This window comes from Mammaliicoccus sp. J-M40, from assembly GCF_022386395.1.
Lineage (GTDB): Bacteria > Bacillota > Bacilli > Staphylococcales > Staphylococcaceae > Mammaliicoccus > Mammaliicoccus lentus.
Map to the genome: position 1 here is coordinate 57,672 of NZ_JAJNIQ010000002.1, position 57,671 is coordinate 115,342.

65 protein-coding genes and 1 pseudogene (1 of these 66 only partly in view) are annotated in these 57,671 nt (G+C 31.4%); 47 read left to right on the plus strand and 19 right to left on the minus strand.

The features are described from left to right. Positions 1-234 precede the first annotated feature (234 nt). The 4 genes from LQ688_RS02865 (at position 235) to LQ688_RS02880 (ending at position 3,004) form a co-directional block, all read left to right on the plus strand. Positions 235-453, plus strand: a complete 219-nt coding sequence (locus LQ688_RS02865; protein ID WP_016998426.1) for a hypothetical protein — start codon at positions 235-237, stop codon at positions 451-453. 186 nt (positions 454-639) lie between these two features. Then, positions 640-1,854, plus strand: a complete 1,215-nt coding sequence (locus LQ688_RS02870; protein ID WP_070045517.1) for a NupC/NupG family nucleoside CNT transporter — start codon at positions 640-642, stop codon at positions 1,852-1,854. A 95-nt stretch (positions 1,855-1,949) separates the two neighbouring features. Then, positions 1,950-2,435: a DUF1648 domain-containing protein gene (locus LQ688_RS02875; RefSeq protein ID WP_135032560.1), complete on the plus strand. Its 486-nt coding sequence runs from the start codon at positions 1,950-1,952 to the stop codon at positions 2,433-2,435. An 8-nt stretch (positions 2,436-2,443) separates the two neighbouring features. Then, the gene (locus LQ688_RS02880; protein ID WP_239752610.1) at positions 2,444-3,004 is read left to right on the plus strand and encodes a DNA-3-methyladenine glycosylase I; all 561 of its coding nucleotides are present in this window, start codon (positions 2,444-2,446) and stop codon (positions 3,002-3,004) included. A 133-nt stretch (positions 3,005-3,137) separates the two neighbouring features. On the opposite strand, the gene LQ688_RS02885 is transcribed toward LQ688_RS02880, so the two are convergent. Next, positions 3,138-4,427, minus strand: coding sequence for an oligosaccharide MFS transporter (locus tag LQ688_RS02885; RefSeq protein WP_239752611.1), 1,290 nt, complete (start codon positions 4,425-4,427; stop codon positions 3,138-3,140). A 246-nt stretch (positions 4,428-4,673) separates the two neighbouring features. Between LQ688_RS02885 and LQ688_RS02890 the strand changes: the two genes are divergently transcribed. Both LQ688_RS02890 and LQ688_RS02895 read left to right on the plus strand, forming a co-directional pair. Beyond that, entirely contained in the window at positions 4,674-5,291 is a 618-nt protein-coding gene (locus tag LQ688_RS02890) for a CadD family cadmium resistance transporter (RefSeq protein WP_064205338.1), read from the plus strand. A gap of 18 nt (positions 5,292-5,309) precedes the next feature. After that, positions 5,310-5,660, plus strand: coding sequence for an ArsR/SmtB family transcription factor (locus LQ688_RS02895; RefSeq protein WP_239752612.1), 351 nt, complete (start codon positions 5,310-5,312; stop codon positions 5,658-5,660). Between the two features lie 44 nt (positions 5,661-5,704). On the opposite strand, the gene arsC is transcribed toward LQ688_RS02895, so the two are convergent. Next, complete coding sequence (gene arsC, locus LQ688_RS02900; RefSeq protein ID WP_064210832.1) at positions 5,705-6,106, minus strand: arsenate reductase (thioredoxin); 402 nt, start codon at positions 6,104-6,106, stop codon at positions 5,705-5,707. 203 nt (positions 6,107-6,309) lie between these two features. Here arsC and LQ688_RS02905 point away from each other — a divergent pair, with 203 nt between their 5' ends. The 3 genes from LQ688_RS02905 to LQ688_RS02915 all read left to right on the plus strand — a co-directional run bounded on the left by LQ688_RS02905 (position 6,310) and on the right by LQ688_RS02915 (position 7,740). Beyond that, positions 6,310-6,630, plus strand: coding sequence for an ArsR/SmtB family transcription factor (locus tag LQ688_RS02905; RefSeq protein WP_239752613.1), 321 nt, complete (start codon positions 6,310-6,312; stop codon positions 6,628-6,630). A gap of 82 nt (positions 6,631-6,712) precedes the next feature. Continuing rightward, positions 6,713-7,600, plus strand: coding sequence for a permease (locus tag LQ688_RS02910; RefSeq protein WP_082894565.1), 888 nt, complete (start codon positions 6,713-6,715; stop codon positions 7,598-7,600). Between the two features lie 14 nt (positions 7,601-7,614). Continuing rightward, positions 7,615-7,740, plus strand: coding sequence for a hypothetical protein (locus LQ688_RS02915; RefSeq protein WP_016998418.1), 126 nt, complete (start codon positions 7,615-7,617; stop codon positions 7,738-7,740). A 117-nt stretch (positions 7,741-7,857) separates the two neighbouring features. On the opposite strand, the gene LQ688_RS02920 is transcribed toward LQ688_RS02915, so the two are convergent. After that, the gene (locus tag LQ688_RS02920; RefSeq protein ID WP_016998417.1) at positions 7,858-8,295 is read right to left on the minus strand and encodes a MarR family winged helix-turn-helix transcriptional regulator; all 438 of its coding nucleotides are present in this window, start codon (positions 8,293-8,295) and stop codon (positions 7,858-7,860) included. Between the two features lie 224 nt (positions 8,296-8,519). Between LQ688_RS02920 and LQ688_RS02925 the strand changes: the two genes are divergently transcribed. Continuing rightward, positions 8,520-9,278 carry a threonine/serine exporter family protein gene (locus tag LQ688_RS02925; RefSeq protein WP_016998416.1) on the plus strand — a complete coding sequence of 253 codons (759 nt, stop codon included), beginning with the start codon at positions 8,520-8,522 and terminating at the stop codon, positions 9,276-9,278. Positions 9,279-9,291: 13 nt separating this feature from the next. Beyond that, the gene (locus LQ688_RS02930; protein ID WP_239752615.1) at positions 9,292-9,747 is read left to right on the plus strand and encodes a threonine/serine exporter family protein; all 456 of its coding nucleotides are present in this window, start codon (positions 9,292-9,294) and stop codon (positions 9,745-9,747) included. Positions 9,748-9,805: 58 nt separating this feature from the next. Here LQ688_RS02930 and LQ688_RS02935 read toward each other — a convergent pair whose 3' ends face one another. Continuing rightward, on the minus strand, positions 9,806-10,249 hold the full coding sequence (locus LQ688_RS02935) for a YtoQ family protein (RefSeq protein WP_016998414.1): 444 nt from the start codon (positions 10,247-10,249) through the stop codon (positions 9,806-9,808). Between the two features lie 110 nt (positions 10,250-10,359). Here LQ688_RS02935 and LQ688_RS02940 point away from each other — a divergent pair, with 110 nt between their 5' ends. After that, positions 10,360-10,881: a GNAT family N-acetyltransferase gene (locus tag LQ688_RS02940; protein WP_064205333.1), complete on the plus strand. Its 522-nt coding sequence runs from the start codon at positions 10,360-10,362 to the stop codon at positions 10,879-10,881. 1,027 nt (positions 10,882-11,908) lie between these two features. On the opposite strand, the gene LQ688_RS02945 is transcribed toward LQ688_RS02940, so the two are convergent. Then, positions 11,909-13,081, minus strand: coding sequence for an Nramp family divalent metal transporter (locus LQ688_RS02945; RefSeq protein ID WP_147641287.1), 1,173 nt, complete (start codon positions 13,079-13,081; stop codon positions 11,909-11,911). Between the two features lie 77 nt (positions 13,082-13,158). Next, positions 13,159-14,100 (minus strand): agmatinase family protein, encoded by a 942-nt coding sequence (locus LQ688_RS02950; protein WP_064205356.1) that lies wholly within the window; start codon positions 14,098-14,100, stop codon positions 13,159-13,161. Between the two features lie 136 nt (positions 14,101-14,236). Here LQ688_RS02950 and LQ688_RS02955 point away from each other — a divergent pair, with 136 nt between their 5' ends. The 3 genes from LQ688_RS02955 (at position 14,237) to LQ688_RS02965 (ending at position 17,130) form a co-directional block, all read left to right on the plus strand. Then, the gene (locus tag LQ688_RS02955) at positions 14,237-15,088 is read left to right on the plus strand and encodes a hypothetical protein (protein WP_064210836.1); all 852 of its coding nucleotides are present in this window, start codon (positions 14,237-14,239) and stop codon (positions 15,086-15,088) included. A 203-nt stretch (positions 15,089-15,291) separates the two neighbouring features. Further along, positions 15,292-16,725 (plus strand): sucrose-specific PTS transporter subunit IIBC, encoded by a 1,434-nt coding sequence (locus LQ688_RS02960; protein WP_239752616.1) that lies wholly within the window; start codon positions 15,292-15,294, stop codon positions 16,723-16,725. Positions 16,726-16,803: 78 nt separating this feature from the next. Then, positions 16,804-17,130 (plus strand): hypothetical protein, encoded by a 327-nt coding sequence (locus tag LQ688_RS02965; protein ID WP_016998408.1) that lies wholly within the window; start codon positions 16,804-16,806, stop codon positions 17,128-17,130. 190 nt (positions 17,131-17,320) lie between these two features. On the opposite strand, the gene LQ688_RS02970 is transcribed toward LQ688_RS02965, so the two are convergent. After that, a complete protein-coding gene (locus tag LQ688_RS02970) occupies positions 17,321-18,220 on the minus strand; it encodes an ABC transporter substrate-binding protein (protein ID WP_239752617.1) in 900 nt (299 codons plus the stop codon). A 102-nt stretch (positions 18,221-18,322) separates the two neighbouring features. Here LQ688_RS02970 and LQ688_RS02975 point away from each other — a divergent pair, with 102 nt between their 5' ends. Then, on the plus strand, positions 18,323-19,228 hold the full coding sequence (locus LQ688_RS02975) for a DNA-3-methyladenine glycosylase family protein (RefSeq protein WP_239752618.1): 906 nt from the start codon (positions 18,323-18,325) through the stop codon (positions 19,226-19,228). 151 nt (positions 19,229-19,379) lie between these two features. Here the strand turns inward: LQ688_RS02975 and LQ688_RS02980 are convergent, their stop codons facing one another. Beyond that, a complete protein-coding gene (locus LQ688_RS02980) occupies positions 19,380-19,796 on the minus strand; it encodes an OsmC family protein (RefSeq protein ID WP_016998405.1) in 417 nt (138 codons plus the stop codon). A 200-nt stretch (positions 19,797-19,996) separates the two neighbouring features. Between LQ688_RS02980 and LQ688_RS02985 the strand changes: the two genes are divergently transcribed. Then, the gene (locus tag LQ688_RS02985) at positions 19,997-21,049 is read left to right on the plus strand and encodes an ABC transporter permease (RefSeq protein WP_016998404.1); all 1,053 of its coding nucleotides are present in this window, start codon (positions 19,997-19,999) and stop codon (positions 21,047-21,049) included. Between the two features lie 2 nt (positions 21,050-21,051). Further along, the gene (locus LQ688_RS02990; RefSeq protein WP_218706480.1) at positions 21,052-21,729 is read left to right on the plus strand and encodes an ABC transporter ATP-binding protein; all 678 of its coding nucleotides are present in this window, start codon (positions 21,052-21,054) and stop codon (positions 21,727-21,729) included. Positions 21,730-21,817: 88 nt separating this feature from the next. Here the strand turns inward: LQ688_RS02990 and nfsA are convergent, their stop codons facing one another. Together nfsA and LQ688_RS03000 are read right to left on the minus strand one after the other, a co-directional pair. Beyond that, positions 21,818-22,573: an oxygen-insensitive NADPH nitroreductase gene (gene nfsA / locus LQ688_RS02995; protein ID WP_016998402.1), complete on the minus strand. Its 756-nt coding sequence runs from the start codon at positions 22,571-22,573 to the stop codon at positions 21,818-21,820. Between the two features lie 391 nt (positions 22,574-22,964). Continuing rightward, positions 22,965-24,248 (minus strand): homocysteine synthase, encoded by a 1,284-nt coding sequence (locus LQ688_RS03000; protein WP_135022012.1) that lies wholly within the window; start codon positions 24,246-24,248, stop codon positions 22,965-22,967. 183 nt (positions 24,249-24,431) lie between these two features. Here LQ688_RS03000 and LQ688_RS03005 point away from each other — a divergent pair, with 183 nt between their 5' ends. The 3 genes from LQ688_RS03005 (at position 24,432) to LQ688_RS03015 (ending at position 25,965) form a co-directional block, all read left to right on the plus strand. Next, positions 24,432-24,956, plus strand: coding sequence for a GNAT family N-acetyltransferase (locus LQ688_RS03005; RefSeq protein WP_064205362.1), 525 nt, complete (start codon positions 24,432-24,434; stop codon positions 24,954-24,956). An 18-nt stretch (positions 24,957-24,974) separates the two neighbouring features. Next, complete coding sequence (locus tag LQ688_RS03010; protein ID WP_017000985.1) at positions 24,975-25,538, plus strand: hypothetical protein; 564 nt, start codon at positions 24,975-24,977, stop codon at positions 25,536-25,538. A gap of 208 nt (positions 25,539-25,746) precedes the next feature. Beyond that, positions 25,747-25,965, plus strand: coding sequence for a VraH family peptide resistance protein (locus LQ688_RS03015; protein ID WP_064205364.1), 219 nt, complete (start codon positions 25,747-25,749; stop codon positions 25,963-25,965). A 268-nt stretch (positions 25,966-26,233) separates the two neighbouring features. Here LQ688_RS03015 and LQ688_RS03020 read toward each other — a convergent pair whose 3' ends face one another. Continuing rightward, positions 26,234-26,917: a DUF1129 family protein gene (locus tag LQ688_RS03020; RefSeq protein WP_064204672.1), complete on the minus strand. Its 684-nt coding sequence runs from the start codon at positions 26,915-26,917 to the stop codon at positions 26,234-26,236. A 135-nt stretch (positions 26,918-27,052) separates the two neighbouring features. Between LQ688_RS03020 and LQ688_RS03025 the strand changes: the two genes are divergently transcribed. From LQ688_RS03025 to LQ688_RS03070, 10 genes are all read left to right on the plus strand, one after another. Further along, a complete protein-coding gene (locus tag LQ688_RS03025; RefSeq protein WP_064204671.1) occupies positions 27,053-27,814 on the plus strand; it encodes a sulfite exporter TauE/SafE family protein in 762 nt (253 codons plus the stop codon). A 13-nt stretch (positions 27,815-27,827) separates the two neighbouring features. Further along, on the plus strand, positions 27,828-28,265 hold the full coding sequence (locus LQ688_RS03030) for a GNAT family N-acetyltransferase (RefSeq protein WP_103268651.1): 438 nt from the start codon (positions 27,828-27,830) through the stop codon (positions 28,263-28,265). A gap of 19 nt (positions 28,266-28,284) precedes the next feature. Beyond that, entirely contained in the window at positions 28,285-30,327 is a 2,043-nt protein-coding gene (locus LQ688_RS03035) for a cation:proton antiporter (RefSeq protein WP_017000982.1), read from the plus strand. A gap of 70 nt (positions 30,328-30,397) precedes the next feature. Continuing rightward, on the plus strand, positions 30,398-31,255 hold the full coding sequence (locus LQ688_RS03040) for an SA0632 family lipoprotein (RefSeq protein ID WP_017000981.1): 858 nt from the start codon (positions 30,398-30,400) through the stop codon (positions 31,253-31,255). A 68-nt stretch (positions 31,256-31,323) separates the two neighbouring features. After that, a complete protein-coding gene (locus LQ688_RS03045; protein ID WP_017000980.1) occupies positions 31,324-31,617 on the plus strand; it encodes a hypothetical protein in 294 nt (97 codons plus the stop codon). A 94-nt stretch (positions 31,618-31,711) separates the two neighbouring features. Continuing rightward, the gene (locus LQ688_RS03050) at positions 31,712-33,262 is read left to right on the plus strand and encodes a DNA-binding protein (RefSeq protein ID WP_103268650.1); all 1,551 of its coding nucleotides are present in this window, start codon (positions 31,712-31,714) and stop codon (positions 33,260-33,262) included. A 278-nt stretch (positions 33,263-33,540) separates the two neighbouring features. Next, positions 33,541-35,061, plus strand: a complete 1,521-nt coding sequence (gene exaC / locus LQ688_RS03055; RefSeq protein ID WP_064204673.1) for an acetaldehyde dehydrogenase ExaC — start codon at positions 33,541-33,543, stop codon at positions 35,059-35,061. Further along, positions 35,062-35,394 carry a DUF779 domain-containing protein gene (locus LQ688_RS03060; RefSeq protein WP_017001167.1) on the plus strand — a complete coding sequence of 111 codons (333 nt, stop codon included), beginning with the start codon at positions 35,062-35,064 and terminating at the stop codon, positions 35,392-35,394. 68 nt (positions 35,395-35,462) lie between these two features. Next, positions 35,463-36,002: a GNAT family N-acetyltransferase gene (locus LQ688_RS03065; protein ID WP_017001168.1), complete on the plus strand. Its 540-nt coding sequence runs from the start codon at positions 35,463-35,465 to the stop codon at positions 36,000-36,002. A gap of 12 nt (positions 36,003-36,014) precedes the next feature. Continuing rightward, entirely contained in the window at positions 36,015-36,485 is a 471-nt protein-coding gene (locus tag LQ688_RS03070) for a 2-thiouracil desulfurase family protein (protein ID WP_064204674.1), read from the plus strand. Here LQ688_RS03070 and LQ688_RS03075 read toward each other — a convergent pair. After that, a complete protein-coding gene (locus LQ688_RS03075; RefSeq protein WP_064210846.1) occupies positions 36,460-37,029 on the minus strand; it encodes an LOG family protein in 570 nt (189 codons plus the stop codon). The genes LQ688_RS03070 and LQ688_RS03075 overlap by 26 nt on opposite strands. A gap of 74 nt (positions 37,030-37,103) precedes the next feature. Here LQ688_RS03075 and LQ688_RS03080 point away from each other — a divergent pair, with 74 nt between their 5' ends. Then, a complete protein-coding gene (locus LQ688_RS03080) occupies positions 37,104-37,355 on the plus strand; it encodes a hypothetical protein (RefSeq protein WP_017001171.1) in 252 nt (83 codons plus the stop codon). A gap of 7 nt (positions 37,356-37,362) precedes the next feature. Here LQ688_RS03080 and LQ688_RS03085 read toward each other — a convergent pair whose 3' ends face one another. The 3 genes and pseudogenes from LQ688_RS03085 to LQ688_RS03095 all read right to left on the minus strand — a co-directional run bounded on the left by LQ688_RS03085 (position 37,363) and on the right by LQ688_RS03095 (position 39,703). Further along, entirely contained in the window at positions 37,363-37,821 is a 459-nt protein-coding gene (locus tag LQ688_RS03085) for a YaiI/YqxD family protein (protein WP_239703969.1), read from the minus strand. A gap of 329 nt (positions 37,822-38,150) precedes the next feature. Beyond that, positions 38,151-38,774, minus strand: a pseudogene (locus LQ688_RS03090) (hypothetical protein); the annotation flags it as partial. A gap of 83 nt (positions 38,775-38,857) precedes the next feature. Further along, on the minus strand, positions 38,858-39,703 hold the full coding sequence (locus tag LQ688_RS03095) for an undecaprenyl-diphosphate phosphatase (protein ID WP_070045658.1): 846 nt from the start codon (positions 39,701-39,703) through the stop codon (positions 38,858-38,860). A gap of 153 nt (positions 39,704-39,856) precedes the next feature. Between LQ688_RS03095 and LQ688_RS03100 the strand changes: the two genes are divergently transcribed. The 3 genes from LQ688_RS03100 (at position 39,857) to LQ688_RS03110 (ending at position 43,539) form a co-directional block, all read left to right on the plus strand. Then, the gene (locus LQ688_RS03100) at positions 39,857-41,470 is read left to right on the plus strand and encodes an ABC transporter ATP-binding protein/permease (RefSeq protein ID WP_239752619.1); all 1,614 of its coding nucleotides are present in this window, start codon (positions 39,857-39,859) and stop codon (positions 41,468-41,470) included. Then, positions 41,467-43,131: a thiol reductant ABC exporter subunit CydC gene (gene cydC / locus LQ688_RS03105; protein WP_103268645.1), complete on the plus strand. Its 1,665-nt coding sequence runs from the start codon at positions 41,467-41,469 to the stop codon at positions 43,129-43,131. Before LQ688_RS03100 ends, cydC begins: the two co-directional genes overlap by 4 nt. Before the next feature lie 78 nt (positions 43,132-43,209). Continuing rightward, positions 43,210-43,539, plus strand: coding sequence for an SdpI family protein (locus LQ688_RS03110; RefSeq protein WP_103268644.1), 330 nt, complete (start codon positions 43,210-43,212; stop codon positions 43,537-43,539). A gap of 661 nt (positions 43,540-44,200) precedes the next feature. On the opposite strand, the gene LQ688_RS03115 is transcribed toward LQ688_RS03110, so the two are convergent. Further along, complete coding sequence (locus tag LQ688_RS03115) at positions 44,201-44,647, minus strand: MarR family winged helix-turn-helix transcriptional regulator (RefSeq protein ID WP_017000978.1); 447 nt, start codon at positions 44,645-44,647, stop codon at positions 44,201-44,203. Between the two features lie 202 nt (positions 44,648-44,849). Between LQ688_RS03115 and LQ688_RS03120 the strand changes: the two genes are divergently transcribed. Both LQ688_RS03120 and LQ688_RS03125 read left to right on the plus strand, forming a co-directional pair. Further along, the gene (locus tag LQ688_RS03120) at positions 44,850-45,779 is read left to right on the plus strand and encodes a CobW family GTP-binding protein (RefSeq protein ID WP_103268643.1); all 930 of its coding nucleotides are present in this window, start codon (positions 44,850-44,852) and stop codon (positions 45,777-45,779) included. Positions 45,780-45,790: 11 nt separating this feature from the next. Further along, positions 45,791-46,699: an aldo/keto reductase gene (locus LQ688_RS03125; RefSeq protein ID WP_017000976.1), complete on the plus strand. Its 909-nt coding sequence runs from the start codon at positions 45,791-45,793 to the stop codon at positions 46,697-46,699. Between the two features lie 67 nt (positions 46,700-46,766). Here the strand turns inward: LQ688_RS03125 and LQ688_RS03130 are convergent, their stop codons facing one another. Beyond that, entirely contained in the window at positions 46,767-47,966 is a 1,200-nt protein-coding gene (locus tag LQ688_RS03130; protein ID WP_103268642.1) for a M20 metallopeptidase family protein, read from the minus strand. A 174-nt stretch (positions 47,967-48,140) separates the two neighbouring features. On the opposite strand from LQ688_RS03130, the gene LQ688_RS03135 reads away from it, so the two are divergent. From LQ688_RS03135 to LQ688_RS13995, 10 genes are all read left to right on the plus strand, one after another. Further along, the gene (locus tag LQ688_RS03135) at positions 48,141-48,902 is read left to right on the plus strand and encodes a DeoR/GlpR family DNA-binding transcription regulator (RefSeq protein WP_239752620.1); all 762 of its coding nucleotides are present in this window, start codon (positions 48,141-48,143) and stop codon (positions 48,900-48,902) included. Beyond that, positions 48,899-49,810, plus strand: coding sequence for a 1-phosphofructokinase (pfkB, locus tag LQ688_RS03140; RefSeq protein WP_103268640.1), 912 nt, complete (start codon positions 48,899-48,901; stop codon positions 49,808-49,810). Before LQ688_RS03135 ends, pfkB begins: the two co-directional genes overlap by 4 nt. 18 nt (positions 49,811-49,828) lie before the next feature. After that, the gene (locus LQ688_RS03145) at positions 49,829-51,769 is read left to right on the plus strand and encodes a PTS fructose transporter subunit IIABC (protein WP_017000972.1); all 1,941 of its coding nucleotides are present in this window, start codon (positions 49,829-49,831) and stop codon (positions 51,767-51,769) included. 143 nt (positions 51,770-51,912) lie between these two features. Next, positions 51,913-52,698: an alpha/beta fold hydrolase gene (locus tag LQ688_RS03150; protein WP_017000971.1), complete on the plus strand. Its 786-nt coding sequence runs from the start codon at positions 51,913-51,915 to the stop codon at positions 52,696-52,698. Positions 52,699-52,935: 237 nt separating this feature from the next. Further along, positions 52,936-54,282, plus strand: coding sequence for a hemolysin family protein (locus tag LQ688_RS03155; protein ID WP_017000969.1), 1,347 nt, complete (start codon positions 52,936-52,938; stop codon positions 54,280-54,282). A gap of 3 nt (positions 54,283-54,285) precedes the next feature. After that, positions 54,286-54,600: a DUF3817 domain-containing protein gene (locus LQ688_RS03160; protein WP_017000968.1), complete on the plus strand. Its 315-nt coding sequence runs from the start codon at positions 54,286-54,288 to the stop codon at positions 54,598-54,600. 121 nt (positions 54,601-54,721) lie between these two features. Then, a complete protein-coding gene (locus LQ688_RS03165) occupies positions 54,722-55,444 on the plus strand; it encodes a pseudouridine synthase (protein ID WP_064204683.1) in 723 nt (240 codons plus the stop codon). A 13-nt stretch (positions 55,445-55,457) separates the two neighbouring features. Beyond that, a complete protein-coding gene (locus LQ688_RS03170; protein ID WP_103268639.1) occupies positions 55,458-56,282 on the plus strand; it encodes an aldo/keto reductase in 825 nt (274 codons plus the stop codon). Between the two features lie 83 nt (positions 56,283-56,365). Continuing rightward, positions 56,366-56,671, plus strand: a complete 306-nt coding sequence (locus LQ688_RS13990) for a YwiC-like family protein (RefSeq protein ID WP_275589812.1) — start codon at positions 56,366-56,368, stop codon at positions 56,669-56,671. Continuing rightward, entirely contained in the window at positions 56,649-57,089 is a 441-nt protein-coding gene (locus tag LQ688_RS13995; protein WP_275589813.1) for a YwiC-like family protein, read from the plus strand. The genes LQ688_RS13990 and LQ688_RS13995 overlap by 23 nt, the downstream gene beginning before the upstream one ends. Positions 57,090-57,185: 96 nt before the next feature. On the opposite strand, the gene LQ688_RS03180 is transcribed toward LQ688_RS13995, so the two are convergent. Together LQ688_RS03180 and LQ688_RS03185 are read right to left on the minus strand one after the other, a co-directional pair. Continuing rightward, on the minus strand, positions 57,186-57,434 hold the full coding sequence (locus tag LQ688_RS03180; protein WP_026023751.1) for a GlsB/YeaQ/YmgE family stress response membrane protein: 249 nt from the start codon (positions 57,432-57,434) through the stop codon (positions 57,186-57,188). 51 nt (positions 57,435-57,485) lie between these two features. Further along, positions 57,486-57,671, minus strand: the 3' portion of a protein-coding gene (locus tag LQ688_RS03185; RefSeq protein WP_017001200.1) for a hypothetical protein. The gene runs 456 nt beyond the window's last position; the window shows 186 of its 642 coding nt (coding positions 457-642); the start codon falls outside the window, past its right edge; the stop codon is at positions 57,486-57,488.

A 57,671-nucleotide genomic window follows, 5' to 3' on the forward strand; every position in this document is an offset into this window, starting at 1 on the left:
GAAAAAAACGCCTCCAATATTTTTATGTTTACTATATATCAAACTATATCATATTATAATAAATAGATTGAATTTTTAGATTTCAAAAATAAATAAAAGTCGGTAAAATTCTTTTGAAAAAACTTCTTGAAAACGTATTGAATTCACTATAACTTTGTAGTAACATGTATCTCATTGCGTAAGACAGTATAGCTATGAGCTAGAGGTCATATTATGAAGTAAAGAAGGGTTAGTATGGAACGCGTATGTGTCATTTCATTAAGCATTATAGATGCGATATTGATACTCATGTTGTTGCTGTTTAATACATTTATTATTTCAAATATTTATGTGTTAACAGTTTATACTTTAATCATGGTACTGGTTTCTGGTTATATAGTGTATTTAGCTATAAGTATGAAATGCGATCAATCTATTAATCAATTTGATCAATTTGACCAAACATACAAATAACAAAAAGAATATAAAGCAAATAATGATTAAAAGTTATAGCAATTGAGCCACTGTGCTCAATTGCTTTTTATATGTCATAATTTATTAAAAATTTGTAAAATTCTTTCTTAAATCTAGTAACATACATAGGTTATGCATGGTATAATGATGTTGTTTTTAATTAATCATAAAGGTGGACAAATAACGATGTTTTTAATCATCAATATAATTGGTTTGTTAATATTCATTGGAGTCGCTTTTCTTTTTTCTAGGGATAAGAAGAATATTGATTGGAAATCGGTTCTAATACTTATTGTTATTAACTTAGTATTAGCATGGTTCTTCACTCAATTTTCATTCGGGGCAAAATTTGTTAAAAGTGCGGCAGATGGCGTGTCATGGTTATTAGAGTCTGCATTCTCAGGTATTGGGTTTGCATTCGACAGTTTTGTAGCACCGGGACCAGGAAAAATGGATATGGCAGTTTCTGCTTTATTACCAATTCTACTTGTAGTACCAGTATTTGATATTTTAATGTACTTAGGTATATTACCTAAATTTATCTCATTCTTAGGTTTAGTCATTTCAAAAATAACAAGACAACCTAAATTTGAATCATTCTTCTCAATTGAAATGATGTTTTTAGGAAACACAGAAGCTTTAGCAGTATCATCTAAACAATTAACATCTATGAATAAAGTGAGAGTATTAACAGTTGCAATGATGTCTATGAGTTCCGTTTCAGGTGCGATTGTTGGTTCTTACATACAAATGATTCCGGGAGAATTTGTATTAACAGCGATTCCATTAAACATCATTAATGCAATCATCGTTACAACAATATTAAATCCATTTGATTTAGATCCAGAAGAGGATGTAGTAGCTGAAATAGACGAAGGAGAAAAACAACCATTCTTCTCATTCTTAGGAGATTCAGTTATTAACGCCGGCAAATTGGTATTAATCATTATTGCATTCGTTATTGCATTTGTTGCGATAGCAGACTTGATAAATAAATTATTAGGCATTATGGATCCTATTCCATATTTACCAGAAATAAGATTAGAGTATATACTTGGTATCTTTATGTATCCATTTGCATTGCTATTAGGCTTGCCGTTCGGAGAAGCTTGGGTTGTAGCACAACAAATGGCGCTCAAAATTGTAACGAATGAGTTCGTAGTTATGAGCACTATCAGTAAAGAAATAGGTGAATATTCTACACATAGAGCTGCAGTTATCAGTACATTCTTAGTATCATTTGCTAACTTCTCTACAATTGGAATGATAATTGGTACTTTAAAAGGTATCGTTAAAGATGATGTATCTAACTTTGTTTCTAAATATGTGCCAATGATGTTGTTATCAGGTATATTAGTATCACTATTAACAGCAGCATTCGTCGGATTATTTGCTTGGTAAACTTAAATAAGCGATAATCTATTTAATAAGTTAATTTTAAAAGCAGCAAGCACATATAGTGTACTTGTTGCTTTTTTTAATAAGGAGGACAAACCGTGGTTAAACGTGTTTTAGATATTTCTGGTATATGTTTATGGATTGCTACTCTATTAATTATATTGATTAATTATCCTTCGTTGCCTAGTGAAATTCCAAGTCATTATAATGTCTCAGGCGAAGCGGATGCTTGGGCTACAAAAGCCTTTATTTTCTTTTTACCAACTTTAGGTATAATAATCTGGGGAGTATTACATTTCATAACACGTGGGACTAAATTGGATCGGTATATAAATGTTTCTACATTATATGGTCCACCGAGTAACGAGCAGATTTCAAGTGCTAAGTTTTTAATAGATGTTCTGAAATTTGAAACAGTTGCCTTATTTTCATATCTAGCTATTAAAGATATATATACGGCATACGGTAAGCCATTTAACCTAGGAATGTGGGAAGCAATAATTATATTGGGTATATTTGGTGTAACAATTTTATTATCTATGATACATAATTATGATTTAGATAAGAAGAAAAAAGAAGAATAGGTGATGGAATGATTCAAGAATGCACTTGGCCTAAAAGCGACTTAATGAAAGATTATCACAAAAATGAATGGTGTAGGGTGAGTAAAGATGACCAATATATATTTGAAATGCTATCTCTAGAAGGTGCTCAAGCAGGATTGTCATGGGAAACTGTCATTCAAAAACGAAAAGATTATCAAGAAGCCTTTCATAACTTCGATATAAAAAAATGTTCCGAACTAACTGACAAAGAAATTGAAGACATTAAAGAACAATATAATGTCATAAAACATATGGGAAAGTTAAAGTCCGTTCGAAACAATGCAGTGCAAGTGCTAAAACTTCAAGAAGAGTGGGGCAGTTTATCTAACTTTTTATGGTCTTATGTAAAAAATGAACCTATAATAAACGAATGGAAGGATATTAATGAAGTACCTGCAGAATCAGAACTATCCATTCAACTTAGTAAAGACTTGAAAAAGCGTGGATTTAAGTTTGTCGGCCCAAAAATCGTATATTCTTTTCTACAAAGCATAGGCATAATTGATGATCATATTATAACTTGTCCTTTCCATACTTATAATAGATAAAATTAGGGAGTGGGACAGAAACCTTATTTAAAAAAACAGTTCTTACAATATAACAAACGAGTCTGAAACATTAAAAATGTTCCAGACTCGTTTTATTTATCTTTTTTGTTTCCAAGAGAAAAGAAGAACTATATTAATTCGTTATTTGAGCATTTCTAATAAACGCATCTCCATCGACCATTTCATCATCATTTTTCAGCATAAACAGCCCGAATATACCTGCAACCATTACGATGACAGAAATAATGATAAATGTATAATTGTAACCAACAGCATCTCTTAACATACCTAATGGTGTAGAAAGTATTACTGAACCGATTTGTCCAGATATTTGTAAACCTACTAGATATAGTGTTGCTGATAACTTTGGATCGAAGTGTAATGTGATATATCTAAATGCCGGTAACATGAATAATGGTACTTCTAACGCATGCATCATTTTAATCATAGACATTAAAACAGTACTATCGGTAGCAGCGCTTAAACCTATTCTAAGAAACATGACTGAAACGCCAAGCATCAATGTAGGTTTTACTCCTATTTTCATCATGATAATAGGAACAACCCCCATCATTAAAGCTTCACAGAACACTTGAATAGCATTTAAATTACCATACATAGTTTGCCCAGTTTTTGGATCATCAAATAGTTTTGTATAGAAATCTGGGAACATTTGCCCATCATAAATACCGTAGAAAGTAGCTGTAAACATAATGAACAACATTACAATCCACAGATGTTTCATTTTAAGTGTCCTCATGAAGTCTCGAGCTGATGGTATAGCATCGTCCCCAGGATTATCTCGTAAATTTCTAATTTTAACCTTCTCACTTTTAGATCTCCAAAAAATAAGAATTAATAATAGTACTAAAGCTATTAAAGAACCTAACCAAAAATTAAGCTCAGGATCTATAACAAACAAATGACCTGCAACTAAAGCTGATATCGCATATCCAACAGAACCCCAAGCTCTAGCTTGACCGTATTTAAAATTAAATAAACGGCTTAGTTTCTCTGAAACTGTTTCGTAAACACCAGTTGCAGAGAGGAATCCAGCAGAAAGGAATATAGAACCTACTATTATACCAATAAAGAAATGATTTTGAATCAAACTTTTATATATTAAAGTAAAAAATGGACCAACTAATACAGACATAGAAGCACAGAAAATAATTAATGTTCTTTTAATAACAAGCTTATCTTGTATTATTCCATAACCAAATAAAAATAAAATTGTTACAAATGAGTTTACAGAATATATTGTACCGATTTCTCTACCTGATAATCCTAAACCATTATCTTCTGATGCAAGCCAAATTTGGAATAGAGACCACCAAATAGACCATGATGCAAAATAAAAAAACATTGTCATAGAACTTTGTAAATAAGAAACATTTTGGAAGTTTTGAAAATACTTGTTCATACCAGTTCTCCTCTTTAACTTTATTTGAAAACGTTTTCGTTAAAAGTATTATATATTTACAATAATTGAATATCAACCGGTTGACATAAATATAATATTAGCCTTGATTCCAAATAGTAAAGAGGATGTATGTATAAAAGGAGTGAGTAAGAAGGGGATTAAAGTGGGAATAGAGTATAGCTGTTTATGATTTTACAATGGATAGTGTTATAATACATTCAAATATATATTTGAATGAGGTGTGTTATGTTTCAGACAATAATAACTGCTACAGTGCTTTATGTTGCTACTGCAGTTGATTTATTAGTAATTCTTTTAATTTATTTTGCTAAGGCAAACACTAAAAAAGAATATAAAGATATTTATATTGGACAATATTTAGGTTCTCTCATATTAATAATTGTGAGTTTATTTTTAGCATTTGTATTAAATTATGTTCCAGAAAAATGGATTTTAGGTTTGCTGGGTCTAATTCCTATATATTTAGGTATTAAAGTAGCTATTTATGATGATTGTGAGGGAGAAAAAAGAGCCAAGAAAGAATTAAATAATAAAGGTTTATCAAAATTAGTTGGTACTGTAGTTTTAGTTACGATAGCAAGTTGTGGTGCTGATAATATCGGGCTTTTTGTTCCATATTTTGTAACGTTAAATAGTATTGAATTGTTAACCACTTTGTTAGTATTTGTGACATTAATTTTTATTTTAGTATTCACAGCTCAGAATTTAGCAAATATACCTGGAATTGGTGAAGTTGTAGAGAAATTTAGTCGTTGGATTATGGCTGTTATTTATATAGCCTTGGGAGTATTTATTGTTATTGAAAATAAAACTATTTCAACATTGTTAAGCTTTATATTATGATAAAGGATAGTGATTTAAATGGATAAAACAATTACTTGTGATGTGATTTGTATTCATGAAGAGAAAGTTGAAAATGCTATGAAGTTTATAAATGAAGATAAATCACAAAAATTAATTAATACATTACTAAAGATAAGTGATGAAAACAAATTGAAAATTATATTAGCTTTAATTCAAGAAAAAGAGTTGTGTGTATGCGATTTATCGGTAACATTAAATATGAGTATTGCATCTACCTCTCATCATTTGAGAAATTTATATAAAAATGATGTACTTAATTTTTATAAAAAGGGGAAGGTGGCTTACTATTTTATTAAAGATAACGAAATAAAATCATTGTTATTACAACATTTAATAATTATAAAATAAAAGGCTGAGACATATGTCTCAGCCTTTAGTTACAAACAAGATTATTATTCCGATACTTCTTTAAATTGTTTTATTCTGTCGCCAATTTCATCTCTGACGCGTTGAAATTCTGACCAATCTTTACCTGCTGGATCATCAAATCCCCAATGTTCTTTTTTGACACTGGCTGGTATAGTAGGGCAGTTATTATCTGCATCACTACATAATGTTACTACTAAATCAGATTGTTTCAGGATATTATTATCAATTAAATCAGACGTTTGTTCTGAAATATCAATGTCTACTTCTTTCATAGCTTGAATTGCCTTAGGATTTACACCGTGCGTTTCTATACCAGCAGAATATACATTCCATCCTTCACCTAGTAAAGATTTACCCCAACCTTCAGCCATTTGGCTACGACAAGAGTTACCAGTACATATAAAATAAATTGTTTTGTTAGTCATAATTATTGTCCTCATTTTTAGTATATAGTAAACATTAGGTATAAATATATAACCTAAACTATTAATAGAGTACCATCTATATAGGTATAGGTCTATGTTAATTGTTTGACTTGCAATGTTGGAAAATCTAATTTATAGTTATTATATCAAAAAAAGTTGATGTAATAACTATATTAAATATATATAAGGGAGGAGTGTGTTTTATGGAAATTATTAAAACCAATTCAAATTTAGATGACGAAGAACAATTAGATTTTTATGAAAATTTGTTTAACGCTCTTGCTGACAAGATTAGACTTAAAATATTGAAATCTATAAGTCAAAGTACTTCCAAATCTTTATGTGTTTGTGATTTAGAGGAATTATTGAATTTGAAACAATCTAAACTTTCTTATCATTTAAAGAAATTAGTGAATGCGAATATTCTAATTGCTGAAAAGCATGGTACTTGGAATTATTATAAAATTAATGAAAAACAAATACAGGTAGTATTAAATGAACATACTTGTTGTAAGATACTTTAAGTATCTTCTTTTAAAAACAATTAATCAATTTTTCTTGATTTATATATCAATAAAAATTGATTAATTAAAATGGAGGTTAGATGTGAAAGTGGAGCAAATAATAGAATTTTTGAAAACATTTGTAATGTTATTTTTAGAACTATTGACTTTATTTATAATAGTTAGTTTCATTGTGAGTTTGATTCAACAAATAGTTTCAGAAGAAAAGATTAAAAATTTCTTAAGTAAGCCTAATCAAACCATTAATTACATATATGGGATGATATTTGGTGCTATTACACCTTTTTGTTCTTGTTCTACAATTCCTATACTTGCGGGACTATTGAACTCAAAAGTATCTTTTGGACCAGCGATTAGCTTTTTGATAGCTTCTCCTTTAATGAATCCGCTTATGATATTTATGTTATGGGTGTTATTAGGTTGGCAAGTTGCGATTGTTTATTTAATCGTAATAGCGATTTTGAGTATTTTAACAGGATTTGTATTTTCAAAAATGAAATTAGCGAATAGTTATAAAGGTATAAATGTAAAAGGTGATGGATTTTTTGCTAATAAAACAGGGTCTCGTTTTAAGCAAGCATTGAATGATGCGTGGGCTTTTTTATACCCAATGCTCCCTTATTTATTAATAGGCGTGTTTATAGGATCTTTCATTTATGGTTTTATACCAGCCGCATTCATTACTCAATATGCGAGTGGCGACAGTATTATTTCTGTCATTATTGCTTCTGTGATCGGTATACCGATGTATATAAGACCAGAAACGATGCTCCCTATAGCTGAAGCGTTAGTTTCTAAAGGCATGTCTGTAGGCACAGTAGTAGCTTTAATAATAGGTGGTGCAGGAGCTAGTATTCCGGAAGTCATTTTGCTATCTAAATTATTTCAGAAGAAATTTGTAATTTCTTTTATTATGGCAATCTTAGTAGTAGCTATAGGAACAGGTTTAATCGTTAACCTTATTATTTAAAGGAGGTGAGATAATTGAGTATTAAAGATATGTTTAAAAAGATAAAACCTAAAGAACAAGAGTGTTGTTCTGTAGAATTCGAGGAAAAAAATGATAGTAAAGATAACAAAGAAGATAACAATAATCAATCTAATGAATAAAGGTATAGTAATTTTTACCTAATATGTTTCTCTTTCAACACAAAAACGCCCTCTAAGTTTTCACTTTTTTAGTGTATACTTTGAAGGGCGTTTTAATAATTAGTGGATGTGAATTTTCTATTGAATATCTTTGCTTAAAGTATTATCAATAAAGTACTCTAATGAGTCTCTTAATTCTGTGTATTGTTCATTTTCCATGTCTAATTTTTTAAATGAAGTGACGACTTCGTCTAAAATGGCACTTTGTGTTTCAATGCCTTGTTGAGTTAAAGAAACACGTAAATTTCTTTCATCATTAACCGCTCTTTCTCTGTTAATGAATCCTTTTTCTTCTAATTTTTTTAAAAGTGGTGTTAGAGTACCTGAATCTAGGTATAATCTATCACCTAACGTCTTGATATTGATCACTTCTTTTTCATCTATAGCTACAAGAACGATATATCCAGTATAAGTTAAATTATATTTCTTTAATAACGGTGTATACTTTTTAATTAATTCTTTTGACGCAACATATAATAAGAAACCAATTTGTTTATCAATAGGTGGTAAACCCATTTTATCATCCTCCTTACGTCAAAATTAAGCCTATTATGAAATGGGTTCAAAGTCAAGTTGTAACAAAAATGTTCATAAAATTGCATAAATTATGGTGCTCAATTTACTATTTATATGAATTTTTTGGAAATAAGATAGAAAATAAATAAATATTGAATTTTCAGTTAAATTACAGCTGAATTTTTGATATTCTTATAGGTATAGCAAAGTGAGGTGGTGGGTGGATGGATAAACAGAATGTTCCTGAAGAGTTAGTTCAAGAAATTGTAATGAAAGCTGGGCGTGTCCTTTTGGAAGCTGGAGCAGAAGCGTTCAGAGTAGAAGATACGATGTATAGAATGGCAAAACATCTAGGCTATCCAAATAACCAGTGTTATGTTAGTTCCACATTCATCAACTTTGCTTTAGACGTAAACGATAATATTAGGGTATATCGTGTTAGTAAAAGAGATACAAATTTGGGAGATATTCATCGTGCGAATAATGTATCACGAATGCTCGTGAACGAACAAATTACTGCTATAGATGCATTGGAAAGACTGAATAAAATACATGCTTCACCTTTACCTTACTCACTGAAACTTAAATTTTTTATAGCGGGATTTATATCACTGTTCTTTCTATATTTATATAGTGGGGATATGCAAGATATATTGGCTACCTTTTTAGCAGGTGCTATAGGTTATACTATAGTAGAATTAGTGCACTCTTGGACGAGAGTGAAATTTATTGCAGAGATTATTGCAGCCGCCGCAATTGCCTTAATTGCCATCTATAATCAAATGTGGCTAGGTGGAGATACACTTAATATCGTTATCATATCAGCAGTCATGCCAATTGTACCAGGTGTATTAATAACTTGTGCAATACAAGATTTATTCCTAGGACAACTGTTGGTAGGTATTTCTAAAGGGTTAGAAGCGACCTTTACCTCTATTGCTATCGGAACAGGTGTAGGTATTATATTATTAATTTTCTTTTGAGAGGTGAGGTACGTTGATAACAATAATCTTAAATATAGTATTTAGTTTTGGTGCATCTTGTTTTTTTGGATTATTGTTTAACGCGCCAAAATATTTACTTGTACCAGCTGGTCTAGTTGGAGCTGTTGGCTGGGGAATGTTTCAAATTAGTATATTCTATGATTATTCAGATATTCAGGCATCATTCTTTGGTGGATTTTTTGTTGGTATCATGAGTCATTATATGTCGAAAAAATTTTTCTCTCCTGCCATCCTTTTTATTATCCCAGGGATTATCCCACTTGTTCCCGGTGGTACAGCTTATCAAGCAATTAGAAATTTAGTGCTTAACAATTATCATGAAGCATTAGTCACAATGATACAAGTTGCTTTAATATCTAGCGCTATAGCTCTAGGGTTATTAATATCTGACTTGTTATCTAAATTATATTTTACTTATGGTAAACAAATAAAATTAAAAAGAAACTAAGAAATCAGGAAAGATAGTTAATCATCTCGCCTGATTTTATCATTTCCTAGGAAATATATTATTCATAAATGTACTGTATAACTTCCAATGCTTGCTCAATTGTTTCTACTGTAACATTTGCTTTATTAGATAGTTCTTTAAGTGGATGGATTAAATCTGTAGGTCTCACAATAATTAATGGTTTATTTAGAGTAATCGCAGCAGACGCATCCATTGCTGTATTCCATTGTTTATACTTTTCTCCAAATAAAGCGATAACAATATCTGCTTTATTCATCAATACTTGTGTACGTAAGTTGTTGATATCAGAAGCAGCGTTATCTCTATAATAATTGTTAGGTTGCTCTCCTAAGATATCTTCACCAATGTTATCTGAACGATCATGGTTTGTTTGTGGACCGACAAATGTTAGTGGTAAGTCTTGTTGCTTAGCTTTTTGTGCAAGTTCATCACGCCAATCATCATGAATTTGACCTGCTAAATAAACAGTTAAATTTAACATATAATAAAATCCTCCTTTTAACTAAGTTTAACATATGCAAAAAGGATTACATATTTGATATGATTGTAAAAAATATAATAGTTCAAAAATTATGAAAGTGGGTCCTAAATATGTGTTCAGTAACAATTGATAAAATTAAAAATGAAGAAGTTACGATTTTATCTAAAATTTGTAAACAAACTTTTAGTGATGCTTTTAAACATACAATGTCTGAAGAAGATTTAAAAACATTTTTCAAAGAGGCTTATAGTACAGAGGCATTACTAGATGAAATGAGTAATAAACAATCATGGTACTTTTTTGCCAGATATAATGGAGAAGTAGCAGGTTATATGAAATTAAACATTGGAGACGCTCAAACAGAACCAAAAGGTGAAGACTATTTGGAAGTACAGCGATTGTATATGTATCGCGAATTTCAATCCAAAGGTATAGGTAGCATACTTATGGAAAAAGCATTTGAAATTGCGCGTGACAATGGAAAGAAAAAATTATGGCTAGGCGTGTGGGAAAATAACCACAGAGCTATAGAATTTTATGAAAGACATGGCTATAAAATAACAGGATCACATCAATTTTATGCAGGGAATGACATATCTACAGATTATATAGTAGAAACAAATATAAGTTGATTATAGAAAAACACTTCCGTATAGATTCATGTAGTATGAACCAATACGGAGGTGTTTTTATTATATTTTTATTTATTGTATATTTAAAAACTTATGAACTCTTTATACACAAAAACACAAGTAGCTATGATAAAACTTTGAAGCAGTACTGATTTAAAATTAGATCCTTTTTCTCCTTTACTAAAGGTATTTATTAAACCATTTATGAGTAACATAACTATGGATAATAAAATAAATGTTAATAGATATACTACTAGTGATGAAATCATTGAAATTCCTCCGTTCTTGTAAAGTTACTATGTAAGCGCTTTATAATTATATTAAATCACTTTGATTGGAATAAAACAATCTATTTTTACAATTTCTAGGAGGTTTATTCGTTCAGATTTTCCTGGTGAAAAGGTAGCTATGTTGCAAGAGCAGGTCCACGTGCAACATAATGCCCCCGAAAGTTGCAAGACGAGATCCACGTGCAACATAATGCCCCCGAAAGTTGCAAGACGAGATCCACGTGCAACATAATGCCTCCGAAAGTTGCAAGACGAGATCCACGTGCAACATAATGCCTCCGAAAGTTGCAAGACGAGATCCTCGTGCAACATAATGCCTTCGAAAGTTGCAAGACGGGTTCCACGTGCAACATAGAGCCTTCGAATGTTGCAAGACGAGTTCCACGTGCAACATAATGCCCTCGAAAGTTGCAAGACGAGTTCCACGTGCAACATAATGCCTCTGAAAGTTGCAAGACGAGATCCACGTGCAACATAATGCCTTCGAATGTTGCAAGACGAGATTCACGTGCAACATAATGTCCTCCTTATTGACAAGACTACTGAGAAAAGGCAATAAGGCTATCGTTATTGACACGTTTTACGAGAAATGACAACAAGACTACCGTTATTGACACGTTTGGTGAGAAAAGACAATAAGGCCACCATTATTGACACGTTTGGTGAGAAAAGACAATAAAAAATAGAGGTTGAGACATAAATACATGTCTCAACCTCTAAAAATTCAATAAGCCATATTATAATAAACTTTGAATAGCATCGACTAGACTGTAAATACCTAAGAATGATACTACAAGTACTACAAACAGCCCGATAATATTCAACACGATACCATTTGCGAATTTTCCCATCATATTTTTCTTGTTTAAAATGATAAATATTAAAATCGCAATGATTGGTAAAATAACGCCATTTAAAGCTTGTGCGAGTAACAGTACTTCAAGTGGTTCAAATCCTAGTGCTGAAGTTATAATACCGATAAATATAACAACAGCGAATACGAAGCGGTATTTTTTGCTTTTAACGCCACCTTTCCAACGTAAGCAACTGCTTATTGTTGCTGCTGCGCCCATTGGAGAGGCTATTGCTGAGGATAATCCGGCTGAAAATAGTCCGATACTCATAAATAATGGTGCAAAATCTCCGAGAATTGGCTTAAGAGGCTCAGATAGTTGAACAAGACTTGATACTTCATCTCCTTCAATTAATGTACCAGCTGTGATCAATATTGCAGCGGATATGATACCACCTAAACCTATCGCAACGATTGTATCTATACGTACTGCCTTTAAATCTTTAATACCGTTAAATCGTTCGTGAATAGAACTCGCGTGTATAAAGAAGTTATAAGGTACGACAGTTGTACCTATTAACGCGATAACTGTTAATAAAGAGCCATTAGGTATACTTGGTACAAATGCTCCTTTGAGTACTGCACCGAAGTCTGGCTGTATAACAATAACTGTCGTTATAAAAATAACGCCCATTACTAATACAAGAACAGTCATGACTTTTTCGATTAAATCGTAACTACCAATTAAACCTATGCATAAAATGATAACGCCAATAATAGGTGCGATAACATTTTCAGGCACACCTATTAAATAGGCGGCACCTAAAGAAGTTCCTAGCAAATCTCCGGATATGTATGCAGCACAACCAACAGCAACAGCTATCATACTAAACCATACTGTGATGAGTTTTAGTAAATGATGATTGAATATATCCCGGATTGCTTCACCTAAGCCCTCATTGGTAACGAGTGCTAAACGTGCAACCATTTCTTGAAGCGCAATGGTCGCGATAATAGAGAATAAGACTGCCCAAAGCAGACTATATCCAAAGCCTGCTCCCCCTTGAGTCATCGTTGTAACAGTTCCAGGACCTATGAAAGAAGCGGTTATAATCATACCTGGTCCGAATATACCAAAGTTACTTTTCCTTTTCTTTTCTACGATTTAAACCATTCCCTTCGTTTGCAAAAACATTAAGCTTTATTTAAATGTTTTATATGTCCTGCTAATACGTAAAGCACAGCTGTAGATACAAAGTGAGATGAATTTTGATTAGCGTCTTGCATTGGATAGACTTCTACAAAATCCATACCAACTAAACCTAATTTTCCAAATTCATAAATCATTGTTAATAATTCATAACTTGTTAAACCATTGCCATCTACAGGGCCTCCTGGATTAAAAGCAAAGTCCAACACATCACTACAAATCGTTAAATATACAACATCTACATCATTACTTGCTTGCAAATATATATCTTTAGCGAATTTGCGTAAATCGTCAGTTTCACGTATATCATTGATTGTAATCGTAACTGCGCCATTTTCTTTAGCAAACTTTCCTGTTTCAGGCTGGTTTCTTGGACCGTGTATTCCTGTATGAATAAGGCTTTCATTACGAATACCTTCAGTTTCATAAAGTCTCATGAAAGGTGTATTACGAGCGAATTGCTCATTTTCATAATTCGGCATATTATCATAATGTGCGTCTAAATGGATGATACCTACACGTTTTCCAGTGTTAGTTAAGGCTTTTAAAATTGGATAAGTTATACCATGATCGCCGCCTAAACCTACTAGAAACTTTTCAGAACGCCATAAATTTTCGGCAAATTTCTCTATGTTTTGCACAGTTTCATCAACGTCATGAGGTACTGTTGAAACATCGCCTACATCACCGATTGTTAAATGTTCGTGTACATCAATATGATCCAATTCAGGAAGATAACCACTGTATCTTGCTGAAGACAGCCTAATTTGCTTAGGACCTAATTCACAACCTGTGTAGTCTCCCCAAGTACACGGGCCTTCAAATGGAACACCATAAACTAATACATCAGTTGAATAATCTTTACTCTTTGATAAATTTTGTGATCCTAAAAAACAAGGTGTATTGCCATAAATTCGTTCGCTCATTGTAATAATACTCCTTTCTCTTAATAATGGTAATTATATAAAAGTATTCACTAGTTATCAAATTTTTCTGAATATTATTTGGTATAATGGGAATAATAAATTAAATATTAATAAAGATTCGGAGGTATTTAACGAGATGAAAAATAAAGTGTCATTTTTATTTGCATCAATAATAATTTTATCTGGTTGTAGTATTACGATAGGCGAACCAGCCAAAGATAATAATGCTAAACAGGAGGATAAATCGGAGAATAATGACACAAATAATGAAAACAACAAACAATCTACTCCTAATATTGATATATTGTCACAAGATTTTTCCGATAATTATATGAATGCTAATCATGTTACAGGCTACAAAGGTCTAATAAAAAATATGAATAAAAAAGAAGTTCAACAAAAATATGGTGAAGAAGATGATATAAGAAACTTTTTAGGAAGAGAAGGCTACGTTTATGGAAACTTTATGGTTATGTATTACTTAGGAGCAGGGAATCCAATTGAACAATATAGTATTATACCGAATCAGAATGTGTCTTATAAAGAGTTTGTTGATTTTCATGGCGAACCTACACAAGACTTAAGAAGAGGGCAAGGACACTCATTCGTTATTTACAATAAAACGCCGAATAACGGTTATCAAATAGCAGTTTATACAGAAGGCAGTAATGAAGATGATGAAATAAGATATATTATGCAATATCCTGATGACTTTGAATTCTCAAATTCAAGCAATGATGAAAATACAGTCATCACCCGAGATAATGTCTTTGATGCAGTAGAAGCATTTGAAGGTATTGATAAAGTAGATACTGACAAAACAATTTGGAAAGAACCTGAGAAAAAAGATGATACTTTTGGATTCTCATATACTGATAAGAACGGGAAATTATTAGGTTCTTACAACGTTAGAGAAGATGGATATGTGGAATCTTTTGATGAAAAAGGTAATAAAATAAGAGCCGGCTATATAAATCTTAACGACTAAAATAATAATTTATTAAAGGCACTGCAAGGTTGAAAAAAATCAACTAAAGAAGAAGTGCCTTTTTTATCTTGTAGTTATTGGAGATGCCAAATAATGCATTATTTGAATATTGACAAAGTGAATGGAACCGGTTACAATCAAAAGTGAATATTTTATTTTTTATAAGCTTTGGGAACCGGTACCATTATAGAGGAGTGAATTAAATGAATTATAAAAAGGAAGCTGAAAGCATAATTGATGCGATAGGTGGTAAAGAGAACATAGATGCTATTGCACATTGTGCGACTAGGTTAAGATTAGTATTAAAAGATGAAAGTAAAGTAGATGAAGATAAGTTAAGTAATCTGGAAGTTGTAAAAGGGACTTTTTCAACGGGTGGACAATATCAAATCATTATTGGTTCAGGAACAGTTAATAAAGTATTTAATGAAATGGAAAAATTAACAGGACTTGAAGCTTCAACATCTTCAGAAGTGAAAGACCAGTCTTCTAAAAAGTTAAATCCAATACAGAAATTCGTGAAAATGTTATCAGATATATTTGTTCCAATTATTCCAGCAATAGTTGCTGGTGGTTTATTGATGGGACTCAACAATATCTTAACAGCAAAAGATTTATTTTATGATAATCAGTCTTTTATAGAAGTACATAATCAATTTTCAGGTTTAGCAAGTATGATTAACGTGTTTGCTAATGCGCCATTTGTATTCTTACCAGTACTTATCGGGTTTAGTGCTGCAAAACGGTTTGGAGGTAATGCCTTCTTAGGTGCTGCTTTAGGTATGATATTGGTACATCCTAGTTTAATGGACGGTTATGAGTACCCAGAAGCTTTAGCGAAAGGCGAAAAAATTCCGACGTGGGAATTTTTCGGTTTATCTATTAAAATGGTAGGTTACCAAGGACAAGTTTTACCGATATTGGTAGCTTCATATATTCTTGCTAAATTAGAAATAGGGTTTAGAAAAGTCATTCCTTCAACATTAGATAATCTATTAACACCGTTATTATCAATATTCTTTACTGCATTTATCACTTTTGCTGCAGTAGGACCAATCACGCGTTCAGGTGGTTACTTATTATCTGATGGCTTAACTTGGTTGTACGAATCAGGTGGAGCAATTGGAGGATTGTTATTTGGTCTACTATATGGTCCGATTGTAATAACTGGTATGCACCATAGTTTTATTGCAATTGAAACTACATTGATAGCTGATACTGCAAAAACTGGCGGATCATTTATCTTCCCAATTGCAGCAATGTCGAATGTGGCTCAAGGGGCAGCAACGTTAGCAGCTTTCTTTATTGTTAAGAATAAAAAATTAAAAGGTGTAGCATCAGCTGCTGGTATTTCAGCATTATTAGGTATCACAGAACCTGCTATGTTTGGTGTTAACTTGAAACTACGTTATCCATTTATAGGAGCTATTGTTGGTTCAGGAGCAGGAGCGTGCTATATTGCAGCGACTAAAGTAAAGGCAATTGCTTTAGGTACAGCTGGGTTACCTGGATTTATTTCAATTGCGACAGGTAGTTGGTTAAACTATATTATAGGTATGGCAATAGCTATAATTGTTGCATTTGTAGTAACGATTGTACTTTCAAGAAGAAAAGCATATAAAGAATTAGAAAATTAAAGTTTGTAAACATAATATTTGTTTCATGGTCATGTATTCTCGTACAATAGTATTGAAGATAAAATGGAGGTATAAATCATGAAATTAAATGAAATAGATGTAAATGAATTATATCCTACTGAAAAATTAGGACCAAGTGTACTTGGTACAATTATTTATAAAGTAGGAGAACAATCACAATTTAAAGGTGCTTATATTACTACAAATGAACGCGTAATAATGAGTGTCGATATGAATGGTGAACCATACAGAAGAGTTTTCAGTTACCAAGATATTAAAGCGGTAACGATTGAAGACAAAGGTGTATTATTCATCGAATTTCCAGAAGGAAAAGTAGCAATGATCGATATTGAAGAAGGCGACGTAGAAGCTTTCAAAGATTACGTAAACGAGCGCGTACAATAAAAATTGGGGAGTGGGACAGAAATCTTATTTTGATAAAAAGATTTCGTAGTTCCACCCTTTTTTTTAGTAAATAAAATCGTAGATGTTGCAAGACGAGTTCCACGTGCAACATAATTATCCAGTCCATTACTGCCAATACAAAGAAAGAGTTCTAGACAATGATTTATGTCTCGAACTCTTTAAATTTTTATTATTTTGTAAGCATGTCTTTTAAATATTTCGTTTGTTTTTCTATAGATATCGGGTCAGAATACATAAACAAGTTTTTTGGATAATAGTAAACTTGATTTTCTTTGACAGCTTTAGTATTTTTCCATATGCTTCCGTCAATTAGTGAAGATTTTGGTTTTTTACCATCTTCGGTAGGGATTAATAAATAATCTCCGGAATATTTACTAAAGTTTTCTAATGAAGTTGATAACCAACCTTCTTTAGGAATATCTTCTTCTGCTGATTTAGGGTGTTTAAACCCAAAGCCTTGATAGATAACTTCCGAACCACGACCAAAGTTATTTCCGATTAACGTTAATTCTTTAGGCCCGACTTCCATTATAGAAACTGTGCTATCTTTGCCTAATTTTTCTTTTACGTCTTTTCCTTCTTTAGTCATTAAATCTTCTAGTTCTTTTACTTGTTCTTTAGCTTTGTCTTCTTTACCTAACAATTTACCTATTTCAACGTGAACTTCTTTAAAAGTACGTTTACTATGGTCGAAAGGTACTGTAGGTGCAATTTTTTCATACTTTTTAATTTGAGGATTTGCATTATATGTGATAATCAAATCTGGTTTCAATTTCGTTACTGCTTCTATATCTTCCGAACCTACGCGTTTAGCATCTTTATCATCTACAAATTTAGATTTAGGAAAATCTGCATCCACACCGACTGGATCTATACCAAGTTTTTGGAAATTTCCTTGGTTAGTTGTTAATACGACAACACGTTTTGGATTATTTGGAATTTTGATTGTTTTACCTTCGTCTGTTTTATATTTATGAGTCTCGTTGCTCGATGAATCGTCATCTTTGTTGTTACATCCAGCTAAAATCAGTAAAATGGTAGCTAAGAAAACAAGTAATTTTTTAGACATATGTATCTCTCCTAATTGATAATAGATTTCGATTATAACATATTTTCTAAAAACAAAGATTTAAAAATTTAGTATTTGTTAAATAAAAGGGGCTGGGTTGAAGTGGAAGAAATTCGAATAGAATGTCCAGAGATTTTCGATTTTGAACAATGTTTAGAATACTTTAAAAGAAATGAAAATGAAATTTTATTTAGCGTAGTTGATCGAGAAATTTATAAAGCAGTTAAAATAAATAACCTTAATATATTAATACACGTATCATACGTACCACATTACTTAAAACTAGAAATTTTAAATCAAGATTTGATTACGCCTTTAATCGTAGAAAAACTTATTTCATATATAGAAGAATGGTTTGACTTCTCAACAGATTTATCTTCATTTTATAATGATGTTAAAGATAATAAAATATTAGCACCATTAATTGAAGACTTATATGGATTAAGAATAATTAGAATTCCAGAATTTTTCGAAGCTATTACATGGGGAATCATAGGACAACAAATCAATTTATCATTTGCTTATAAATTAAAACGAAGGTTAGTTGAAAAATATGGTGAATCAATACCATATAAAGGCAGACAATATTACATTCATCCATCACCAGAAAAAATATCAAATGTCACAATTGAAGAATTAATGGAGCTGAAATTTTCACGTAGAAAAGCAGAATATCTTATAGATATTGCAAATAAAATTCAATCACAAATTATAACGAAAAAAATGTTATTAAATCTAACAGATAAAGAAGAAATAGAGAAAGCTCTAACAGATTTAAGAGGTATAGGACCATGGACAGCACACTACGTCATGATGAGATCATTAGGTATAAAAAATGCTTATCCTGTAGGAGATGTTGGTTTGCAAAATGCTTTAAAATTAATTTTACAATTAGAACAGAAACCTTCTAAAGAATTTATGATAGAACTTAATAAAGATTGGGAAAAGTGGAGCTCTTATGCAACATTTTACATTTGGAGAGCGCCGTATTTGAGGAATATTAAATAGGGTATTTAGCGTAAATTAGTAATAATAATCAAAAAATAACCATCTAGTTAATACTTTGACAGTTACCGAGAATGGTTATTTTTTATTTTATAAATATATGATTTCGATATTATTTTATATTTTGAGAGTAGTAAAATATAGAAGCTTTTATTTAAAGTTCTTCTTCTGTACCATTATAGAATAATTTTGGATCTATAGATGCTTTAAGTGAGTGTGCAACTGTGCAATATTTTTCGACACTTAAAGAGATTGCGCGTTTTAATTTTTTTAAATCTACTTCTCCTTCAACATCAAAAGTAAGTGTAACGTTTTTTACTGCACGCGATGTTGTGTCTTCTCTTTCATCATCTACTGTGATTTCAAATTTTGTTACATCTGCTAATCTTTCTTTCATTATGTTTGTCACATCAATTCCAGTACATCCTGCTAATCCGCTTAACATTAATTCAACTGGAGATGGCCCGTTATCATCGCCACCGGATGCGGCTGGTGCATCTGAAATGATATCATGACCGAATTTAGATTGTGCTGTAAATGTTTTGTTGCCTTGCCATATAGATTTAATCATCTTAAGTCCTCCTCGTAATATTTAACTTCATTGTATCAAGAGGCGTGTAACTACACTAACAAATTGACTAAAGGTGTAGCTATTTATGACGATTCTTAATTTAATTATTTATTTTTTGTTTTTCTCTCATTTGTTCATATTCAGTTCACATTGCGAAGATATGATATATATATAAATTCAAGAGAGAAGGACGGATAAGCATGAAACTAGCATTAAAAGAACTTAAGTATTACAAATTTAAATACTTACTTGTAACATTGATTTTATTCTTATTAGCATTTTTAGTGTTATTTATTTCAGCTTTAGCACAAGGGTTAGCTAAAGAGAATGTTTCTGGAGTAGAACAATGGAATAAAAGTGAATATGTAATTGCTAACGATGCGGATAATAATTTAGGACAATCTGACATTTCGGGTAAAAATGAAGCGAAAGTACAAGACATTGCAAAAGGTGACACGATCAGAACTGCAATGCAAAAAATTAATACAGATGATGGTAAAGCAGACATCATGTTTACACAACTTACAAATAACATTCAGCCTAAACCTTCAGAAGGAGAATTACCTAGTAACGGTAACGAAGTTCTATTAAATGAAAAATTAAAAGCTGAAGGATTTGAGATTGGTGACAAAATTAAATTATCTGATGAAAATCAAACGTTTAAAATTGTAGGATTTGCAGATAATTTAATGTATTCACATACTTCAATGGCTTATGTGAATGAAGCGGGAATGGATGATTTGAAAGGCAATCATATTGCTTTAATCGCTTATGATAATTTAAATAGTGATCAAAAAAATCAAATTAATGATTTAGAAAATGTAAAAGTCATTCCACAATCTGATTTGATGGATGCAATACCAAGTTATAATGCAGAGCAACAACCTTTAAATCTTATGATTGTATTTTTATTCGTAATTTCTGCGATTGTGATTACAGCATTCTTCTATGTTATGACAATTCAAAAAACAAGCCAGTTTGGTATTTTGAAAGCAATAGGTACTAAGAACAAACAACTTATTTCTTCATTAATGATTCAAATTTTAATCATAACGTTAATAGGTGTGGCAATAGCTATTGCAATTATCTTAGGACTAAATACTGTAATGCCAGTGACAATGCCATTCTACTTAAATACAAACTTAATGTTATTGATGGTTGGTGTATTTATTGTTGTTTCATTAATCGGTGCAGTATTATCACTTATTAAAGTAATGAAAATAGAACCACTAGAAGCTATAGGAGGAGAATAATAATGGGATTAGTAGTAGAACATGTTACAAAATCATTTGGTGAAAAAGACGCAAAAACTCAAGTATTGAATGATATTAATTTTACAGCAAACAAAGGTGAACTCATTGTATTAAATGGTGCATCAGGTTCTGGAAAATCAACATTATTATCTATTATAGGTGGCTTATTAGATAAAAGTTCTGGAGATATAACTTTAGATGATTTAAGCTATGTTGATTTATCAGATAAAAAATTAACAGATATGAGATTAAATCAAATCGGATTTATTTTTCAATCGTCACATTTAATACCTTATTTAAACGTTACTGATCAACTTATGTACGTTGGACAAATGGCCGGAATGAATAAGAATGAAGCTAAAAAAAGAGCTGAGAAATTATTAATAGATATAGGGTTAGAACATAGATTGAAATCTTATCCGAATGAATTATCAGGAGGAGAAAAACAACGTGTAGCTATCATGAGAGCTTGGATGAATGAACCTAAATTAATCTTAGCTGATGAACCAACAGCAAGTCTAGATTCTAACCGTGCAATAGAAGTGGTTAAAATGATTAGAGATAATGTTAAAAATAATCAATCAATAGGAATTATGATTACTCATGATGAAAGAATTTTTGAATTCGCTGATAAAGTAATAAAACTAAGTGATGGAAAAATTGAAGAACAAGTTTCATAATATTTTATAATTGAAGAAAATGTAAAAAACAAGCATTCAAAATAAAACGCCCAATCCAACTTTGGATTGGGCGTTTTTAATATTTATATTACTTTTTGATAAATCCTTTTTGATTTAAACGTTCTAAAATATCTGGGCGTGATTTTTTACTCATCATTTTAGCAATTTGTTGTGACCATGATTCAGAACGTTGTCCATTCGTACGTTGTTCATAATATGTTTGTATATCTTTGTCGTAGTCTTTAATTTGATTCAACTGTTGAACTTTATCTGCGTTGTATTTATTTTCATGGAACACATGTTCAAAAGGTAATCTTTGTTTAGGTGAACCTTGATCATCTTCAGAAGGTACACCGACTGCCATTCCAAATAGAGGGAAGACATGCTCAGGTAAGTCTAAAATTTCGCTTACACGTGCAACATTATTTCTTAAAGAACCTAAGAATACAATGCCGTAGCCCATATCTTCTGCGGTTAATGCGACATTCTCAGCAGCTAAAGCAACATCAATTGTGCCGACCAATAAACCTTCAGCAGATTCAAAACTATCTTGCATATTTTCTTCTGCTTCTTCATTAATTAGGCTATGACGATAATAATCTATGACGAATACGAATAAATAGCCATTGTCTATTACGTGTTGTTGTCCGGATACTTCTTTTAAAGCTTTCTTAATTTCTGGGTCACGAATACCTATAATTGAATAAGCTTGAACATAGCTTGAAGTTGAAGCCATTTGCCCAGCTTCTACTAATTGTTTTACTGTTTCATCAGATAATGGTTCATCTTTAAAGTTTCTAATAGAACGATGTTGTTGTGTTAAATCATACACTGATTGCTTCATACGTAAGTTACTCCTTTAATATTTTATATAATTAAATTTTAGCAAAAATAATAAAGAAACTCATACTAAGTAGCTCAGCGTTTTTTGTAGATAGGTAAATGCGGTTCGATAAAATGAAATTATCGAACCGCAAATGCGAAATACAGGTCGATAAAAATAAAATATCGAACCGCAAATGCAAAATACAGGTCGATAAAATAAATTATCGAACCGCAAATGCAAAATACAGGTCGATAAAATAAATTATCGAACCGCAAATGCAAAATACAGGTCGATAAAAATAAAATATCGAACCGCAAATGCAAAATACAGGTCGATAAAAATAAATTATCGAACCGCAAAATTGAAATAAGGGTAAGACATCATTCAATGTCCCACCCTTAAATATTGATTATGAAACTTGATTTAATGCTTTTTCCAAGTCATTAATGATGTCATCAACAGATTCTGTACCTATTGATAAACGTACTAAGTCTTTCGTTACTCCTGAAGCTATCTGATCTTCATCTGAGAGTTGTTGATGTGTTGTGCTCGCTGGGTGAATGACTAGCGATTTCGAATCTCCAACATTAGCTAAGTGTGAGAATAATTGTAATGACTCTACAAAATTAGCTATGGAATCAACATCGCCCTTAACACCAAATGTTAGAATAGCGCCTTGTCCTTTTGGTAAATATTTGTTGGATAATTCATGATATGGATTAGATTCTAATCCAGGGTAATTAACCCAACTTACTTTGTCATGTGCTTCTAAAAATTCAGCTACTTTTTGAGCGTTTTCAGAATGACGTTCTACTCTTAAGTGCAATGTTTCTAAACCTAATAAAAATTGATGTGCGTTATAAGGTGATAAAGCAGGTCCTAAGTCTCTTAACAATTGAACACGTGCTTTTGTTATGTATGCAGCAGCACCTACATCTCTTGCATATGAAACACCGTGATAACTAGGATCAGGTTCAACTAAACCTGGGAATTTACCGTTGTCCCAATTGAATTGACCACTGTCTACGATAACACCACCAATTGAAGTGCCATGTCCACCAATGAACTTTGTTGCAGAATGAACTACGATATCAGCACCGTGTTTTATAGGTTGTAATAAATGTGGTGTAGCAAATGTATTATCAACAATTAAAGGAATGCTATTCTCGTGCGCGATGTTAGATACAGCTTCTATATCCAAAACATCTATACGAGGGTTACCTATTGTTTCGGCGAAAATTAATTTTGTATTTTCATTAATTGCAGCTTTAAAGTTCTCAGGATCATCCGGATTTACAAAATTAACCTTGATACCTAATTTTTTGAATGTAACTGCAAATAAATTATAAGTACCACCATATAAATTAGTAGAAGCGATAATTTCAGAACCACTTTCAGCGATGTTTAAAATACTTAATGTAATAGCAGCTTGTCCACTTCCAACACCAAGTGCACCAACACCACCTTCTAAAAGTGCTATTCTTTTTTCGAATACATCATTTGTTGGATTCATAATACGAGAATATATATTGCCTTCTTCAGCTAACGCAAATAAATTTTGAGCGTGTTCTGTAGATTTAAATGTAAATGAAGTCGTTTGATGGATAGGAACGGCTGTTGAGCCTGTAACAGGATCTGGTTCTTGACCCCCATGAATTGCTAATGTTTCTTTATTCCAATTTTCTTGAGTCATTGTGTTAACCTCCTTTAGTTATATCTGCCATTATAATCAGATAATTCAAAAGTTTCAATCAATTCTGAGTGAAAAGATAAGAAAATAACAAAATATTAATAATTTATAGATAGGTTAATTTTTTAGATTTTATATTAACAAGTGTATAATAATTATAAATGTAGTGATTGAAGGGGAGAGTATATGGTAGCCATTAGAAGGGTTGAAATCCATGATGCAGAAGAAATTTTGAATATGGATTATAGAAATAGAACTTTGTTTGAAACATTTTCAGCAGCAGATAAAAAAGACTCGGATTATCGTTTATATAACTATAGAAAAAAGGTTGATAAGCAATTACAAAATATGAAAAATGACGAAGGGTATCACTATGTTATTGTTAGTGACGAAGATAAGGTTATAGGGACTATTGATTTATTTAGCGTGGTCAGACATAATATTCAAAGTTGTATGATAGGATATGCAATTGATGAAGCATATAGCGGCAAAGGTTATACGACATATGCTGCAAAAGAAGTTATAAGAATCGCATTTGAAGAATTAGGATTTCATCGTGTTGAAGCGGGCGTCCAACCATCTAATATCGCTTCAGTCAGAGTGGTAGAAAAAATAGGAATGAAAAGAGAAGGTTTAAACCGAGCTAATGTACGTATTAAAGGTGAATGGAAAGATCATTATTTATACGCTATCGTCAACGATAAGTTTTAAGGAAGGGATAGAAACATATTGAATATTGTATTAATTGGCTTGATATTATACTTGATGCTGTTTGCAACATATAAATTTTTACTTGAGAAAAAGAAATATACAACGATACATTTTACATTTGTTCTTATATTTCTTAGTTTCAGCCAAGTGCCAATTATGTATTATGAAAAATTAAATAGCACATTAAATACCGCCGCATTAACTATCGGCTTAGTCTTTATATTTCTGATTAGTTTTTCGATGTTTATTCAAGTTATATGTAATATATTGTCTAACACGCAACTTGTTAGTGAAAAGTATATAGAAAAAATATTTAAAATCGCATCAGATCCTATAGAAATGATTGCAAATATATTTAAAGTAATATGGTTATTATTGTTAGGCATCACCGTAATTCAAAATGCTAATATATTATTAGGCATCATTATATTAATAAGTAGTTTATTTATTTTTTATTATGTCAGTATACTCGCTTATTACATAACTAAACATAAAATGGGGTTTAAGCCAAATGTATTTATTATCAATATTGAAACTTTTATAAGCTTTATTATTTTATACATAGGATTGATGATTATTTAATATGATAAGTAAGCGTACACTTTTGAAAGAGAAATATACAACGATATATTTGTACTTATATTTCTTAGTTTCAGCCAAGTGCCAATTATGTATTATGAAAAAGTTAAAGATGTTCTTAAAGCTACTGGAGGACCAAAAACGTTTATTCAGAAGCTAGTTCCGGAATAACTTTTGTGATAAAGTTTGATAAAAAGGAGATTTCATTTTTATGACTATTAAACAAATTGTGAATGATTTATTAAATAAAAAATGGTCTTTAGAAGATTTAATTTGGTTGATTTTAATATGCATAATATCTAGTACTTTCACTACACCTTTGTTAGGTGTTCCGATTGGTATTATTGTTTATTTTCTACTTTTTTCTAATGATGAGGATTTTGATGAAACGGCAGAAAAAAATAATTTTCAAGACAAAAATAAAAAGTAGAACACATATTATTGCTGAGAAAATTTATTGATGTTGAGAAAAACCTTACTAGATCGTTTGGTATTATTCCTTTTACTTTCTTTGTTTTGTTTATATTTAGTTCTGTTGAGAAATCAGATAAAAGGAAGCATTAGGGTTTTAAAAAAGAGTAAGGCACCGTTTATAAACGGTGCCTTACTCTTTTTTATTTATTGATATTTATTTTCAACTTTCTTTTCTTTTACTACTTTACCATTTTTATCTTTCTTAATGATATTATCGCCTCTATTTATCTTGTTTCAGGTTGGTTAATTTTTCTACGATGGTCTATATAAAGACCAAGTGGTGTGAGTATTAAAGAAATGATGATGTACATCCAATTAGATGTATATATTTTTGGACCAAGTTGCAAGTAATAGCCGGGTAAATAAAAGGACAAAATCGTTAATATAAATGATCCAGCTATTAAAATGTTCGTAAGCATAGTGGTCCAGTTAGATAAACTGTATATTCTAATTTGTACAACTTTGAATATCATCCATATAAAGAAGAATATCATAGAAAAACCGGTAATAAATGTGATGATAAATGTATATAAATATGTGTATTCTATTTGAGTGAAAAATCCGGTAAAACCTCTAATAAATGAAAAAACACCAAGCAATATTAAAATATGGAGGCCTATGAATTTAAATATATTCTGAATTGTTCGATTCGGCATGTTATTAATCATATTATCAGCATGTTTCTTTGGATCGTGGTCGAAAAATTCCATCGCAAGCATGCCATCTTTTTCTGCTTTTAACAAATGGTTCAATATATCCAGTAACATCTTCTCTGATTCATGCTCATTGATACTTAAATTTGCACGTACATAAGTTAAATAGTTTTCGTAAACTTCTTTATCGTGTGAATTCAATCTTAACCGTTTTACGTTGTTCTCAATAATAAGGTCACGTGTTGATTTTTTCATCAGCGTTTTCCTTTCTTTATTCATTAATTATATTCTAACAAGTATTTTGTAATAAAAACATTATTAATATCAGGTTTATACTTTTTACAGATGATAAATTTTTCGCTATCATTAATAATGACTGGTGGTGTAATATTGGAGATTTTGACGTTATTTATCATTTTTTTAGTTGGTATTTTTGCTGGCACTATTAATATTGTATCAGCAGGTGGTTCTCTAATTGTTTTACCTTTATTGATTTTCTTCGGATTACCAACCACTGTTGCTAACGCCTCAAACAGGGTTGCTATTCTAGTACAAAATATAATGGGCTTATATGTATTTTATATAAAAGGCATGAAAAACGTTAAATTAAGTATTATTTTAAGTATTCCTGCCATTATAGGCTCTTTTATAGGTGTTCATTACGCTATAAGCCTTCCAGACGATGTTTTTAATCGAATGTTAGGCATCATTATGCTTCTTGTCTTAATAATTATGATTATGCCTACGAAATGGAAAGATGGTCATAATCAATCTGAAAAATTATCCTCTTTTAGAAAAGTCATGCTTGTCTTAGTTTTCCTTGCACTTGGTATTTATGGTGGAATGGTTCAAGCTGCAGTTGGATTTTTATTTATTATCGCACTTAATTTATTAATACCACGCTTAAATTATGCGGAAGTTCAATGTATGAAGACTTTAATTATTACCATTTACTTATCATTATCTACATTTGTATTTATTTTTCAAGGATACGTCAATTGGCCATTTGCTATAAGTTTAGCATTAGGTTGTGGGATAGGCGGTTTTATAGGTGGGAGACTAACTGTATCACTGCCCGAAAAAAAATTAAAAGCAATAATGTTTGTCGTTATTTTTATACTAGCAGTTAAACTTTTAATAGAAAATAACTAGGCAGGTGATAAAAATGATTGAATTTAAAAAAATACGTGACGAAAGCACGTTGTATGAGATAAGTCAGATGGCGGCTGCGTACTTTAAAAGGGAAGATCAGAGTACTAAAGTTGCTGAATCTTTAGAGTTTGAAGCGATTAAACGTTCTTTAGCATATGAGGAAAGCGTTGTTTTCGGTGCATTAGATAATCAAACATGTATTGGATTTATATGGGCTAAATTTGATAATAAGGATAATGAAGTTAAAGTTTATAATCTATTTGTTAGTGAATCTTATAGAAACAATAAGATAGCAGCGAAATTAAAGAAAAAATTAGAAACGTGGGCAATCGATAAAGGTGCATCATCAATCGTTTCTACAGTTCATGCCCAAAATAAAAGTATGTTGCATATCAATGAATCAATGGGGTATGAAACGGAAAAATACATCATGAGGAAACATTTATTTTAGTTAAGAAGGGAGGTATTTGATGGCAATATTTGAAGGGTTTTTATGGTTCATCATGGGAATTATCCTCAGTTCAATAATTTACCATTATATTTCTAAAATACCTTTAAGTTTCATTCAAATTGTTATAGGTTTTGTTATATTTTTATCTCCGATACCTGTGGCATTAGATTTTGAATCTGAAGTGTTTATGATGGGGATAATAGCGCCTTTATTATTCTTAGAAGGTATATCAGTATCACGTGTACATTTAGCCAGGTATTTAAAGCCGGTTATGTCTATGGCTATGGTACTTGTATTTTCAACAGTTTTAGGTATTGGATTTTTAATACATTTAGTTTGGCCAGAATTACCACTAGCGGCATGTTTTGCAATTGGTGCAATTGTTTCTCCAACTGATGCAGTAGCTGTTCAAGCAATAGCTAAAGGGAAAATGTTACCAAAAGGTTCTATGACAATATTAGAAGGTGAATCACTATTAAATGATGCGGCGGGAATTTTATCATTCAAAATCGCATTAGCTGCATTAGTAGGCGGTTCATTCTCACTTACAGGAGCAGTAGGTCAATTTTTCTTAACAGCATTTGGAGGCGCAATTGTTGGGCTTATACTTGGTTATGGGCTAGTACAATTACGTGTTTATTTAACGAAAAACGGTATTAATAATGGTAACATGTTAACTTTTATTCAGGTTATAACCCCGTTTTTAGTTTATATTATAGCTGAAACTTTTCATTCATCAGGTATTATTGCAGCAGTTGTTGCAGGTTTAATACATGGCGTTGAAAAAGATAGAATAGCTCAAGCAACTACGAAAGAACAAGTTACTTACAACCACACTTGGGAATTATTGAGTTACTTATTAAATGGTTTTGTATTCATTTTATTAGGATTTTTAATACCAGAAGTACTGATTAATATTTTAAAAGAATCTAATCAGGAAATATTACATGTTATCGGTATGACGTTATTTGTGACTGTGCTTGTATACTCGTTTAGATACATTTGGGTACTATTTTCATATCCATATTTCTATTTACCAGAAAGCAGATTTTCAAAAATGTTAACGAGTGGTAAGGATATTGAACCTCAAACAGAAGCCGATAAACCAAATCGTTTTAAATATGCTTTTATTATGACTATTTGTGGCGTTCACGGTACTATTTCATTAGCAATCGCATTGATGTTGCCTTATAAATTATCAGAACATACAGATTTTATATATAGAGATAATTTATTATTCATAGCTACAGGTGTTATCTTAATCAGCTTAGTGCTAGCTCAAGTTGTTCTACCGCTTATTACGCCAAAAGCTAAAGTTAAAGAACAAAGTCAGCTTACATTTAACGAAGCAAAAGTATTGTTAATTGAACGTGCGTTAATAAAATTACAAGAATTTTATAGTAAAGAAACAAGCTATGTATATGGTAAAATCACCCGAAGTTATCATATGCAATTATCATTTTTAAAAGCTAGCAATGAAGAAGATGAAGACTTAAAAGAATTAGAGCGACTTCAACGAATCGCAATAGATACAGAGTTTCGAACTTTAGATAATTTAATAAAGAATGACAAAATATCGCAAAACACATTTGATAATTACACTCAAATTACAGAGAGATCATCTACATTTAAAAATGCATCACTTGTTACAAAAGTTAAATTGATGATGAAATTATTTGTTCGTCGTAGAAAAATTAAAACATATATTAACGCGACAAGTTCATTATCAATAGAAGCAAACTTAAGAGAAATGAGATATATTACACGAGAAGTTCATTTCCAAATTGTAAAAAGATTATCTAAAGAAATGAATGAAGAAAACGAATTTGAAATTAGTATTGTATGTGATTCTTACTTAAACAAAGTTGAAAGACTAACGCCTGATAATTTCGTGAGTAATCACACTGCTATTTATACAGAAATGGAAATATATGCTTTAAGAATTCAAAGAGAAATGATTAATGAATTAATTGAGGATGAGAAAATAACACGTGCTCTTGCTATTAAATTGAGAGAATCTGTCAATTACGATGAAATGATTGTATTAGGTAACAGTATCTAACCTGTTATCAATAGATAGCTCACCATTAGTATGGTAAAATATTTAAGAATATGTATAGGAGGCGGCACCTATGAAGAAGGCATTTTTACTAATGGTGATGACAACAGTTATTTTAGCTGCTTGTGGTAAAGATAACGAGCAGGAAGATTTAGAAAAAGAAATTAAATCATTGGAACAATCATCTAGTGATTATAAAAAAGACAAAGAGAAATTAAAAAAAGAAAATGATAAATTAAAAGAAAACATTAAAGAAAAAGAAGAAAAATTAAAAAAGATTGAAGATGAACTAGGAGAAAAAGACAACAGTTCAGATAATGAAAAATCTGATGATGAATCAAAGGATTCAAAAGAGGATAAAGCTAAACAGACTTCTAGTAAGAAAAGCAAAAATGATGAAAAAACGTTCCCGAATACTATCCGTACATCTACTAACGGAGATGTTGAATTAGTGAATGATTTACAAGATCAAAATTTTCACTTTGAAGATAGTGGGATGAAAGTAGATGTTGACCATTTGCAAATATTCCAAGTAAATAATATGCCAGAAGGTCAGGTATTATTATTCAACGGAGCTAAAGATGGATATGTTATTATTTATGAAGTGATGACAGAAAATACTACAGAACAAAAACTTTATTATGATAATGCTGCGTCTATTAAAAACGGAGACCGGAATCAACGTTCAGATTATGCATCTTTTATTCCAGATTCTCATAATGAAAAATATATGAAAAAATCAAAAGAGAATATTGATGAATATCAACCTAAAGAACAGACAAAGAGTTTGAAATCTATACCGATTTCAACAGAAATGTATCAATCTATAAAAGATAAAAAAGCAACATTCGATATTCAAGGCGGCGTTAGTAAAACACGTTCATATGATCATGCTTCAGAAAAAGTGAAATCATTCGAATTGAATATATAGCATGCGTTTATCTTAAATGATTATAGGGAATAAATTATTAATGATTATTTGAAAAGAGGGATGTCACCGTGCATGAAGAAAATTTCGTGTTGATTGAAGGTCAAAAGCTGACACTATTAGAATTAGGACAAGAACTTGAAACAATTACTGGCCGTACATTACAATCAACAACAGGTGAAATAAGAAGTTGGCCATCTGAGGCTGTGATTTTTGATCGTAAATCAAACGTTAATCAAGTTACTTATCGGTTTAATGACAATAATGATATTGTTGATGCTACAATTGAAGTTCCAAGAGGCTTCAAAAATTATGATACTGAGCCTGTCATGATTAAATTATTAACATATTTTAGAAAATCATAAATAAATCAATATAGAAGGGAGCGGGACGATGAAATCTTGTGAGAACAATGAGATTTCTGTCCCGCTCCTTTATTTTTTACATAAGGAGATTAAAATGAAATCAAAGATGCTAATTTTAAGTTTAATAATAGTTTTCTCAATTGTATTAGTAGCTTGTTCTAACGGTAATGAAGAGAAGAAAGGAGAAGATGGCAAAATAGTTCTTTCTCCAAAGAGTAGCGACATAAAAGGTAAAGTACTATTCGATAGTGCACATGGACAAACAGCTGGGAGTGCTGATTGGGTAATTGATGGAGGTTTTTCTGATTTTGCAGACGCACTAACGAAAGAAAATTATGAAGTTACAGATTTAGGATACAATCAACTATTAGATTACAAGACAATGCAAGACTATCAACTAGTAGTGATTCCAGAAGCGAATAATCCTCTTAAGAAAAGTGAACAAGATGCTATTGAGAAATATGTGAAATCTGGTGGTAGTATCTTAATGATAAGCGATCACTATAATGCAGATAGAAACTTTAATAGGTTTGATTCATCTGAAGTTATGAACGGATATAGAAGAGGCGCTTTTGACAATCCAACAAAAGGTATGTCGCCTGAAGAAAGTGCATCAGAAAAAATGAAAGGTGTAGAAAGTAGAGATTTTCTAAATGAAGTGTTCGGTTTGCGCTTTCGATATAATGCATTAGGTAATGTTAAGGTTGACGATATAGCTTCAAGCGAAGAAAGCTTTAATATTACTAATGGTATAAAAGCAGTATCAATGCATGCAGGATCAACAATTGCTATTACTGACCCGAATAAAGCAAAAGGAATAGCTTTTGTTCCACAACTGAGTAAACATGATAAATGGAATAATGCTGTAGATGAAGGTATTTATAACGGTGGGGGTAAGAATGAAGGACCTTATATTGCGATTAGTAAAGTAGAAAAAGGAAAAGGAGCTTTCATTGGGGACTCTTCGATGGTAGAAGATAAGACTCCAAAATATAAACGAGAAGATAACGGAGAAAACAAAAAAACATATGATGGTTTCAAAGAAGAAGATAATAAAAAAATGGTTATGCAAATCGTTGAATGGTTAAATAAGCAAGAAAATCAAAAAGATTTTAAAGCTATGGACATAAATCTTGATGATAAAACGCCTCTAAAACGATTTGAACAACCTGAGAACAGTCAAGAAGTTGAACAAGAACCTTGGGGAACACCAAAACGTGGATATAAATGGTATGATGCTTCAACATATGCATCTGGAAGCTATGGTGCCAAAGGTACAAAACAAAATAAAACTGAGCACTCAACAGAAGAAGATAATAATACAACAAATAATGACACTAGTACTTTTGATATTCCTTCATCTGTATCAAGACAAGAAAAATTCAATATAACAGTACATGTAGATGAATCTAAACTAATCAATCAAAAATTCCAACTATCTATAAAAAATAAAGACGGTAGAGAAGTAGGGATGTTTAATGGACAAGCTCCAGGTATATCAGAATCAGTTAATCCAAAAATTAAAAATGGAAAAACAGATTGGTACTTTAAAACTAAAATCGCAAATGAAGCGGATGAAGAAGTAAAAGTAGAAGTACTATCAGGTGGAAATGTTATAGCACAAACAACTTTAACAGTAGAATAAATGAACATGATATTTTCTTGTTTATACACTTTACAAAAACTAAATATTCCAATCCATTTGGATTGGAATATTTAGTTTATCACTGGGTATTTAAATAATAAGATTAGCTATTTAACCTCGGAAGAATAATTTTATTATTAAATTCCGCACAATTTTATAGTTACTTATTTTTCTTTCTTGAAAAATTTATTATTTTATTTTAAAATGCTAATTAGTTGATGATAGCGGTTTCATCAATTAAAATAGAATTGTAACTACATTTAGGGAGGCGTTTTAATATGGCTTTTGAATATCCAACTGCAACAAATGCAAAGTATAAAGTAAAAGATAAATATCAGAATTTTATCGGTGGTAAATGGGTTGACCCCAAAAATGGTGAATTTTTCGACAATGGTTCACCGGTAACTGGGGAAGTATACGCAAAAATACCTCGTTCTACTAAAGAAGATGTTGATGAAGCAGTAAAAGCAGCGCATAAAGCTCAAGTAGAGTGGGCTAAAAAATCTCCTACAGAACATTCTCAATTATTATTAGATATCGCAGATCGAATAGAAGAAAATATAGAAGAACTTGCTGTAATCGAAACATTTGATAATGGTAAACCAATTAGAGAGTGTTTAGCAGCAGATTTACCTTTAGTGGTTGACCACTTCAGATATTTCGCTGGAGTTGTAAGAGCAGAAGAAGGTGGCATTTCACAAATAGATAACGATACAGTAGCTTATCATTTTAAAGAACCGATTGGTGTTGTAGGTCAAATCATTCCTTGGAACTTCCCATTGTTAATGGCTACTTGGAAATTAGCGCCTGCAATCGTAACTGGTAACGCTGTTGTATTAAAACCAGCAGAACAAACTCCGGTGTCTATTTTACACCTTATTGAAAAAATCCAAGACTTATTACCTGAAGGTTTAATTAACGTAGTAAACGGATTCGGTGCAGAAGCAGGACAAGCATTAGCTACACATGAAGATATTAATAAAGTAGCATTCACAGGTGAAACGACTACAGGACGTATCATCATGCAAAATGCAAGTCAAAACTTAATTCCAGTAACACTAGAATTAGGTGGTAAATCACCGAACATCTTCTTTAAAGATATAATGGATGAAGAAGATGATTTCTTAGACAAAGCTGTTGAAGGTTTAGTAATGTTCGCACTTAACCAAGGTGAAGTATGTACATGTCCTTCAAGAGCGTTAGTACATGAAGATATTTACGATAAATTTATCGAAAAATGTGTTAAACGTGTAAACGAAATTAAAACAGGTAACCCTCTTGATCCGGAAACAATGCTTGGTGCACAAACTTCTCAAGAGCAAGCTGAAAAAATTAAAAGTTATTTAGATATCGGTAAACAAGAAGGTGCTGAAATCTTAGTAGGCGGTAATGTACGTAAAGAATCTGGTGACTTAGAAAATGGTTATTACATCGAACCAACTATTTTCAAAGGAACACAAGATATGAGAATTTTCCAAGAAGAAATATTTGGACCTGTATTATCATTAGCAACATTTAAAGACGATGAAGAAGCTTTAGAAATGGCAAATGATACTTTATACGGTTTAGGTGCAGGTATTTGGACTAGAAACCAAAATAAAGCATATAGATTCGGTAGAGGTATCCAAGCGGGTCGTGTATGGGTAAATAACTACCATACTTATCCAGCTCACGCAGCGTTTGGCGGATACAAAATGAGTGGTATTGGCCGTGAAAATCACAAAATGATGTTAGATCATTACCAACAAACTAAAAACTTACTTGTAAGTTATAGTGAGAAACCAGCGGGACTGTTCTAAATGAAAGAACAAGTTACTGCAACTGAAACAGCCAAATCACTCATTAGAGATTTAAAAAAGACACATGGTGAAAACTTGATTTTTCATCAATCAGGTGGATGTTGTGATGGTAGCTCTCCGATGCTTTTTGTTGAAGGCACACTAATCATTGGAGATGTTGATGTTAAACTAGGTGAAATCGAAGGCGTTCCATTCTATATGAATAAAAAACAATATGAATACTGGAAACATACTAATCTAGAATTAGATGTTGTTGATGGAAGAGGCGGTATGTTCAGTATTGAAGGCCCAACTGGAAAAAGATTTCACATTAGAAGTTCAGTAAGATCATAATTTGTAAGAGGATGTGCTAAAATAATAGTACATCCTTTTTTTATTATTATGAAGGTTGGGTGATTGAAATGAGTACATATATTGAAACAAAGCGCTTAATATTAAGAGATTGGGAAGAAAAAGATATCGAAATATTTCAGAGCATGAATGCAAGTCCTGAAGTGAGAAGATATTTTCCAGATATATTAAGCTATCAAGCAACAAAAAATATAGTTAACCAAATGCAAGAAGTTATCACAAAACAAAAAATTGGTTTGTTTGCTGTGGAATTAAAAGCTACTAATAGCTTTATAGGTATGGTAGGCATTAATTATATACCTGAAAATAGTGATCTCAATTTATCACAACTACCTTTTTATGAGATAGGTTGGAGATTAGATAAAACAGTTTGGGGCAATGGACTTGCAACTGAAGCAGCTGAAGCCGTGTTGGGTTATGCTAAAGAACAAGGCATTGAAGAAGTTTATAGCTTTACATCAGAAATTAATAAGCCTTCTAGAAGAGTGATGGAAAAATTAGAAATGAATCATATTGAGAATTTTTTGCATCCTAAAGTTGTTGACGATGAAAAATTAGCAACACATGTTTTATATCATAAGATTTTATAAGGAGTGGATTTTATGATCGTGATCAGTGCATGTTTAGTTGGTGAAAAAGTAAGATATGATGGCAAACATAAGTTGGATTTATTTTATAAGCAATTAATAGATGAAGGAAAAGCGATTAGTGTTTGTCCAGAAATACTAGGTGGTTTACAAATACCGAGAGAACCAGCTGAAATTATTGATGGAGATGGTTTTGACGTTTGGAATGATAAAGCTAAAGTTATAACGATATCTGGCCAAGATGTTACGCACCAATTTAAAGAAGGTGCTAAGAGAACGTTGTCTATTATTAGAGACTTAAAAGCCAATACTGTCATCTTAAAAAGTGACAGCCCTTCATGTGGAGCTTCGATTATATATGATGGAACATTTTCAGGTACAAAAAAAGAAGGTGTCGGTGTAACGACAGCCCTTCTAACATTAAATAATATTAAAGTTTTTGATGAAACAACCTTTTTATCTATTTCTGATAATCTCGAAGTTTAACAGGTTCGGCTACTTGCAAGGCATCAAATAATTCAGGTACTTCATCTTTGATAATAGCTAAATTTTTATAATTTTCGCTAACAAATCCTGTAGAAATTAAGTGCTCAATCATACTTTGCATTGGTTTGAAAAATTGTTTAGTATTTAAAGCGCCAATAGGTTTGTGGTGTAAGCCAATTTGAGCCCATGTATATATTTCAAAGAATTCTTCTAAGGAACCAGCTCCGCCTGGTAACATGATAAATGCATCGGCCATATCAGACATCATTTGTTTTCTTTCGTGCATGGAATCTACAACATGATACTCTGTTAAGTTCTCATGTGCTATTTCACGCTCTCCGAGGAATTTAGGCATAACACCTATAGCAATACCATTATGGTCGATTACACCATTTGCCACAGCTCCCATCATCCCGATAGATCCAGCTCCATAAATTAATTCATAATGATTTTCTGCTAAATATTTACCTAATGCATAAGCTTGTTCTGTATAAATAGGGTCATTACCCTTACTAGCGCCACAAAAAACAGCTATTCTTTTCATAAGTTATTGCTCCTTTCAGCTATGTATTATAATTATAATAAAGCGTTTACTTTATTCGCAAGGGAGGATTTAGAATGAATGTATTTCTAATGGTCGTTTTAATTGTACTAATTTCTACTGTTGCAAAAATTATTAAAGATCATGAATCTAAAAAAGTAAAACTAGAAAAAATTAAATCAGAACGTGTAAAAGATGAACTGGAACTAGAAAAAACGAAACACGAAAATTATTTATTAGAAACTGAAAAAATGCGCATTGAACTTGAACAGATGAAAGAAAACGATAAAGTTAATTTAGATAGATCTAAAAAGCAGTTATTAGATTAAGACAACGTCAAGTATCGGCGTTGTCACTATTTATTAAATCTATTAGAAAATCTGAAAATACTTTATGATCTTCTTGAGTTAACTTTTTTGGACCTTTTGTACGGCCACCTTGTTGTCTTATTTGGGCAGAAATATGTCTTTGCGTTAACAATTGTTCCATATTATTTGCAGTATATTCATAACCTTTATGATGAATAACATGTTTCGCTTTGTTCAAAATAAGGCTTGCTAGACCGTAGTCTTGAGTAACAACAACATCTTCAGAAGTCGTTAATTTAACAATTTTAAAATCAGCACTATCGACACCGTGATCAACATAAATTGTAGAAACATGTTCTGGGTAATCAGCTAGTGAAAAGTGATTTACACTTCTTATAATAAGAACAGAGATGCTTGTTGAGTCAGTTATACGGATTATATCATCCGTAACTGGGCAAGCATCTCCATCTATAATAATTCGATTAATCATTTTGAACGACGATTGCGTTTTTGATTTTTTAAATGTTCTTCACGGTGTTTATCGTATGGGAATTTACTAATGTGTTCTGACATTAATGATTTATGTTGATTGTATAATGCATGTTTAGGAGCTGGTTTTTTCTCTCCGCGAACACGTTCATCGATAAGTTCTTGAATGTTTTGTGTTGATTGGTTATTATATTTTTCCAGTTCATTAATACGTTTTTGTTGATTTTCTTTTTGTCGATCCATCTCTTCTTTCAAACGATAAGCTTTATTTCTTTCTAACTTTTCTTCTAGTGGAGCTATTTCGCTTTTTTGTTTATCTGCAATCTCAGAACCTTTTTCACGAATAGCAGTTTCTTCTTTTTGTTGTTTATCGTATTTTTTAATTTCTTTAATACGAGCTTTTTTATTCTCTTCTTCTTTCTTTTCTTCTTCTTTCTCGCGAGACTCTATATTTTTTTGAAGTTTTTTGTCTAATTTTGAAACATCTTTTTCGTTTTCTTTTTCTAATTTCTCGCCTTTTTTAGCCATTTTTTCTTCTTCTTTTTGATAATGTTTAAGCTCTTCTATTCGCGCTTTTTGGTTTTCTTTTTGAGCTTTTTCTTCTTCTTTATGGCGATTTTCTATATTTTTTTGAAGTTTTTTATCTAGCTTATCAATCTCTTTTTGTAATTCCTTTTGTTCTTTTTCTTCCTCTTTAAAAGGTTGTTTCATTTGTTTGTTGTATTCATATAAACGTTTCTTTTGAACGACATATGATTTTACAGGTTCTGATTTTTCAGCGATTTTATCTTTTGTTTGGATAGATTTATCTTTCACTTTATGTGATACATCTAAAGTTTTTCCTGTGATATTTTTAACATCTGGATGTTCTTTGAATTTTTTTCGCTCTGTTATAAGTGGTACGATTATTAACGGCAATGTATTAACAAGTAATTTTACTTTATCATTCATGTATAATTCCTCCATATCAATTCTAATTATATATCTTATTTAATTACCCTTTAATAGCTTATTCAAACTGTAAAAAGCGTTTATTATCCTATGTTTTGGCCAATTCCAAAACCGAAATATGCAATTGCTATAATTATAACAAGAATAATTCTATAAATGGCAAATGGTATTAATTTTACACGGTTTATTAATTTTAAGAATAACTTTATAGAAATAAAACCAAATATAAATGAAGCGATAAATCCTACAATATAAAAAGGTATTTGATCTAATGTTATATATTTTAAGTTTCCAAGTAATGCTTTACCGCTTGCTGCAAACATAATAGGTACTGCCATTATAAAAGTAAAATTAGATGCAGCTTTATGATCTAATTTTAAGAACACACCGGTTGAAATAGTTGAACCAGAACGACTGAAACCTGGCCATAGCGCGATAGCTTGTGACAAACCAATAACGAAAGCTTTTGGATAATTCATACCATCAACTGTATGTGGATTCATGACACGTTTTGAATAGATATCTGCGCCAATCATATAGACTGCTCCAAGTAACAATCCGATTAATACAGTAGGGACACTAAATAAATGTTTTTCAATAAAATCATCAAATAATAAGCCTAAAATACCTGCAGGAACGAGTCCGACTATTATATGAGAAAGTTTAAGATGATGTTTCTTTTTCTCATTTTGTTTAACGTGCAACATCTCAATATAACGGCTTCTAAAAATCCAAGCAGCAGCAAGGATAGAACCTAACTGTACTACAACTTTAAAAGTGAAAGCTGATTCGCTACCTAGGAATGCTTTTGATTTTAACCACATATCATCAATTAAAATTTGATGCCCTGTCGATGAAACAGGAGCAAATTCTGTTAAACCTTCTACAATACCTAGAATGATTGCTTTAATTAATTCGATTATAAACATGTTCGATCTCCTCTAGAAAACTTTATGATATGCAGTTGATATCACTTTAAGATTATTGTACCAAATAATGCTTTATAATATGCATATAAAGAATAATACATTTTGGTTTATTTTTTTAATAAAGGCGTTATAATGGAAAAAGGTGGTGACATTGTGAAAGAATTAACAAAGTATAGTGCTCAGTATAAACCGTTGCAAATATTGATGTTTTTAGCATCATTTTTACTCAGTTTATCAGTCGTATTTCAAAATATATATTTAGGTAAAATTATAAATCAAATGCTTGTTGTTAAAGAAGGTTACCAACAACTTTACCAATGGGTATTCATTTTATTAGCTGTACTGTTATTACGGGCTACTTTTAATTATTTAAATCAATTAACAGGGCAGAAACTCTCTTTTAATGTTAAAAAAGATGTTAGAAATCAATTAATTAATAAAGATACAAAGAGATCGAAATTAACGATATTAACAGAAGCAGTGGAGGGTATTCATCCTTTTTACGAATCTTATTTACCACAAGTCTTTAAATCAACCCTCATTCCTGTTGCAATCGTTATAACATTATTATTTATTCATTGGCCAGCTGCTCTCATTATGATGATAACAGCACCATTTATTCCGTTATTTTATATTGTTTTTGGACTAAGAACACGTGATAAAGCTAAAGATCAAATGCAATCTTTAGATCAATTTGCAAAAGAATTCATTGATTTAACGAAAGGTCTTGTTTCTTTAAAATTATTTAATAGAACAGATCAAACAGTGAACAAAATTCATAAATCTAGTACATCATTTAGAGATTTAACGATGGAAATATTAAAAAGCGCTTTTCTATCAGGTTTGATGCTAGAATTTATTTCTATGTTAGGGATTGGTATTGTTGCTTTAGAAGTTGGATTAAGATTAATTGTATTTCATGATGTTTCATTCTTAGTTGCAGTCATTACTTTATTATTAGCACCTGAATTTTACAATGCTATTAAAGATTTAGGACAAGCTTTCCATACAGGTAAGCAAAGTGAAGGCTATATCGAAATAATAGAAGATATAAATAAAGAAGAGAATGAAATCTATAAACCAATAACGATTAATCCAGATACGAGTCAAGAAGACATCATAACAATAAATGATGTTTATTTTTCATACCCTGAACGTGAAGATTTTGCGTTTAGCCATTTAAATTTAAACATTAAAGAAAATATGCATACTGCAATTGTAGGGCAGAGTGGTGCTGGTAAATCTACTTTAGTGAAATTAATCATGAATGAACTCTCTCCCATTAAAGGACAAGTTCAGTATAAAAAAGATATTAAAATTGGCTATCTATCCCAAAGACCTTACATTTTCAGTGCATCTTTAGAAGATAATGTCACAATGTTCCAAAATTACGATAAACAACAAATTGAAGATGTATTACAAAGAGTTGGTCTTGTAGAGAAAGTTAGTGAGTTATCAAAAGGTATTGAAACGAAAATTGGTGACGGTTATGAAATGCTTTCAGGTGGGGAAATGAGACGTGTAGAATTAGCAAGATTACTATTATTAAATCCTGAAGTGGTTATATTTGATGAACCAACAACTGGATTAGATATTAAGACAGAACAACTTATCGTTAACACTGTGAATCAATTTTCTAAAGAAAAAACAATCATTACGATTGCACATAGACAAGAAGTATTAAAATATGCCGACAATTTCATTAAAGTTAACAATGGAGATGTTCAAGTAACAAATAGCCCACTGAAAGGTGGTCAGTTCACATGAAAAAATTAACTATCAAATTTGATAAAGATTTTTATTTATCAATTATCATAGGTGTTTTAGGTATGCTCACTGCTTTAGGTATGTTTGCGTTGAGTGGTTATATGATTTCAAAAAGTGCTTTAGGAACACCGCTATACGCTTTGATGATTTTAATTGTTTCTATTAAATTATTTGGATTTGTAAGAGCTATTACGAGATATTTTGAAAGGTTATATTCACATCGATCTACATTTACGATGTTAAGAAATATACGTGTTGAACTCTTCAATTATTTAATTCCAATTGTCCCTAATGTGTTTAGAAGATATCGTTCAAGTGACTTACTAACACAAATGGTAAATAATGTCGAAAGATTACAGAACATTCTATTACGCGTTTATTATCCCCCAATCGTAATTATATTAACGACTATCGCAACAATTTTAGTCATGATAAATTGGAGTGTTTATGTTGGTATTATTATTGGAATTTCAATGATGATGTCTGTTATCGTCATACCTTATTTATCTACAAAACGTGCAAACATTTTAGCAGAAGATGTTCAACGAAGTGAAGAAGAATATGTGGCAGAATACTATGATTTTGAAAATGGTAAAGCGGAATTAAATAGATTCCAACAATATAATATTTTTAAAGATAAAGTTTTTAATCAACAAAATATTTACGAAAATAAAAAATATAAAGAGCAGAAATTTTTAAGTACGTATGATTTTATGCTCAATATATGCGCTATGATAAGTATTTGGTGTATCACTATCTTATGTATATGGCAAATTCAAGATGGCGCGTTAAATGCAGTGTTTTTTGCAAGTATACTCATGATTGTCATTACATTATTTGAGCAAGCTATTCCAATGACAAACGTAGCTTTTTACAAAGCAGATACTACTAGAAGTCTTAAAAATATCGAAGAAGTTATAAATCAGAATTTTGAAAATCGAGAAACATATGAAACAAGCAATAACGCTTTATACTATGCTGAAAAATTGAATTTTAAATACGATTTTCAAGAAAGAAAAACGTTAAAAAATGTTCAGTTTAAAATTAACGAAGGTGAGCATGTTGCTATTATAGGTCCATCAGGCTCAGGTAAGTCTACATTATTAAGTTTGTTAATGGGCTTATATAGTTCTAACGAAGGTTTATTGGCGTATAAAGGTAAAGCTTTGTCTCATGTTGAACATGAAAAATACGTAGACGAAATAAATACAATGTTACAACACAATCATTATTTTGAAGGAACGGTCAGAGAGAATTTATTAATAGAAGAAACTGATGAGAATATGAAAAATGCATTAATGAAAGTGAGATTAGAACATTTGAAATTAGATGACAATCTCACAGAAAATGCAGAAAATATATCAGGAGGAGAAAGACAACGTCTATCAATAGCTCGATTACTATTACGAAATGCGAACATTTGGCTTATGGATGAACCAACTGCTTCTCTTGATGAAGAAAATGAAAAAATCATTATGAACAATTTATTAAGTACTGACGATACAATAGTAATCGTGACACACAATTTGAAGTACCTTGAAGATTTCGACCATATAATAGTTATGAATGAAGGAGAAATTCTAGAACAAGGTGATTATCAAACATTGCTACAAGAACAGGGCTATTTATATGACGTAGTGAACTTTAATAAAGCGTATTGATATGTTAAAAAAATGTCTGTTTAAGCTACTAGGTTACAATTACTTTATATAAACTATCTTAGTTAAAAGGGGATAAGTATGATTGTATTACTAACTGGTTTAGGTACATTAGTTGCAAGTTTAGCTTTAAAGGTTTCTAATCCAAAGAATATTAATAAAACATATGGATACCGTACAAAAAGATCTATGAAAAATAAAACACAATGGAATTTTGCTCAAAAATATTCCGCCAAAATGTTAATGATCATAGGGACACTCAATATTTTGATAGGGATTGTCTTAATGTTTATAACTTATAGTAAAGAATATTATTTATTTTTTGAATTAGGTTGGGCAGTTCTGACTTATCTCCCAGTTTTTATACTAACTGAGAGGAAGCTAATACAACTTGAGCGTTCCTTAAATTAATGGTAAGGCATTCAGGTATTTAAGGCGAAATCACTCTTTTTATCACATGCAAGAGTCTGGGACATAAATAATTGTCCCAGACTCTCTTTTTGTATTGGCAGTAGCTGACTGTTATGAAAATGCGCTTATAACAAGCTTTTTCATACCTAGTCACCCTTGCCGGGGTGGGACTACGAACTCTTTTTAATAAAATGAGATTTCTGTCCCGCTCCCTTTTTAACTAAATAAGATATCGAATGTTGCAAGACGAGGTGCACGTGCAACATAAAGCCCTCGAAAGTTGCAAGACGAGATGCACGTGCAACATAAAGCCCTCGAAAGTTGCAAGACGAAGTACACGTGCAACATAAAGCCTTCGAAAGTTGCAAGACGAGATGCACGTGCAACATAAAGACTCCTTGTTGCCAAGACTACTGAGAAAAGTCAATAAGGCTACCGTTGTTGACACGTTTGATAAGAAAAGACAATAAGGCTACCGTTATTGACACGTTTGATGAGAATAGTCAATAAGGCTACCGTTATTGACACGTTTGATGAGAAAAGGCAATAAGGAACTTAAAATTTACAAGACAAGAGCTGCATGCGATATAAGTGTCCAGTCTATTACTACTAACACAAAAATGAGTTCGGGACATTAACTATTGTCCCGAACTCTTAATTATTATTTTTCTTGATTAATTTTATCTATGTTTTTAATCATTTTTTGTAAAAGTATGTTTAATTGTTCTGTTTCTTCATCAGTTAATTGAGATACGTCTTGTATTAAATGAGAAGCTTGGTATAACTTTTCTTTCATTTCTAGACTTTTATCTGTTAAGTGGACAAAAACTTCACGTTGATCTAAATCCGATCTTTTACGTTTAATTAAATGGAGGTTTTCCATTCTTTTTAATAAAGGAGATACTGTACCTGTATCAAGTGCTAGACCTGTTACAAGTTTTTTGACATTGACCGGTGCTGTTTCCCACAAAATTGTTAGTACTAAATACTGTGGGTATGTAATGTTATATTCTTTGAAAATTTTATTAGAATAATAACGATTGACTTGTCTTTGTGCATTATACAAATTAAAACACAATTGATTCTGGATATTTAAATTATCCGGCATAATCTTTCCCCCAAACTACAAATGAAATAGCTTTTTATTTCCGAACTTCTAATCTATTATATAATGAATAATTTTAGTTTGTAAATATTTTTAATAATGATTCCGATTATCTATAGAAATAATAATGTTGTTTACTTTAAAACGCTTAAGACTTTGTAGTTTATATTGGAATATCATATAATGACAGAAAGGTGGTAGAAACATGAGTAGTGGCAAAAATATAAAAGATAAAATGAATATTACAGTGCTGACGGGCTTTTTAGGAAGCGGAAAAACAACTTTACTACAAAGGTTAATAATAGAAGCGAAAGAAGCAGGTAAAAGAGTTGCAATTGTTATGAATGAATTTGGTTCTTTTGATGTTGATAGCCAGCTTTTAGGTGAAGGTATTTCAAGTAAAAGCTTATTAAACGGCTGTATATGCTGTTCTTTAAAAGATGATATGGAGGTTGTACTTCATAACTTATACCATAGTGAGAAACCAGATTTAGTTATTATAGAAGCTACTGGGATAGCGCACCCGGTAGAAATAGTTGATGCATGTCAAAATCCTACTATTGTAGATAAAGTACATATGCCTTTTATTATTGGTGTTATGGATGGTAAAAGATACATAGAAAGAGATCGCTATTCTAATCAAACTAAACATTTAATGGAAGAACAAATGGCAAATGCACATGTAATAGTAGTTAACAAATCTGATGAACTGTCTAATGAAGAAAAAGGAATGCTTGAGGATCATTTAAACGAAATAAAACATCAACCAGATGTCTATTTTACAAATTACTCTAAAATAGACCAAATAATTGAACGTGATGATGCAATAATTAATATAGAAGGTAAACATAGTCATCATCATGGTATTCAATCCATTAATTATACGTTTGATGGACCTATAAAGATGGAACTTTTAATTCGTTTCTTACAACAGTTACCTGATTCTATATTGAGAATAAAAGGATTTGTAAAATTCCAAGAAGAACCAGATCAGACTTATTTATTCCAGTATGCGTTCGGAGTGCCTCAGTATGAACCAGAAATGATGAACATGCCGTTAACAATTGTTATTATAGGGGAAACAATAGATAAAGCATATTTACGTAATAAATTAGACATGTTGAACTTTACTTAGGAGATGATGGGATGGAGCGTATTCGAATAAATAAACACGTCAGTTATTCTAGAATCATTCATGGATTTTGGAGATTAAATGAATGGGGTTATAGTAACCAACAATTAAATGATTATATGCACGATATAGTTGATCGCGGTATTACAACAATGGATCATGCAGATATATATGGCAATTACACATGTGAAAGTTTATTCGGTGATGCTTTAGCGCTTACGCCGAACTTAAGAGAAAAATTAGAAATTGTAACAAAATGCGGAATAATTCTACCTAATCAAAGTAACCCTGAATTTAATGGGCATCGCTATGACCAAAGTTATGAACATATCATTCAATCTGTTGATCGTTCGTTGACGAATTTAAGAACGGATTATATCGATACGTTGCTTATTCATAGACCATCTCCACTGATGGATCCTGATGAAGTGACTAAAGCTGTCATGCACCTTGTAGAACAAGGGAAAATAAAAGCTTTTGGTGTTTCGAATTTTAAATGTAACCAATATGAACTATTGAATGAAAGCCTCAAAAAAGAAATGTCACATATTTCGGTTAACCAAGTTGAAGTATCGCCATATGAATTAGAAAATATTGAAGATTGTACACTGAATAGAATGTTACAACATGACGTAAAAGTTATGGCTTGGAGTCCATTGGCTGGTGGAGCGATTTTTAATGAAGATGATCCAAAAGCAAAACGTATATTAGATACAATTCAGCCAATAGCTGCTAAATACAACGTTAGTATAAGCACGATTATATACAGTTGGTTATTACGTTTACCATCAAAAGTTATGCCTATTGTTGGTTCAAGTAAAATTGAAAGAGTAGACGAAGCGGTTAAAGCAACTAAAACATCGTTAACAGACCAAGAATGGTTTGATATATATGTAGCGTCGCGTGGAGAAGATATATTATAGAAAAAAGCACTAAATCGTTAATGAAATTCAACGGTTTAGTGCTTTTTTCTATGTCACATAGATGTCTTTATGATTCTAAATCAAGTCGATTTAGCACGATTTCTCCTAATGATTTACTTGCAACAGCCATGCAATCTTCATTCACTTCGAATTTAGGATGATGATTCATATAAGGTGTATCTGTATTTTCAGGTTTACTACCAACAATATAGAAAGTACCAGGAATCTTTTGTAAATAATAAGCAAAGTCTTCTGACCCTGATGCTTGTGGTATTTCTATCAAGTGATTGAAATAATCGCCTTTACTTTTCTCAAGAATATCTACCATTTTATCCGTTTGTTCTTCATGGTTATAGAGTACTGGATAGCCATAATGATAGTCTAAATTACATTCAACATCGAAACCTAAAGCGATACTATCTGATATTTTCTTGATCTCTTCGTACATTTTTTCTTCATAATCAGGATTTAAATATCTTGCTGTTCCTTTAATCGTGACACTATCTTGAATCACGTTATATCCACCTGGAGCTTCAAAGGCACCAATTGTAATAACGCCCATTTCAAGAGGATCAATTCTTCTTGATACAACTGTTTGGATTGTATTTACAAAGTTTGTGCCAGCTACTAAAGCATCGTGTGTTTTGTGTGGGCTTGCAGCATGTCCACCAAGTCCATTAATAGTTAATTTAAATGTTGAGCTACCTGAAAAAGCTTTTCCTTTATGATAGCCAATAAAGTCAGGGTTAGCTACAGGAACGATATGAATACCATAAATCTCATCAATATCATCTAAGGCTCCAGATTCAACGATAGCTTTAGCGCCACCTGGAGGTTTTTCTTCAGCGTGCTGGTGAATGATTTTAATTGTTCCTGGTAATTCTTCTTTTAATTCTATTAGTGCATCAGCTAGCCCCATTAGATAAGCAGTATGCACATCATGACCACATGCATGCATTACACCTTCATTTGTAGACTTAAATGGTACATCTGCTTCTTCTGTAATTGGTAATGCATCAAAATCAGCTCTTAATCCGATTGTGCGACCTTCTTTTCCACCGTTAATTTCTACAATAATTCCATGTTCATCTTTAACAGGTTGTGATATTTTAACATTTTTATCTTGATAAAATGATTTGATATACTCTGCTGTATTTTCTTCTTCAAATGATAATTCAGGATATTGATGTAGATGTCTTCTAATCTCTATCATTTCGTTTTCTCTTTCTTCAATCAATTTAAATAATTTTTCTTTTAAATCATTCATATTTTGCCTCCTTAAATATACTAAAAAAGTATAACAATAATCTTTTTTTTGCATGAAATATTTGCACTTATAAATACCAAAAAAATTTTATGATTGTTTTTGAATGTTTTTGGTTGAATGTGATTGACTTTTTAATGAAAACGTTTTATCATATCAATGAACAGGGGTGATGTGATGTTAACTGAAGAAAGGCATCAACTCATAATTGAGACGATTAAACAACGGGAAACAGTATCTTTACAAGATTTAATTCAATTAACGCAATCAAGTACTTCAACTATTAGAAGAGATTTATCGCTACTTGAACAAAATGGCTTTTTAAAAAGAGTACATGGTGGCGCGACGCAAATAACGAAACGACATGAAGAAAGAGATATGTCAGATAAAGAAACGCGTTATCAAAATGAAAAGAGAGAAATAGCGAAAGTTGCAGCTGGACAAATTTCAGAGGGCGATACGATTTATTTAGATGCAGGGACAACAACTTTAGAAATGATACCTTATATTAATCAGCAAGATATAGTTGTCGTAACTAACGGTTTAACGCATGTAAAACCATTATTAGAAAAAGGTATAAAAGTTTATATGACAGGCGGAGAAATTAAATCTACAACATTAGCGAATATAGGTGTAAATGCCGTTAAATCTTTACAGAAATATCGATTCGATAAAGCTTTTATGGGCATGAATAGTATAGATTTAAAGTATGGCTTAACTACACCTGATCCAGATGAATCAAAAATGAAAGAAACAGCAATTCATCTTGCTTCACACATTTATGTGCTATTAGATCATTCTAAGTTTAATGAAGTATCATTTGCAGAAGTGGAAATTGATAAAGGTTTTGAAATATTAACTTCTGAAAAAGCAATTAATGAAATAGAGAATATTACACTTTATAAAGAAAAGTATGAAATTAGTGGAGGTTTAAAATGATTTATACAGTAACATTTAATCCGTCTATAGACTATGTTATGTTTACAAATCAATTTGAAGTAGGTGGATTAAATAGAGCACATGAAACAAATAAGTTTCCTGGAGGAAAAGGTATTAACGTTTCAAGAGTGTTGAATACTTTAAAAGTTGAAAATACAGCAACAGGTTTTGTTGGAGGATTTCCTGGAGAATTTATTAAAGATAAATTAGAACAGTCCAATATTTTAACTGATTTTATTGAAGTAGAAGAAGATACAAGAATTAACGTGAAGTTAAAAACTGGTTCTGAGACTGAAATTAATGGTCCAGGTCCAAATATCGAACCACAACATTACGAATCATTTTTAAATAAAATGAAACAAACAACTTCGTCTGATACAGTCATAATCGCTGGAAGTGTACCAAGTACATTAAAGAAACCGGTATATAAAGAAGTTGCAGAAATATTAAAAGAAACCGGTGCTACGCTAATTGTTGATGCAGAGAAAGATTTAATGAAATCTATACTTTCTTTTGAACCGAAATTTGTGAAGCCAAATAAAACAGAATTAGAAGAAATTTTTGATAAAGAAATTAATACAGATCAAGAAGTAATTGATTGTGCTAAACAGTTAATAGAAGAAGGCGCTCAATCGGTCATCGTTTCACTAGGTGGTGAAGGTGCAATCTATGTGGATTCGAACATTCAACTTAAGGCAATTGTGCCTAACGGAGAAGTAGTTAACACTGTAGGTTCGGGTGACAGTACAGTGGCAGGTATGGTTGCTGGATTAACAACTGGTAAGGATATTGAAGAAGCATTCAAATTAGCTGTAAGTTGTGGAACAGCTACAGCTTTCAATGCAGATTTAGCTGAACATGAAGATATAGAAAGAATTCTATCTAAAGTAACGATTAAGCATTTGTAAAATAGGGAGGTTAATATTATGAGGATTACAGAACTCTTAACTAAGGAAACAATAGCAATGGATTTATCAGCAACGACTAAAGATCAAGTAATAGATGAACTTGTATCTCAATTAGATAAAGCTGGTAAATTAAGTGATGAAAAAACATTTAAAGAAGCAATTCATACAAGAGAGTCACAAAGCACAACTGGAATTGGTGAAGGTATTGCTATACCACATGCTAAAACAGATGCTGTTCAATCAGCAGCAATTGCATTTGGTAAATCGATTGAAGGCGTTGATTATCAATCGTTAGATATGCAACCAGCGCATTTATTCTTTATGATTGCTGCACCAGCTGGCGGAGCTCAAACTCACTTGGATGCGTTAGCTAAACTTTCGGGTATTTTAATGGATGAAGCAGTACGAGAAGAACTGTTACAAGCTAATAGTGAAGAAGAAATTTTAAACATTATTAACAAGCATGATGATGAAGCGACAGATGATGAGTCTAACGAGGAATCAGAAGCAACTCCGATTCAATCTGAAAACGTTGAAGAAGAAGGATTAATTTTAGCAGTTACAGCTTGTCCAACAGGTATCGCGCATACTTATATGGCAGCTGACTCATTGAAAAATCAGGCTAAAAAAATGGGTGTACCAATTAAAGTAGAAACAAATGGTTCAGGCGGAATTAAAAACCATCTAACTGATGAAGACATTGAAAAAGCAACAGGAATCATTGTCGCTGCAGACGTACATGTTGAAACTGATCGTTTCGATGGTAAAAATGTTGTGCAAGTACCTGTAGCAGATGGTATAAAAAGACCAGAAGAATTAATCAATATGGCTCAAGATACTAGTCGTAAACCATTTGTAGCTAAAGGTGGCAAACAAAGCTCATCAACTTCGAATGAAAAACAAAGTGTATCTAAAACAATTTATAAACATTTAATGAACGGTGTTTCAAATATGTTACCACTTGTTATATCTGGTGGTATCTTAATGGCAATCGTGTTCTTATTTGGAGAAAACTCATTTGATGCTAAAAGTTCACAATATAATGAATTTGCAGCAAACTTATGGCAGATTGGTAGTGAAAGTGCCTTTAAACTAATTGTACCAATCTTAGCTGGTTTCATTGCACGTAGTATTGCAGATAAACCAGGTTTCGCGTCTGGTCTTGTCGGTGGTATGTTAGCAGTGGCAGGTGGTTCAGGATTCCTAGGTGGTATTATAGCAGGTTTCTTAGCGGGTTATTTAACTGAAGGTATTAAATATGTTTCTAGAAACTTACCTCAAATGTTTGAAGGTTTGAAACCGACATTAATATATCCAATTCTCTCAGTTTCCATTACTGGTTTACTAATGGTTTATGTGATTAACCCACCTACAGCGTGGTTAAATAATTTATTATTAAATGGATTAAATGATTTATCAGGTTCGAATATTGTATTACTAGGTTTAGTAATCGGTGCTATGATGGCAATTGACATGGGTGGTCCATTCAATAAAGCTGCATATGTATTTGCTACAGCAGCATTAACAGAAGGTAACGCAGCAGCTATTACAGCAGCAATGGTCGGTGGTATGATACCTCCAATCGCAATTGCTACAGCAATGTTACTGTTCAAAAATAAATTTACAAAAACTCAAAAAGGTTCTATTTTACCAAACTATGTTATGGGACTTTCCTTTATAACAGAAGGTGCCATCCCGTTTGCAGCAGCGGATCCACTACGTGTCATTCCATCAATGATGGTAGGTTCAGGAATTGGTGGTGCGATAGCTTTAGGTTTAGGTTCTAGCATTCAAGCACCACATGGTGGTATATTTGTAATATTAGCTACAGACTTTGGCCATGTATTACAAACTTTATTAGCAGTAATAATAGGTGCTTTAGTAAGTGCTATTATATACGGATTGCTTAAACCTAAATTAACACAAGATCAAATTGATATAGCTGAAGAAATAGAATAAAAAATTAAAAATTTATATAAAAAAACCGACATTGTAAAATTACGTTGTCGGTTTTTTATTGAAATCATTGATAAAATTTTATATGATGAATAAAAATATTGTAAGATTTCACAATATGGAAATTAAGAGGAAAGATGTAAAACATGTTATATTATAAGACGATTATAAAATCTGAAGAAGCAGAATGGGTTACCTTGTTACACGGGGCTGGAGGTAGCTCTTCTATTTGGTTTAAACAAATGAGATATTATAGAAAGCACTTTAATGTTTTACTTGTTGATTTAAGAGGTCACGGCAAATCTGCAAATAAAGAATGGAAGAAAAATGATTCATTCGAACATTTAGCTAAAGAAGTCATAGACGTACTCGATCACTTAAAAATTAAAAAGACGCATATTATTGGGATGAGTTTAGGAACAATTGTTGGGCAAACAATGGCAGATTCGTATCCTGAAAGAATTACAACGTTAGTTTTAGGTGGCGCAATTATTAATGTTAATTTAAGAACTAAATTCTTATTAGCTATTGGTAGGACTATTATGAACTTTGTTCCTTATATGTTACTTTATAAATTATTTGCTTATATCATTATGCCTAGAAAAGAACATGAAGAGTCTCGATTGAGGTTTATAAACGAAGCTAAAAAAGTTTCACAAAAACAATTTATAAAATGGGTTAAGCTAACCAAATTAGTGAATCCATACTTAGCGCATTTGCAAGTGGCTACAAAGAATATCCCGACTTTATTTATTATGGGAGATGAAGATTATTTGTTTATGCCACCTGTAGAACGGTTAGTAAAAGACTATGAGAACTTTTATTTAGAAGTTATCGAACAAGCAGGGCATGTATGCAATATAGATAAGCCAGAAGAATTTAATAAAATTAGTTCACAGTTTATAATGAAACACAACGAACTATCTTTTTAATGGAAAATGTATGCGTAAAATAATATATGCATACATTTCTTCTTATTCATTTTAATTAGTAGTAAAATGTGTTAGACTTAACTCAATATGCTATAGTCGGGAGAGGTGACGCAAAATGGGGAGGATTTAGTTTTACACTTAAATTCAAGCATGTTTTCTTTAAAAATAGAACTAAAAAGGTGGCCCAAGCGTCACCGCAAAATATTTGGAGGTGAATCCCTAGAAATAGGGAACTAATTGGAAATTTCGACCATAATAAACTTTATTGTATTCTTTATATTAATTGCATTTACAATGGTATTCGTAGGTTCTGAATTCGCGCTTGTTAAAATACGTATGACGAGAATAGAACAACTTATATCTGAAGGAAGTAAGTCTGCTAAAATTGTATATAAAATGGTAAAAGAATTGGATTACTATTTATCTGCTTGTCAGCTTGGTATTACTGTGACTTCACTAGGATTAGGTTGGATTGGTGAACCAACATTTGAAGTTCTTATACATCCTGCATTAGACTTCTTTAATTTACCAGATGCACTTACTACTACATTTTCTATCGTTATCAGTTTTCTAATTGTTACATTTATTCACGTAGTAGTTGGTGAACTTGCACCTAAGACTGTTGCTATTCAACAAGCGGAAAAACTATCATTATTTTTTGCTAGACCGCTTTATTATTTCGGTATCGTTATGAAACCATTAATTTGGTCTATGAACGGAACAGCTAGAATACTTGTACGTACTATTGGTATTCAACCTACAAATGAAGAACAAGCAATGTCTGAAGAAGAATTAAAGCTTATCATGACTCAAAGCTATCAAAGTGGTGAAATTAACCATACAGAATTAGCTTATATGCAAAACATTTTCTCATTCGACGAAAGATTAGCAAAAGATATCATGGTACCTAGAACACAAATGGTTACATTAACTGAACCATTTAATATTGAAGAACTGCTCGAAATTATTAATGAACATCATTATACACGTTATCCAATTTCTGAAGACGGCGATAAAGACCACATAAAAGGCTTTATCAATGTAAAAGAATTTTTAACAGAGTATGCTTCAGGCAACAAAATTAAAATTAATGCCTACATTCATAATTTACCACTGATTCATGAAGTTACAAGAATCAGTGATGCATTAGTGAAAATGCAAAAAGATCATGTTCATATGGCATTAGTTATAGATGAATATGGTGGTACTGCTGGTATTATTACAATGGAAGATATACTAGAAGAGATTGTCGGAGAAATTAGAGATGAATTCGATGACGATGAAATAAATGATATTATCAAAACTGGTGAAGATACTTACCAAATAAATGGGCGTGTCACACTTTCTGAATTAGAAGACAAATTTGGAATTGATTTTGAAGATTCAGATGATATAGATACAATTGGTGGTTGGCTACAAGCTCACAATCCTGAAATAGAGAAAGATGACTATGTCGATACAGAATATGACAAATGGGTTGTCATAGATGTAGAAAATCATCAAATTAGAACTGTAGCACTCCATAAAGAATTTATAAAAGAAAGAAAAAATCTCTTTGACGAAGATGAAGAAGACGAGGATTAAGACGTGAATAAAACAACTTTAACATCACTTTTTAGATTTACAGGCTATTTAGAAGGCGGTTCGTTGTTATTATTAATATTAATAGCGATGCCAATTAAATATATGTTAGATATTCCAACTGTAGTCTCTGTTATAGGTATGTTACATGGCGTTTTATTTTCTTTATATCTCATTATGATTTTAATAATGACGACCATAGTGCGCATTCATATAAAATGGCCAATAGTAGCTTTAATTTCAGCATTTATTCCTTTTGGTACTTTTATATTTGATCGCTTCTTTATTAACAGTAAGACTTACGATAATATAATAAAATAATTTTTAAAAGAGTCTGGGACATAATTAACTGTTCCAGACTCTTTTTTGTATTCTATTTTCTTTAATCTTTTTCTTCGTGTAGAATAATAATATAAGATGGATTAAGAGAGGAACCATAGGTATGAGAATTAATAAATTTTTAAGTGAAGCTGGTGTCTGTTCACGTCGTGGAGCAGATAAATGGATAGATGATAAACGTGTAAAGATAAATGATGAGTTAGCAACTTTAGGCTCACAAGTGGAAGATTCTGATGTCGTAAAAGTTGATAATAAAGTTATAACGATTGATAAAGGTTATGTATATATTGCTTTGAATAAACCGAGAGGCATTACTTCAACTACAGAAAAGCATATTAAAGGCAATGTAGTAGATTATGTGAACCACCCAGAAAGAATATTTCATATCGGTAGATTAGATAAAGATTCAGAAGGCTTATTGTTACTTACCAGTGATGGCGATATTGTAAATGAAATATTGCGTAGTGAAAACCATCATGAAAAAGAATATGTCGTGACAGTTGATAAACCTATCACGAAAGAATTTATTAAAAATATGTCTAATGGTGTTGTTATATTAAATCAAAAGACATTGCCGGCGAAATTAGAACAACTCAATGATAAAACTTTTAAAATTATTTTAACGCAAGGTTTAAATCGTCAAATTAGAAGAATGTGTGAAACATTAGGCTATAACGTTAAGAAGTTAAAACGTATACGTATAATGAACATTAAGTTAGATGGTATCAAATATGGAGAGTGGCGAGATTTAACAGCTGAGGAATTTAATACACTTACTCAAACACTTTCATATGAGCCGAAAAGAGAGCGTATGAAATCTAAATAAAGGGGATTTTAAAATGGTCAAGTTAAATAACAATGTAGAGATTCCAGAATTAGGATTAGGCATTTACAAAATAGAAGATCAAGATGTTGAAAGGGTAGTTCAAACGGCAGTAGATGCAGGATACCGTGCAATAGATACAGCTTGGTTCTATAAGAATGAAAAAGCGTTAGGAAAAGCATTGAAAAATTTAAATGTACCACGTGAAGAATTATTTATTACAACAAAGCTGTGGAATGATTTTCAAGGATATGATAGAACAATAAAAGCATTTGAACAATCAATGGAAAGTTTAGATTTAACATATTTAGATATGTATTTAATTCATTGGCCATGTCCAGAAGATGAATTATTTATAGAAACTTATAAAGCATTAGAACAACTATATAAAGATGGCAAAATTAAAGCTATTGGTGTATGTAATTTTAAAGAACATCATTTAGATGCTTTATTAGCAGAAACAGAAATAGTGCCAGCTGTTAATCAAATTGAGTTTCATCCTTTATTCAATCAAGATGCATTGCAAGCTTATTGCGAAAGTAAAGGTATAAAAGTTATGGCTTGGAGTCCACTTATGAGAGGTGGAGAATGGTTAAACAATGAAACGCTGAAAAGTATTGCCCAACAGTACGATAAAACCGTTGCTCAAGTTATTATTAAATGGCATTTACAACAAGGTAGACTTGTTATACCAAAATCCCAAAATAATAATAGAATAAAAGAGAATTTTGATGTCTTTGATTTTGAATTAAATGCTCAAGACATTCAAAAAATAGACGATTTGAATATTAATGAAAGACAATTTAGAGATCCAGACGAAGTAAAAATAGGCGATATGTAATAAATTAACCTTCACAAATTTGTTTGAAATAAGATGTATTTTATATATATCTTTTAGTAGAATGAATATGTGGAGGTGTTTTTATGTTTAAATTTAAAAAACCTAATCAACACGGTGTGTGGTCAATGATTGTACTTCCAATTGCTTTTGGTATTGCTGTTGGAGGATTCTCGTTTTTACATTTACTACTATATTTAGGTGTTTTAGCAGTTTATTTTATGAGTGATCAAGTATTTTTCTATTTAAAAAAGAGGAAAAAGCAGAAAGGGTATTTGTATACTGCGGGCATTTTCTTTATTGTTGTACTTATTTCGTTTATTCCTATCGTGATTTTACGACCTGAAACTTTTTTACATATTTTTACTTATGATACCATTGTCACTAGTTAATGCTTATTTTGCTAAAAAGAAAAACGAAAGAGCATTTACAAATGATTTAATAGCTGTAATAATATTTTGTCTATTTGGTATAATTAGTACGTTGTTAAATCAATCATTATTAGATGTAAACAAATGGTTTACTGTGTTTATTATTAGTTTTCTATATTTCTTTGGTACCATTTTATATGTTAAGACGATGATTAGAGAGAAAAAATCTCAAAAGTATAAATGGAGCTCATGGCTTTATCATGCGTTTATTGTATTAATTGGATTATTAATACATCCAATTATCATGGTTATGTATATACCAAGTTTAGTAAGAGCTATTGTTCTTTACGGACGCAAAATTAAAATTATGCAAGTGGGGATGATTGAAATAGCTAATTCAGTGTTTGTACTGATCATGGGATCTATATATTTACATTAAGATATATTGTGAGCATAAAATAAAAAATCACTGTGCCATTAGACAAATCTAATAGCACAGTGGTTTTTTACTTTTTTCTTTATTTCAGAATTTCAATTATTTTCTAACCGCTTTTAAGATAAATGATAATACTAAGATTAATAAGATAGAGCCAATAAGAGCTGGAATAATTGCTACGCCGCCCCATACTGGGCCTATTTCTCCTAAAATTTTACCACCGATAGCTGAACCAATTAGACCAGCTATGATGTTACCAATGATACCACCTGGGATATCTTTACCTAAAATTGCTCCGGCTAGCCAACCGATTAAACCGCCTACGATTAACATAACTATAAAACTCAACATAGTATGTGCCTCCTTATATGTTTCTTGTTTACTTTCTATATTTACCCATTAATTTTCAGCTGAAACATAGTTCGTTGTTTTGAATAGTTTTTGCCATAAAATAAAGAAAATATAAATAAGAAATACAGGAACGAGTAAAAACCAATGAGGCGTTAGAACTATCATACATATATATGAAACGATTGTAACGATTTCACCTACTAATCTTGGATGAATAAAGTATTTATATATACC

What these genes read in the sequence shown, in the direction of transcription:
- LQ688_RS02865 (WP_016998426.1), top strand. Translation starts at nt 235, where the DNA reads ATGGAACGCGTATGTGTCATTTCATTAAGCATTATAGATGCGATATTG.
- LQ688_RS02870 (WP_070045517.1), top strand. Translation starts at nt 640, where the DNA reads ATGTTTTTAATCATCAATATAATTGGTTTGTTAATATTCATTGGAGTC.
- LQ688_RS02880 (WP_239752610.1), top strand. Translation starts at nt 2,444, where the DNA reads ATGATTCAAGAATGCACTTGGCCTAAAAGCGACTTAATGAAAGATTAT.
- LQ688_RS02885 (WP_239752611.1), bottom strand. Translation starts at nt 4,427, where the DNA reads ATGAACAAGTATTTTCAAAACTTCCAAAATGTTTCTTATTTACAAAGT.
- LQ688_RS02890 (WP_064205338.1), top strand. Translation starts at nt 4,674, where the DNA reads ATGTTTCAGACAATAATAACTGCTACAGTGCTTTATGTTGCTACTGCA.
- LQ688_RS02895 (WP_239752612.1), top strand. Translation starts at nt 5,310, where the DNA reads ATGGATAAAACAATTACTTGTGATGTGATTTGTATTCATGAAGAGAAA.
- arsC (WP_064210832.1), bottom strand. Translation starts at nt 6,106, where the DNA reads ATGACTAACAAAACAATTTATTTTATATGTACTGGTAACTCTTGTCGT.
- LQ688_RS02905 (WP_239752613.1), top strand. Translation starts at nt 6,310, where the DNA reads ATGGAAATTATTAAAACCAATTCAAATTTAGATGACGAAGAACAATTA.
- LQ688_RS02920 (WP_016998417.1), bottom strand. Translation starts at nt 8,295, where the DNA reads ATGGGTTTACCACCTATTGATAAACAAATTGGTTTCTTATTATATGTT.
- LQ688_RS02925 (WP_016998416.1), top strand. Translation starts at nt 8,520, where the DNA reads ATGGATAAACAGAATGTTCCTGAAGAGTTAGTTCAAGAAATTGTAATG.
- LQ688_RS02935 (WP_016998414.1), bottom strand. Translation starts at nt 10,249, where the DNA reads ATGTTAAATTTAACTGTTTATTTAGCAGGTCAAATTCATGATGATTGG.
- LQ688_RS02940 (WP_064205333.1), top strand. Translation starts at nt 10,360, where the DNA reads ATGTGTTCAGTAACAATTGATAAAATTAAAAATGAAGAAGTTACGATT.
- LQ688_RS02945 (WP_147641287.1), bottom strand. Translation starts at nt 13,081, where the DNA reads ATGATTATAACCGCTTCTTTCATAGGTCCTGGAACTGTTACAACGATG.
- LQ688_RS02950 (WP_064205356.1), bottom strand. Translation starts at nt 14,100, where the DNA reads ATGAGCGAACGAATTTATGGCAATACACCTTGTTTTTTAGGATCACAA.
- LQ688_RS02955 (WP_064210836.1), top strand. Translation starts at nt 14,237, where the DNA reads ATGAAAAATAAAGTGTCATTTTTATTTGCATCAATAATAATTTTATCT.
- LQ688_RS02960 (WP_239752616.1), top strand. Translation starts at nt 15,292, where the DNA reads ATGAATTATAAAAAGGAAGCTGAAAGCATAATTGATGCGATAGGTGGT.
- LQ688_RS02965 (WP_016998408.1), top strand. Translation starts at nt 16,804, where the DNA reads ATGAAATTAAATGAAATAGATGTAAATGAATTATATCCTACTGAAAAA.
- LQ688_RS02970 (WP_239752617.1), bottom strand. Translation starts at nt 18,220, where the DNA reads ATGTCTAAAAAATTACTTGTTTTCTTAGCTACCATTTTACTGATTTTA.
- LQ688_RS02980 (WP_016998405.1), bottom strand. Translation starts at nt 19,796, where the DNA reads ATGATTAAATCTATATGGCAAGGCAACAAAACATTTACAGCACAATCT.
- LQ688_RS02985 (WP_016998404.1), top strand. Translation starts at nt 19,997, where the DNA reads ATGAAACTAGCATTAAAAGAACTTAAGTATTACAAATTTAAATACTTA.
- LQ688_RS02990 (WP_218706480.1), top strand. Translation starts at nt 21,052, where the DNA reads ATGGGATTAGTAGTAGAACATGTTACAAAATCATTTGGTGAAAAAGAC.
- nfsA (WP_016998402.1), bottom strand. Translation starts at nt 22,573, where the DNA reads ATGAAGCAATCAGTGTATGATTTAACACAACAACATCGTTCTATTAGA.
- LQ688_RS03000 (WP_135022012.1), bottom strand. Translation starts at nt 24,248, where the DNA reads ATGACTCAAGAAAATTGGAATAAAGAAACATTAGCAATTCATGGGGGT.
- LQ688_RS03005 (WP_064205362.1), top strand. Translation starts at nt 24,432, where the DNA reads ATGGTAGCCATTAGAAGGGTTGAAATCCATGATGCAGAAGAAATTTTG.
- LQ688_RS03015 (WP_064205364.1), top strand. Translation starts at nt 25,747, where the DNA reads ATGACTATTAAACAAATTGTGAATGATTTATTAAATAAAAAATGGTCT.
- LQ688_RS03020 (WP_064204672.1), bottom strand. Translation starts at nt 26,917, where the DNA reads ATGAAAAAATCAACACGTGACCTTATTATTGAGAACAACGTAAAACGG.
- LQ688_RS03030 (WP_103268651.1), top strand. Translation starts at nt 27,828, where the DNA reads ATGATTGAATTTAAAAAAATACGTGACGAAAGCACGTTGTATGAGATA.
- LQ688_RS03035 (WP_017000982.1), top strand. Translation starts at nt 28,285, where the DNA reads ATGGCAATATTTGAAGGGTTTTTATGGTTCATCATGGGAATTATCCTC.
- LQ688_RS03040 (WP_017000981.1), top strand. Translation starts at nt 30,398, where the DNA reads ATGAAGAAGGCATTTTTACTAATGGTGATGACAACAGTTATTTTAGCT.
- LQ688_RS03050 (WP_103268650.1), top strand. Translation starts at nt 31,712, where the DNA reads ATGAAATCAAAGATGCTAATTTTAAGTTTAATAATAGTTTTCTCAATT.
- exaC (WP_064204673.1), top strand. Translation starts at nt 33,541, where the DNA reads ATGGCTTTTGAATATCCAACTGCAACAAATGCAAAGTATAAAGTAAAA.
- LQ688_RS03060 (WP_017001167.1), top strand. Translation starts at nt 35,062, where the DNA reads ATGAAAGAACAAGTTACTGCAACTGAAACAGCCAAATCACTCATTAGA.
- LQ688_RS03065 (WP_017001168.1), top strand. Translation starts at nt 35,463, where the DNA reads ATGAGTACATATATTGAAACAAAGCGCTTAATATTAAGAGATTGGGAA.
- LQ688_RS03070 (WP_064204674.1), top strand. Translation starts at nt 36,015, where the DNA reads ATGATCGTGATCAGTGCATGTTTAGTTGGTGAAAAAGTAAGATATGAT.
- LQ688_RS03075 (WP_064210846.1), bottom strand. Translation starts at nt 37,029, where the DNA reads ATGAAAAGAATAGCTGTTTTTTGTGGCGCTAGTAAGGGTAATGACCCT.
- LQ688_RS03080 (WP_017001171.1), top strand. Translation starts at nt 37,104, where the DNA reads ATGAATGTATTTCTAATGGTCGTTTTAATTGTACTAATTTCTACTGTT.
- LQ688_RS03095 (WP_070045658.1), bottom strand. Translation starts at nt 39,703, where the DNA reads ATGTTTATAATCGAATTAATTAAAGCAATCATTCTAGGTATTGTAGAA.
- cydC (WP_103268645.1), top strand. Translation starts at nt 41,467, where the DNA reads ATGAAAAAATTAACTATCAAATTTGATAAAGATTTTTATTTATCAATT.
- LQ688_RS03110 (WP_103268644.1), top strand. Translation starts at nt 43,210, where the DNA reads ATGATTGTATTACTAACTGGTTTAGGTACATTAGTTGCAAGTTTAGCT.
- LQ688_RS03115 (WP_017000978.1), bottom strand. Translation starts at nt 44,647, where the DNA reads ATGCCGGATAATTTAAATATCCAGAATCAATTGTGTTTTAATTTGTAT.
- LQ688_RS03120 (WP_103268643.1), top strand. Translation starts at nt 44,850, where the DNA reads ATGAGTAGTGGCAAAAATATAAAAGATAAAATGAATATTACAGTGCTG.
- LQ688_RS03125 (WP_017000976.1), top strand. Translation starts at nt 45,791, where the DNA reads ATGGAGCGTATTCGAATAAATAAACACGTCAGTTATTCTAGAATCATT.
- LQ688_RS03130 (WP_103268642.1), bottom strand. Translation starts at nt 47,966, where the DNA reads ATGAATGATTTAAAAGAAAAATTATTTAAATTGATTGAAGAAAGAGAA.
- LQ688_RS03135 (WP_239752620.1), top strand. Translation starts at nt 48,141, where the DNA reads ATGTTAACTGAAGAAAGGCATCAACTCATAATTGAGACGATTAAACAA.
- pfkB (WP_103268640.1), top strand. Translation starts at nt 48,899, where the DNA reads ATGATTTATACAGTAACATTTAATCCGTCTATAGACTATGTTATGTTT.
- LQ688_RS03145 (WP_017000972.1), top strand. Translation starts at nt 49,829, where the DNA reads ATGAGGATTACAGAACTCTTAACTAAGGAAACAATAGCAATGGATTTA.
- LQ688_RS03150 (WP_017000971.1), top strand. Translation starts at nt 51,913, where the DNA reads ATGTTATATTATAAGACGATTATAAAATCTGAAGAAGCAGAATGGGTT.
- LQ688_RS03165 (WP_064204683.1), top strand. Translation starts at nt 54,722, where the DNA reads ATGAGAATTAATAAATTTTTAAGTGAAGCTGGTGTCTGTTCACGTCGT.
- LQ688_RS03170 (WP_103268639.1), top strand. Translation starts at nt 55,458, where the DNA reads ATGGTCAAGTTAAATAACAATGTAGAGATTCCAGAATTAGGATTAGGC.
- LQ688_RS13990 (WP_275589812.1), top strand. Translation starts at nt 56,366, where the DNA reads ATGTTTAAATTTAAAAAACCTAATCAACACGGTGTGTGGTCAATGATT.
- LQ688_RS13995 (WP_275589813.1), top strand. Translation starts at nt 56,649, where the DNA reads ATGATACCATTGTCACTAGTTAATGCTTATTTTGCTAAAAAGAAAAAC.